The organism is Streptomyces sp. MGP-BFMKR1, assembly GCF_057766585.1.
This window is the reverse complement of the sequence record NZ_CM173408.1, coordinates 5,917,923-5,973,579: the sequence shown is the minus strand read 5'-3', so window position 1 is coordinate 5,973,579 and position 55,657 is coordinate 5,917,923. Positions and strand designations below refer to the sequence as shown.

Annotated in this window: 52 protein-coding genes (2 of these 52 only partly in view); 19 read left to right on the top strand and 33 right to left on the bottom strand. The window is 73.5% G+C overall.

Annotated elements, in window-relative coordinates; translation table 11 throughout:
* The 3 genes from narH to narI form a co-directional block, all read left to right on the top strand.
* A protein-coding gene (narH, locus tag AC3CHW_RS23720) for a nitrate reductase subunit beta (protein WP_488467794.1) crosses the window boundary here: on the top strand, positions 1-1,184 show its 3' portion. It extends 436 nt beyond the left edge of the window; only the last 1,184 of its 1,620 coding nucleotides appear in the window; the start codon falls outside the window, past its left edge; the stop codon is at positions 1,182-1,184.
* A gap of 124 nt (positions 1,185-1,308) precedes the next feature.
* The gene (narJ, locus tag AC3CHW_RS23715; protein ID WP_488467793.1) at positions 1,309-1,908 is read left to right on the top strand and encodes a nitrate reductase molybdenum cofactor assembly chaperone; all 600 of its coding nucleotides are present in this window, start codon (positions 1,309-1,311) and stop codon (positions 1,906-1,908) included.
* Positions 1,909-2,034: 126 nt separating this feature from the next.
* On the top strand, positions 2,035-2,838 hold the full coding sequence (narI, locus tag AC3CHW_RS23710) for a respiratory nitrate reductase subunit gamma (RefSeq protein WP_488467792.1): 804 nt from the start codon (positions 2,035-2,037) through the stop codon (positions 2,836-2,838).
* Positions 2,839-3,011: 173 nt separating this feature from the next.
* Here narI and AC3CHW_RS23705 read toward each other — a convergent pair whose 3' ends face one another.
* Positions 3,012-3,608 carry a TetR/AcrR family transcriptional regulator gene (locus AC3CHW_RS23705; RefSeq protein WP_488467791.1) on the bottom strand — a complete coding sequence of 199 codons (597 nt, stop codon included), beginning with the start codon at positions 3,606-3,608 and terminating at the stop codon, positions 3,012-3,014.
* A gap of 140 nt (positions 3,609-3,748) precedes the next feature.
* Between AC3CHW_RS23705 and AC3CHW_RS23700 the strand changes: the two genes are divergently transcribed.
* The 3 genes from AC3CHW_RS23700 to AC3CHW_RS23690 all read left to right on the top strand — a co-directional run bounded on the left by AC3CHW_RS23700 (position 3,749) and on the right by AC3CHW_RS23690 (position 5,682).
* Positions 3,749-4,177 carry a RidA family protein gene (locus AC3CHW_RS23700; protein ID WP_488467790.1) on the top strand — a complete coding sequence of 143 codons (429 nt, stop codon included), beginning with the start codon at positions 3,749-3,751 and terminating at the stop codon, positions 4,175-4,177.
* Between the two features lie 38 nt (positions 4,178-4,215).
* Entirely contained in the window at positions 4,216-5,334 is a 1,119-nt protein-coding gene (locus tag AC3CHW_RS23695; protein ID WP_488467789.1) for an alkene reductase, read from the top strand.
* Positions 5,335-5,487: 153 nt separating this feature from the next.
* Positions 5,488-5,682, top strand: a complete 195-nt coding sequence (locus tag AC3CHW_RS23690) for a DUF7848 domain-containing protein (RefSeq protein ID WP_176161713.1) — start codon at positions 5,488-5,490, stop codon at positions 5,680-5,682.
* A 13-nt stretch (positions 5,683-5,695) separates the two neighbouring features.
* On the opposite strand, the gene AC3CHW_RS23685 is transcribed toward AC3CHW_RS23690, so the two are convergent.
* From AC3CHW_RS23685 to AC3CHW_RS23655, 7 genes are all read right to left on the bottom strand, one after another.
* On the bottom strand, positions 5,696-6,619 hold the full coding sequence (locus tag AC3CHW_RS23685; RefSeq protein ID WP_488467788.1) for an MOSC domain-containing protein: 924 nt from the start codon (positions 6,617-6,619) through the stop codon (positions 5,696-5,698).
* Positions 6,620-6,727: 108 nt separating this feature from the next.
* Positions 6,728-7,087, bottom strand: coding sequence for an ArsR/SmtB family transcription factor (locus AC3CHW_RS23680; protein ID WP_488467787.1), 360 nt, complete (start codon positions 7,085-7,087; stop codon positions 6,728-6,730).
* A 106-nt stretch (positions 7,088-7,193) separates the two neighbouring features.
* The gene (locus AC3CHW_RS23675; protein WP_488467786.1) at positions 7,194-8,021 is read right to left on the bottom strand and encodes a thioesterase II family protein; all 828 of its coding nucleotides are present in this window, start codon (positions 8,019-8,021) and stop codon (positions 7,194-7,196) included.
* Positions 8,018-9,526, bottom strand: a complete 1,509-nt coding sequence (locus AC3CHW_RS23670) for a beta-ketoacyl synthase N-terminal-like domain-containing protein (RefSeq protein WP_488467785.1) — start codon at positions 9,524-9,526, stop codon at positions 8,018-8,020. Before AC3CHW_RS23670 ends, AC3CHW_RS23675 begins: the two co-directional genes overlap by 4 nt.
* Before the next feature lie 132 nt (positions 9,527-9,658).
* Positions 9,659-10,864, bottom strand: a complete 1,206-nt coding sequence (locus AC3CHW_RS23665; protein ID WP_488467784.1) for a beta-ketoacyl-[acyl-carrier-protein] synthase family protein — start codon at positions 10,862-10,864, stop codon at positions 9,659-9,661.
* A 40-nt stretch (positions 10,865-10,904) separates the two neighbouring features.
* Positions 10,905-11,147 carry an acyl carrier protein gene (locus AC3CHW_RS23660; protein ID WP_176161719.1) on the bottom strand — a complete coding sequence of 81 codons (243 nt, stop codon included), beginning with the start codon at positions 11,145-11,147 and terminating at the stop codon, positions 10,905-10,907.
* On the bottom strand, positions 11,134-12,183 hold the full coding sequence (locus AC3CHW_RS23655) for a UbiA family prenyltransferase (RefSeq protein ID WP_488467783.1): 1,050 nt from the start codon (positions 12,181-12,183) through the stop codon (positions 11,134-11,136). The genes AC3CHW_RS23660 and AC3CHW_RS23655 overlap by 14 nt, the downstream gene beginning before the upstream one ends.
* Positions 12,184-13,217: 1,034 nt before the next feature.
* Here AC3CHW_RS23655 and AC3CHW_RS23650 point away from each other — a divergent pair.
* Both AC3CHW_RS23650 and AC3CHW_RS23645 read left to right on the top strand, forming a co-directional pair.
* On the top strand, positions 13,218-14,600 hold the full coding sequence (locus AC3CHW_RS23650) for a cytochrome P450 (RefSeq protein ID WP_488467782.1): 1,383 nt from the start codon (positions 13,218-13,220) through the stop codon (positions 14,598-14,600).
* A 149-nt stretch (positions 14,601-14,749) separates the two neighbouring features.
* Complete coding sequence (locus AC3CHW_RS23645; protein ID WP_488467781.1) at positions 14,750-15,727, top strand: hypothetical protein; 978 nt, start codon at positions 14,750-14,752, stop codon at positions 15,725-15,727.
* Between the two features lie 74 nt (positions 15,728-15,801).
* On the opposite strand, the gene AC3CHW_RS23640 is transcribed toward AC3CHW_RS23645, so the two are convergent.
* The 6 genes from AC3CHW_RS23640 to AC3CHW_RS23615 form a co-directional block, all read right to left on the bottom strand.
* A complete protein-coding gene (locus AC3CHW_RS23640) occupies positions 15,802-16,182 on the bottom strand; it encodes a hypothetical protein (RefSeq protein WP_176161723.1) in 381 nt (126 codons plus the stop codon).
* Between the two features lie 27 nt (positions 16,183-16,209).
* Positions 16,210-17,832: an FAD-dependent oxidoreductase gene (locus AC3CHW_RS23635; RefSeq protein WP_488467780.1), complete on the bottom strand. Its 1,623-nt coding sequence runs from the start codon at positions 17,830-17,832 to the stop codon at positions 16,210-16,212.
* 390 nt (positions 17,833-18,222) lie between these two features.
* On the bottom strand, positions 18,223-20,028 hold the full coding sequence (locus AC3CHW_RS23630) for a S8 family serine peptidase (protein WP_488467779.1): 1,806 nt from the start codon (positions 20,026-20,028) through the stop codon (positions 18,223-18,225).
* Between the two features lie 397 nt (positions 20,029-20,425).
* Entirely contained in the window at positions 20,426-22,198 is a 1,773-nt protein-coding gene (locus AC3CHW_RS23625) for a S8 family serine peptidase (RefSeq protein WP_488467778.1), read from the bottom strand.
* A gap of 368 nt (positions 22,199-22,566) precedes the next feature.
* Positions 22,567-25,632, bottom strand: coding sequence for a helix-turn-helix transcriptional regulator (locus AC3CHW_RS23620; protein ID WP_488467777.1), 3,066 nt, complete (start codon positions 25,630-25,632; stop codon positions 22,567-22,569).
* A gap of 340 nt (positions 25,633-25,972) precedes the next feature.
* Complete coding sequence (locus AC3CHW_RS23615; protein WP_488467776.1) at positions 25,973-26,410, bottom strand: hypothetical protein; 438 nt, start codon at positions 26,408-26,410, stop codon at positions 25,973-25,975.
* A gap of 396 nt (positions 26,411-26,806) precedes the next feature.
* On the opposite strand from AC3CHW_RS23615, the gene AC3CHW_RS23610 reads away from it, so the two are divergent.
* Positions 26,807-28,228, top strand: a complete 1,422-nt coding sequence (locus AC3CHW_RS23610) for a PKD domain-containing protein (RefSeq protein WP_488467775.1) — start codon at positions 26,807-26,809, stop codon at positions 28,226-28,228.
* A gap of 126 nt (positions 28,229-28,354) precedes the next feature.
* Here AC3CHW_RS23610 and AC3CHW_RS23605 read toward each other — a convergent pair whose 3' ends face one another.
* A complete protein-coding gene (locus AC3CHW_RS23605; protein ID WP_488467774.1) occupies positions 28,355-28,963 on the bottom strand; it encodes a flavin reductase family protein in 609 nt (202 codons plus the stop codon).
* 418 nt (positions 28,964-29,381) lie between these two features.
* On the opposite strand from AC3CHW_RS23605, the gene AC3CHW_RS23600 reads away from it, so the two are divergent.
* Positions 29,382-29,810 carry a GNAT family N-acetyltransferase gene (locus AC3CHW_RS23600; RefSeq protein ID WP_488467773.1) on the top strand — a complete coding sequence of 143 codons (429 nt, stop codon included), beginning with the start codon at positions 29,382-29,384 and terminating at the stop codon, positions 29,808-29,810.
* 111 nt (positions 29,811-29,921) lie between these two features.
* Here the strand turns inward: AC3CHW_RS23600 and AC3CHW_RS23595 are convergent, their stop codons facing one another.
* On the bottom strand, positions 29,922-30,854 hold the full coding sequence (locus AC3CHW_RS23595; RefSeq protein ID WP_187063650.1) for a LysR family transcriptional regulator: 933 nt from the start codon (positions 30,852-30,854) through the stop codon (positions 29,922-29,924).
* A gap of 84 nt (positions 30,855-30,938) precedes the next feature.
* Here AC3CHW_RS23595 and AC3CHW_RS23590 point away from each other — a divergent pair, with 84 nt between their 5' ends.
* The 3 genes from AC3CHW_RS23590 to AC3CHW_RS23580 are packed head-to-tail and all read left to right on the top strand — an operon-like array spanning position 30,939 to position 34,452.
* Positions 30,939-31,643 (top strand): succinate dehydrogenase cytochrome b subunit, encoded by a 705-nt coding sequence (locus AC3CHW_RS23590; RefSeq protein WP_187063649.1) that lies wholly within the window; start codon positions 30,939-30,941, stop codon positions 31,641-31,643.
* Between the two features lie 2 nt (positions 31,644-31,645).
* Positions 31,646-33,697 carry a fumarate reductase/succinate dehydrogenase flavoprotein subunit gene (locus tag AC3CHW_RS23585; protein WP_488467772.1) on the top strand — a complete coding sequence of 684 codons (2,052 nt, stop codon included), beginning with the start codon at positions 31,646-31,648 and terminating at the stop codon, positions 33,695-33,697.
* Positions 33,694-34,452 carry a succinate dehydrogenase/fumarate reductase iron-sulfur subunit gene (locus AC3CHW_RS23580; RefSeq protein WP_398607376.1) on the top strand — a complete coding sequence of 253 codons (759 nt, stop codon included), beginning with the start codon at positions 33,694-33,696 and terminating at the stop codon, positions 34,450-34,452. Before AC3CHW_RS23585 ends, AC3CHW_RS23580 begins: the two co-directional genes overlap by 4 nt.
* A 182-nt stretch (positions 34,453-34,634) precedes the next feature.
* Here AC3CHW_RS23580 and AC3CHW_RS23575 read toward each other — a convergent pair whose 3' ends face one another.
* The gene (locus AC3CHW_RS23575) at positions 34,635-35,843 is read right to left on the bottom strand and encodes a hypothetical protein (protein ID WP_488467771.1); all 1,209 of its coding nucleotides are present in this window, start codon (positions 35,841-35,843) and stop codon (positions 34,635-34,637) included.
* Between the two features lie 74 nt (positions 35,844-35,917).
* On the opposite strand from AC3CHW_RS23575, the gene AC3CHW_RS23570 reads away from it, so the two are divergent.
* Together AC3CHW_RS23570 and AC3CHW_RS23565 are read left to right on the top strand one after the other, a co-directional pair.
* Positions 35,918-36,070, top strand: a complete 153-nt coding sequence (locus tag AC3CHW_RS23570; protein ID WP_488467770.1) for a hypothetical protein — start codon at positions 35,918-35,920, stop codon at positions 36,068-36,070.
* Complete coding sequence (locus AC3CHW_RS23565) at positions 36,067-36,573, top strand: GNAT family N-acetyltransferase (RefSeq protein ID WP_488467769.1); 507 nt, start codon at positions 36,067-36,069, stop codon at positions 36,571-36,573. The genes AC3CHW_RS23570 and AC3CHW_RS23565 overlap by 4 nt, the downstream gene beginning before the upstream one ends.
* Before the next feature lie 58 nt (positions 36,574-36,631).
* Here AC3CHW_RS23565 and AC3CHW_RS23560 read toward each other — a convergent pair whose 3' ends face one another.
* The 7 genes from AC3CHW_RS23560 to AC3CHW_RS23530 form a co-directional block, all read right to left on the bottom strand.
* Entirely contained in the window at positions 36,632-38,854 is a 2,223-nt protein-coding gene (locus tag AC3CHW_RS23560; protein WP_488467768.1) for an FUSC family protein, read from the bottom strand.
* Positions 38,855-40,106: 1,252 nt separating this feature from the next.
* Entirely contained in the window at positions 40,107-40,631 is a 525-nt protein-coding gene (locus AC3CHW_RS23555; protein WP_398607380.1) for a hypothetical protein, read from the bottom strand.
* 213 nt (positions 40,632-40,844) lie between these two features.
* Positions 40,845-41,258: a cupredoxin domain-containing protein gene (locus tag AC3CHW_RS23550; RefSeq protein ID WP_398607381.1), complete on the bottom strand. Its 414-nt coding sequence runs from the start codon at positions 41,256-41,258 to the stop codon at positions 40,845-40,847.
* A 371-nt stretch (positions 41,259-41,629) separates the two neighbouring features.
* Positions 41,630-42,094, bottom strand: a complete 465-nt coding sequence (locus tag AC3CHW_RS23545; RefSeq protein WP_488467767.1) for an NUDIX hydrolase — start codon at positions 42,092-42,094, stop codon at positions 41,630-41,632.
* Positions 42,091-42,474 carry a hypothetical protein gene (locus tag AC3CHW_RS23540; RefSeq protein ID WP_488467766.1) on the bottom strand — a complete coding sequence of 128 codons (384 nt, stop codon included), beginning with the start codon at positions 42,472-42,474 and terminating at the stop codon, positions 42,091-42,093. Before AC3CHW_RS23540 ends, AC3CHW_RS23545 begins: the two co-directional genes overlap by 4 nt.
* Positions 42,467-42,655 carry a hypothetical protein gene (locus tag AC3CHW_RS23535; protein ID WP_488467765.1) on the bottom strand — a complete coding sequence of 63 codons (189 nt, stop codon included), beginning with the start codon at positions 42,653-42,655 and terminating at the stop codon, positions 42,467-42,469. The genes AC3CHW_RS23540 and AC3CHW_RS23535 overlap by 8 nt, the downstream gene beginning before the upstream one ends.
* Before the next feature lie 114 nt (positions 42,656-42,769).
* Positions 42,770-43,954 (bottom strand): helix-turn-helix domain-containing protein, encoded by a 1,185-nt coding sequence (locus tag AC3CHW_RS23530; RefSeq protein WP_398607385.1) that lies wholly within the window; start codon positions 43,952-43,954, stop codon positions 42,770-42,772.
* 144 nt (positions 43,955-44,098) lie between these two features.
* Between AC3CHW_RS23530 and AC3CHW_RS23525 the strand changes: the two genes are divergently transcribed.
* A complete protein-coding gene (locus tag AC3CHW_RS23525; protein WP_398607386.1) occupies positions 44,099-44,317 on the top strand; it encodes a DUF397 domain-containing protein in 219 nt (72 codons plus the stop codon).
* 147 nt (positions 44,318-44,464) lie between these two features.
* On the top strand, positions 44,465-44,917 hold the full coding sequence (locus tag AC3CHW_RS23520; RefSeq protein ID WP_398607387.1) for a hypothetical protein: 453 nt from the start codon (positions 44,465-44,467) through the stop codon (positions 44,915-44,917).
* Positions 44,918-44,996: 79 nt separating this feature from the next.
* Here the strand turns inward: AC3CHW_RS23520 and AC3CHW_RS23515 are convergent, their stop codons facing one another.
* On the bottom strand, positions 44,997-46,166 hold the full coding sequence (locus tag AC3CHW_RS23515; RefSeq protein ID WP_488467764.1) for a methyltransferase domain-containing protein: 1,170 nt from the start codon (positions 46,164-46,166) through the stop codon (positions 44,997-44,999).
* Positions 46,167-46,521: 355 nt separating this feature from the next.
* Between AC3CHW_RS23515 and AC3CHW_RS23510 the strand changes: the two genes are divergently transcribed.
* Positions 46,522-46,863, top strand: a complete 342-nt coding sequence (locus tag AC3CHW_RS23510; RefSeq protein ID WP_488467763.1) for a hypothetical protein — start codon at positions 46,522-46,524, stop codon at positions 46,861-46,863.
* 227 nt (positions 46,864-47,090) lie between these two features.
* On the opposite strand, the gene AC3CHW_RS23505 is transcribed toward AC3CHW_RS23510, so the two are convergent.
* From AC3CHW_RS23505 to AC3CHW_RS23470, 8 genes are all read right to left on the bottom strand, one after another.
* On the bottom strand, positions 47,091-47,357 hold the full coding sequence (locus tag AC3CHW_RS23505) for a DUF4235 domain-containing protein (protein ID WP_398607394.1): 267 nt from the start codon (positions 47,355-47,357) through the stop codon (positions 47,091-47,093).
* Positions 47,354-47,905, bottom strand: coding sequence for a DUF3618 domain-containing protein (locus AC3CHW_RS23500; RefSeq protein WP_488467762.1), 552 nt, complete (start codon positions 47,903-47,905; stop codon positions 47,354-47,356). The genes AC3CHW_RS23505 and AC3CHW_RS23500 overlap by 4 nt, the downstream gene beginning before the upstream one ends.
* Complete coding sequence (locus AC3CHW_RS23495) at positions 47,902-48,321, bottom strand: phage holin family protein (RefSeq protein ID WP_488467761.1); 420 nt, start codon at positions 48,319-48,321, stop codon at positions 47,902-47,904. The genes AC3CHW_RS23500 and AC3CHW_RS23495 overlap by 4 nt, the downstream gene beginning before the upstream one ends.
* A gap of 271 nt (positions 48,322-48,592) precedes the next feature.
* The gene (locus AC3CHW_RS23490; RefSeq protein WP_488467760.1) at positions 48,593-50,737 is read right to left on the bottom strand and encodes a CocE/NonD family hydrolase; all 2,145 of its coding nucleotides are present in this window, start codon (positions 50,735-50,737) and stop codon (positions 48,593-48,595) included.
* A 63-nt stretch (positions 50,738-50,800) separates the two neighbouring features.
* Complete coding sequence (locus AC3CHW_RS23485; RefSeq protein ID WP_488467759.1) at positions 50,801-52,108, bottom strand: ATP-grasp domain-containing protein; 1,308 nt, start codon at positions 52,106-52,108, stop codon at positions 50,801-50,803.
* 280 nt (positions 52,109-52,388) lie between these two features.
* Complete coding sequence (locus AC3CHW_RS23480; RefSeq protein WP_277322124.1) at positions 52,389-52,517, bottom strand: LPFR motif small protein; 129 nt, start codon at positions 52,515-52,517, stop codon at positions 52,389-52,391.
* 293 nt (positions 52,518-52,810) lie between these two features.
* On the bottom strand, positions 52,811-53,299 hold the full coding sequence (locus AC3CHW_RS23475; RefSeq protein ID WP_488467758.1) for an ATP-binding protein: 489 nt from the start codon (positions 53,297-53,299) through the stop codon (positions 52,811-52,813).
* Between the two features lie 329 nt (positions 53,300-53,628).
* Positions 53,629-54,117 carry an iron chaperone gene (locus tag AC3CHW_RS23470; protein ID WP_488467757.1) on the bottom strand — a complete coding sequence of 163 codons (489 nt, stop codon included), beginning with the start codon at positions 54,115-54,117 and terminating at the stop codon, positions 53,629-53,631.
* Positions 54,118-54,569: 452 nt separating this feature from the next.
* Here AC3CHW_RS23470 and AC3CHW_RS23465 point away from each other — a divergent pair, with 452 nt between their 5' ends.
* Positions 54,570-55,657 carry the beginning of an FG-GAP-like repeat-containing protein gene (locus AC3CHW_RS23465; RefSeq protein WP_488471146.1) on the top strand. Its footprint extends 1,354 nt past the window's final position, so 1,088 of the gene's 2,442 nt are visible here — the first part of the coding sequence; it begins with the start codon at positions 54,570-54,572; its stop codon lies beyond the right edge, outside the window.

Genomic DNA, 55,657 nt, shown 5'->3' with positions numbered 1-55,657 from the left:
GCCCCAACTGGGACGACGACCTCGGCGGCGGCCCCGAGCACACCGCGAAGGACCCGCTCCTGGAGCGCATCAGCGAGACCGTGCGGCTTGAGTACCAGGACGCGTTCATGTTCTACCTGCCGCGCATCTGCGAACACTGCCTCAACCCCTCGTGCGTGGCCGTCTGCCCGTCCGGGGCGATGTACAAGCGCGTCGAGGACGGCATCGTGCTGGTCGACCAGGACCGCTGCCGTGGTTGGCGGATGTGCGTCAGCGGCTGCCCGTACAAGAAGGTCTACTTCAACCACTCCTCCGGCAAGGCCGAGAAGTGCACCTTCTGCTACCCGCGCATCGAGGCCGGCGAGCCCACCGTGTGCTCCGAGACCTGCGTGGGCCGGCTGCGCTACCTCGGCGTCATCCTCTACGACGCCGACCGGGTGGACCGGGCGGCGGCCGTCCCCGACGAGAAGGACCTCTACGAGGCCCAGTTGGAGTGCTTCCTCGACCCCGGCGACCCGGAGGTGATCCGCGCGGCCGAGGCGTCCGGCATCCCGCACGACTGGCTCACCGCCGCCCGCCGCTCCCCCGTACACGCCCTGATCAGCCAGTACCGGGTGGCCCTGCCGCTGCATCCGGAGTACCGCACGATGCCGATGGTCTGGTACGTCCCGCCGCTGTCGCCCATCGTGGACGCGCTGTCCCAGGGCGGCCACGACGGCGAGGACGCGGGCAACCTGTTCGGCGCCATCGACACGCTCCGCATCCCGCTCTCCTACCTGGCCGAACTCTTCACCGCCGGCGACGTGGAGCCGGTGGCCGCCGCGCTCCGCCGGCTCGGCGCCATGCGCGCCCACATGCGCCACCACAACCTCGGCGAGGAGCCCGACCCCGCCGTCGCGGCCAGCGTGGGCATGGACCCGACGGCGATCGAGGCCATGTACCGACTCCTGGCCCTGGCCAAGTACGACGAGCGGTACGTGATCCCCACCAGCTACGTCGCCGAGCCCGGCAGCCCGCTGGACACCGGGTGCAGCCTGGACGGCGACGGCGGGCCCGGCATGTACGAGGCCGACGCGTTCCACACCGCCCCCGGCACCGGCCCCGAACCCGAGCACGCCGGGCTCGCCCTGCGCGGCCGGGTCAACCTCCTCAACTGGGACGGCGCCGGCCGCCCGGACGGGCTGTTCCCGGAGGCCACCGCGTGAGCGCCCGGCAGGCGGAGGCAGACACCCGGAGCCCACGCATCGCGCACACCACGCAGGTCGCGCAGGTCACGCAGGTCACGCACACCACGCAGGTCACGCACGTCGCTCCAGCGGGACCGGCCGCATGAGCGCGCCCGCCGTCCACCAGGCGGCCTCGCTGCTGCTCTACTACCCCGACCAGGACTGGCCCGGCCGGCTCGACGCGGTCGCCGCGCAACTGCGCGCGACCCGCCACCCGGCCGCCGGGCCACTGCTGCGGTTCTGCTCGGAGGCCGCGCGGGTCCCGGTGCTCGAAGCCGCCGCGCACTACACCGACGTCTTCGACCGCACCCACCGGCGCACCCTGCACCTGACGTACTACACCGACGGCGACACCCGCCGCAGGGGTGGCGCGCTCGTCGCGCTGCGGGAGGTCTACCGCGCCGCCGGCTGGGAGCCCGACCCGGCCGAACTGCCCGACCACCTGCCGCTGATGCTGGAGTTCGCCGCCCGCTGCCCGCGCGCCGGCACCCGGCTGCTGCGCGGCCACCGCGCCGGCATCGAACTCCTCCGGCTGGCCCTCGAAGCCCACGGCACCCGCTACGCCCACGTACTGGACGCCGTCAGCGCCACCCTGCCGGGCCCGCGCCCCGCCGACCGCGCGGCGGCCCGGCGGCTGGCCCGCACCGGGCCGCCCACCGAACACGTCGGCCTCGAACCCTTCGCCGCCCGCCCCCCGTCCTGACCCGGGCCCACGGCGCCCGCCCCTCCCACGCACCGACTCCCCCACGCCCGCCGACTCCCCCGACCCGCCCGACCCGTCGTCTTCTCCCCTGCCCCGCGCAGGACGCCGCCGCGAAGGAGCCTGCTGGTGGACCACCTACACACCGCGCTGTGGGGCGTGCTGCCCTACCTGGTCCTGGCCTGTCTGGTCGCGGGCACCGCCTGGCGGTACCGCTACGACCGCTTCGGCTTCACCACCCGCTCCAGCCAGTTGCACGAGAACCGGCTGCTGCGCATCGGCTCGCCGCTCTTCCACTTCGGCCTGCTGCTGATCCTGCTGGGCCACATCGTGGGCCTGCTCGTCCCGGAGAGCTTCACCGAGTGGCTGCACGTCACCGAGGCCCAGTACAGCGCGGGCGCCCTGGTGGCCGGCGGCCTGGCCGGGCTGATGGCGACCGGCGGCCTGGCGATCCTGCTGTGGCGGCGCACCCGGGTACGGGCCGTACGCCGGGCCAGCTCGCGCAGCGACCGGGTGCTCTACCCGGTACTGGCCGCGACGCTGGTCGCCGGCCTGATGAACACCATGGTCACCCCCGCGACCAGCGACTACGACTACCGGCTCGGCGTCTCGGTCTGGGTCCGCAGCCTCTTCACCCTCGACCCCGACATCTCCCACATGGCGGACGCCCCCCTCCAGTTCCAGCTCCACGCCGTGCTGGCCATGGCCCTGTTCGCCCTGTGGCCGTTCAGCCGCCTGATCCACGCCTTCACCGCCCCCGTCGGCTACCTCTTCCGCCCCTACGTCGTCTACCGCGCCCGCGGCCACCGCCCGCACGGCCCCCACGGCCCACGCGACGGCTACCGCTCACGCGGAGCCCAGGGCCGGGGTGGCGAACGGCCTGTTCCCCTGGCGGGGACGGGGCCCGGTCCGGGGCGCGACGCGGGGCGTTGACGGGCTGGGTCGGCTCGCTGCGGCGGGGGCCGGCCCAGCACGCCACCCCGCCACACGCCACCCCGCCACACGCCGCCCCGCCACACGCCGGCGAGGCGGGACGACGGCGAGGCGGGACGACACGGCCGGGATCGACCAACAAGGTCCTCAACGGGCCGCCCTGAGCGGCCCGTTCACTCGGCCTCCGGCCGAGGCCGCAGGCCCAGCAGGACGTCCTGGACGAGTTCGGCGCTGCGCCTGACCGCGTCGTCGCCGAAGCCCAGGAAGTGCCGGTAGTGGATCGGCGCGTAGAAGAGGTCGATCATCACGTCGGTGGGCACGTCGGAACGGAGTTGCCCGGCGGCGACGGCGGATTCCAGGCGGGCCCGGCACTCCGCGATGCTGGGCTCGAGGATCGTCTCGCGGAACGCCTTCATCAGCTCCGGGTCGTTCTGCGCCTCGCCCATGACGCCTTTGTAGGCTTCGCTGATCCGGCCAGTGACCAGCCGCTGGCTCACCGCGGTGATCTGGGTCGTGAGGTCGGCGGCGATGTCGCCGGTGTCCGGGAAGCCGAAGTCGTCGCCCAACTCCTCGCGCATCGCCTCCAGCACCACCGCGCCCTTGGAGCGCCACCAGCGGTAGATCGTGGGCTTGCCCACACCCGCCTGGGCGGCGATGGCCTCGATGGTCAGCTTCGCGAAGCCCTTGCGGTTCACCAGGTCGAACGCCGCGTCGAGGATCGCCCGGCGGGCGCGCTCGCTGCGCCGTTCGCTGTTCGGGTCGGAGATCATGCGTCTCACCCTACCGCTCGCGTTACGTTACGTTTCGTTTTGACAAGGCCCCTGGGGTGATCTAGCGTCGCTGACGTTACGAAACGTTTCGTAACGCCAGTCCGCGAGGTCGCCGAGCCTCGCCAGCACAGGGGAGAGAGATGTCCAGCAACGAAGGCGCGCCCGCGACCGCAGGACGCATCGAGAAGATCGCGACCACCCCGGACTGGTACGCGCCGTACTTGATATCGCAGGCCGTCCGGGCCGGGGGCTTCGTGTACGTGTCCGGGCAGGCGGGCTTCACGGAGGACGGGACGACCGTCGCGGGCGGGTTCCTGGCGCAGGGGCGGCAGGCGTTCGGGAACGTCGGGCGGGTGCTGGAGGCGGCCGGCCTGACCTTCGCGGACGTCGTCAAGGTCGGCATCTACGTACGGGACATGGCGACGAACCTCCCGCACGTGATCACGCTGCGCGGCGAGTTCCTGGCCGAGCCCTACCCCGCCGACACCCTCGTCGAGGTCGTCTCGCTGGCCCAGCCCGACTGGCAGATCGAGGTCGAGGTCATCGCGCTGGACCGGAGCGCCGCGTGAGGGCCGGGGTCGAGACGGGACGGGCACAGGGCGCGGGTGTGACGGAAGAGGGTGGGGACGTGCGGGAGTTGCTGAGGCCGTACCGGGCGGGGCGACTGGAGCTGGCGAACCGGCTGGCGATGGCCCCGATGACGCGGGGCCGGGCCGATGACGTGACGGGAGTGCCGAGCCCGCACGCGGCGACGTACTACCGGCAGCGCGCCGGGGCGGGGCTGCTGATCACGGAGGGCGTGTACGTCAACGCGCTCGCCAAGGGCGGCCCCGGCATCCCGGGCCTGGCGACCGACGCGCAGGCACGGGGCTGGCGGGAGGTGACCGACGCGGTGCACGCCGAGGGCGGCACGATCTTCGCCCAGTTGTGGCACGTGGGCCGGATGACCCACCCGCTGACACTCCCGGACGGCGAACTGCCGGTGGCCCCGTCGGCCGTCGCCATCGAGGGGAGTCGGATCTTCACCCGGGACGGCCTGCTCGACCACGTCACCCCGCGCGCGCTGACGATCGGCGAGATCGGGCGAACGGTAGGGGACTTCGCGTCCGCGGCCCGACGTGCGATCGGGGCGGGCTTCGACGGCGTGGAGATCCACGGCGCGAACGGCTACCTGATCCAGCAGTTCATCGCCGACAACACCAACCTGCGCACGGACGCGTACGGCGGCTCGGTCACCGGCCGCCTGCGGTTCGCCATGGAGGTCGTCGAGGCGGTCGTGGCCGAGGTCGGCGCGGACCGTGTGGGGCTGCGTATCTCGCCGGACAACGCCGAGAACCAGCTCGCGGAGACCGACGCCGGCACCACGTACCGTGCGTTGGTCGACGCGCTGGACCCGCTGGGCCTGGCCTATCTGCACGTGTTGCGCAACGGTGCCTACGCAGCCATCGCGGACCTGCGGACGCGCTGGTCGGGAACGCTCGTCGCCAACACGAACGGCCCGGCGCCGAGCAGCCCCGACGCGGGGGCGCGGCTGGTGCGGGACGGGCACGCGGACGTGATCGCCCTCGGCCGCCTGTTCATGACCAATCCCGACCTGCCCGCCCGACTGGCCAACGGCACCCCGCTCGCCGGTCCACCGACGGAGAACGTGTACGGGGGCGGGGCGGAGGGTTACACCGACTACCCGGCCGCGACGGACGACCCCCGGGTTCCGGCGGTCGCCTAGCCACTCGGCGCGCGGCCCGGCCCCCACGCCACCCCCGCCGTACCACACACCCCTCCCCCACCCGCACAGATCGGGCGTATCCCACCACACCGTCGGGCCGTTCGGCCTACGCTGCCCGCAGCGTTCCGTTCGCCCCACTCCCCCGGAGGGCCCGTGTCTCGTGAAGCGTTCTGTGTGGCGGCCGACTGTCGGGCGACGTCCGGCGGGGTGGAGCGGCAGGAGGAGGTGGACGCCTGGTGTCTGGACCATGCCGAGCGACACCCGGGGCACGACCGGTTCCGCCGCGTCGTCACCGAGTACCGGCTGATCGGCGAGGCTCGGACGGATCGCGGGACGAGCGTCAACTGAGCCCTCTCGTCGACTAGTTGGGGTCGTCCTCGGTCGGCGCCGTCTCGCCCAGGCGTACCGGGTCGCCCTGACGTACGTGCCCTGGACGGACCACGCGCGCGTAGACGCCCGCGCACGGTTGGGGGCCCATGCCCGGGTGGGGTTCGACGCGGTTGTGGGTGGCGGGGACGCGCAGGGCGTGGGTGTCGCGGGGCAGGGTGCCGTGGGCCAGGGTGGGGATGGCGCAGCGCGGGGTGGTGGACAGGATGTGCAGCGTCAGTTCGTCGCCGATGTGCAGGTGACGGCCGACCCAGGCGTTCTCCGGGAAGGCGGGCGATGGGGTGGGGGCGCCCGGCGCCGGGGGTTCGGTGGGGACGGACACGATGATGTTGGGGCGGTAGCGCTCGACCTCCACCGTGCCGCGCGGGCTCAGCTCGGCGATGCGGGCCAGGGTGGCGGAGGTGATGAGGTGGAGCGGGGCGAAGTCGAAGAAGGTGCCGTCGGGCGCGCCCGCGCCGATCTCGGTCTCGTCGTGCCCCACCTCGGCGTCGATGCCGGCCGCCAACACCTCCTCCGGCTTCGAGCGCTCCAGGGTGGCGCCGGGCGGTGGGGTGTGGGCCACCCGGACCGGTGCGCCGAGCAGTTCGCTGAGGAGCGCGTCGGTCTTCTCGTCCGTGGCCAGCAGGGTGCGGCCGTCGGGGAGGGCGATGCGTACGGGCGGCTCACCGGCGCCGGTGGCGCCCGCCTCGCCCGCGTCCCCCACCGTGGCCGAGAGGGTGAGCAGGTCGCGCCAGAGCCGTGGGTTCTTGGCGCTGGCGATCTTGCCGGTCTCGCGGTGCACCAGGGCGATCCGCCGGTCGTGGCGCAGGCCGCGGTGCGTGACGTCGGCCGCGGCCAACTCCTCGCCGAGCATCGACTTGACGGGATAGCGCCGCAGCGTACGTACCGTGCCCAGCATCGCTTCCGCTCCTTTCGGCCACCCCGCGCTCCGGGGCGCGCCCCGTCGACCGTACCCAACGCCCGATCAGGGAAGTCCCAGGGTGGGTCGGCCGGTTGACCCGCCGCGCTACGCGTGCCAGGGGGCGCCGGTGACCTGGTGGTCCGCGTGTTGGAGTGCCTCGACCACCAGCCGGCGCAGGTGTCCGTCGCGCAGCGCGTACACCGCGTGCCGGCCCTCCTTGCGCGCCTGCACCAGGCCGGCCAGGCGCAGCTTGGCCAGGTGTTGGCTGACCGCCGTGCGGGTCGCGCCGCTGGCCGTGGTCAGGGTCGTGACGTCGGCCTCGCCCTGGGCGAGGAGCCACAGCAGGTGCAGCCGGGTCGGGTCGGCGAGCAGCGCGAACACCGTGGAGGCGACGCCCAGTTGCCGCTCACCCGGGGTGCGCTCGTGCGCGGGGTGTGCAACTGAGGGCTCTTCGCGGACCGGCATGCGCCCATCGTACGGCCGGCCGCGCGGGACGGCCCCGCGCGTGCGGGGCGGGCCCGGGGGTGGGCTGGTCCGTGGTCGGGTCCACCGCACGGGAGGGCGACGCGGGTCAGCCGGGGGCGGGGGTCGGTCCGACGCCGGCCGGGGCCGGCGTGCTCGCGGTGCCCGCCACCGCCGTGCCCGCCGCCGCCGTCGGCGGGGCGGCCGGGCGTGGGCGGGCCAGCGGGGCGCAGCCCGCGATCTTGCGGAGGGCCGCGTAGGTGGCCTCGGGCTGGTCCATCACGAACAGGTGGCCGCCCGGCACCCAGCGCGTCCCGCGCGCGGCCAACTGGTCGGCCAGCTCCGTCAGGACGGCCGGCGGGCTGGCCACGTCGTCGGTGCCGCCCAGCAGATGGACCGGGGGGCTCACCGGCTCCGGGGTCCAGCCGGTGCCGCCGAGCGCCGCCAGGTCGCGGCGGAGTCCGGGCAGCAGCAGTCGGATCACCAACTCGTCGGGCAGCTCCAGCTCCGGGACGATGCCCCGGGCGCGGGCCGCCGAGAGCAGCGAGTGGTCGTCGAGGCCGGCCAGCGCGTAGCCGGGTGGCCCGGGGCGGGGTGGGGCGGAGAGGACCAGCCGCAGGTCGGCGGGCCAGTTCGCCGCGTGCCGCTGGGCCATCCGATGCGCCACCGCGGCGCCCAGGCTGTGCCCGAGCACGATGCCGGGGCCGGCGAGGTCGGTGGCGAGCAGGTCGGCGTAGAAGTCGGCCAGTTCGTCCAGGTCGGGCGGTGTGCCGTGGGCGTGCGCGGCGGGTGGTTGGGCGGCGACGACCGTCCAGTCCTCGGTGACCTGGCGCACCAGCCGCGTGAACGACCTGGCCGAGCCGCCCGCGTACGGCAGGCACACCAGGCGGTACGGTCCGCCCTCGCGCAGCACCAGCCTGTCGGGTCCGGTCCTCATCGGGTGGCTCCCGTCGGCGTGGTGGTGGGGGTGGGCGTGGTGGTGGGGATGGGCGTGGGTCCGGAGAGGAGGAGGGCGGTGGCCGCGCCGTCCGGGTCGAGGCCGAGGCAGAGCGCGAGCGGGGCGGCGGAGCTGGGGTCGGCGTCGGGGTCGGTGCCGGAGTCCGGCGGGGCCGGGGGTGGGGGTGTGGTTCTCGTCAGCGCCTCGACCGCGATGGCGAAGGCCAGCGCGCCGTCGGCGCCGCCCGTGGTGCCGGTGGTGCCGGCGGCGGTCAGGTGGGGCAGGACGGGCCCGAACACGGCGGCGATGGCGGCGCGTTCGGCGGCGCCGGTCGGGGTGTGCGGGGCGGCGGTGGTCACCGCGACGGCGACCTCGTGCGCGGCGCGGCCCGCGTCCCGCAACGCCGCGCGCGCGGCCTCGGCGCCCGCTTCAGCCAGGTCCGGCGCGCCCGGCGCGGCCCTGGACCCGGCCCCGGCCCCGGTGTTCGCGGGCGCGGTGTCCGCCAGCCCGCCGCCCGGCTCGCCCGCCGCCCCGCCCCCGGCGGCGTACGCCCGGGCCGTGGCGCACACGTGGGCCAGGGCGGGGGCGTGCACGGGGCCGCCCGGGGCGGTCAGGACGACGACGGCCGCGCCCTCCCCGGCCGGTGCCACCGCGAGCCCGCTCGCCGCTGCCGCGTCCGCCGGTGCCGCGCCCTCCCCGGCCGGTGCCCCGGCGGGCTCGGCTGCCGCGTCCGTCGCCGGTGGCGGGCACGCGGCCGACAGCGAGTCCACGCCGCCCGCGATGACCGCGTCGCAGCGTCCCGTCCGCACGTACTGGACGCCCAGCGCGATGGCGTCGAGGCCGACGGCCGCGCCCGAGGTCAGGGTGAGGTTGGGGCCGCGCAGGCCGAGGTGGATGGAGAGGGCGGCGCCGGGGGCGTTGTAGCTGGACTGCGGGCCCCAGACGGGGTTGACCGGGCCCGCGTCGGCGCCGGCCCGGTTGTGGATGGCCACGTACTCGCTCCGCCCGGCGTGCAGCGTGCCGGCGAAGACGCCGATCCGGGCCGGGTCGGCGCCGCGCAGCGGGACCGGCGGCGCGGGCGGCGGCGACGAGGCCGGTACGGGCTCCGCCGCGTCGGCCCGCGACGACGTGGCCCGGGTGGCACGGTCCGGTTCGGCCGTCGCCGGGGTGGCCGGGGCGGTCGTCAGGGCCGCATGCGCGGCGCTGAGCAGCAGTCCCGTGTCGCGGCCGATGGTGCGCCTGGACCGGGCGTCGATGTGCGGCGGGAGGGTGAGCGGCGCGGTGACGTGCGCGGCCTCGACGGCGTGGGCGCTGTCCTGGTCGGGCCGCCAGTTCGGGCCGGCCGGGATGGCGCCGGCGACCAGCAGCACGTCCCGCACCGTGACCGGTCGGGCGCCGGCGAGCAGGTCCTCGTACAGCGCGGCGACCGAGGTTCCCGCCGCGCTCACCACCCCCACCCCGGTGACCGGCACCGGGCTCGTCCGGGTCGTGTCCTGCGTTGGCACGTCGTACTCCTTGGGGTCTTTCGGCGGTGCGCGGCCACGGGGTGGGGCGGTCGGCGTCAGTGGGCGGGGGCGGGTCGGGCCGGTTGGCGCGCGGGCCTGGGCCGGGAGGGTCGGGCCGGGCGGCGGGGTGGGTCAGTCCGTGGGGGCGCCGAACACCACCGTCGCCGTGTTGCCGCCGAAGCCGAACGCGTTGCTGAGCGCGACGCGCACCGGCAGGTCCCGGGCCGGGCCGCGGACCAGGTCCAGGTCGCGGCAGCGGTCGTCCACGGTGCGCAGCGTCGGGTTGCCCGGCACCCGGCCGCGCGCGATGGCCAGCACGCAGGCCACCGCCTCCAGGGCGCTGGCCGCGCCCTGCGCGTGGCCCAGCATGCCCTTGATGGACGAGGTGGCCGGGCGGGCTCCGGCGGCGCCGAAGTAGCCGGCGAGGCAGGCCGCTTCGGTGGCGTCGTTGACGGGCGTGCCGGTGCCGTGCGCGCTGACGTAGTCGACGTCGCCGGGGGTCAGCCCGGCCCGGCGCAGGCTCTCGTCCATGCAGCGCAGCAGGGCGTCGCCGGCCGGGTGCGGGGCCGTCATGTGGTGCGCGTCGGCGGCCATGGCGTGGCCGCGCAGTTCGGCGATGACGGTGGCGCCCCGGGCCCGCGCGTGGGCCAGCGACTCCAGGGTGAGGATGCCGGCGCCCTCGGACGGCATCGTGCCGCGCCGGTCGCGGTCGAAGGGTCGTACGACCTCCGGCTCCACGGCGCGCAGGGTGGTGAAGAGCTGGAAGACGGCCTCGGCCAACTCGTCCACGCCGCCCGCGAGGACGCAGTCCGCCTGCCCGCTGGCGATCAGGTCGGCCGCCAGGCCGATGGCGGTGTTGCCGCCGGCGCAGCCGGCCGCGAGGACGTGTCGCGGGCCGCGCAGCCCGAAGCGCTCGGCGGGCCAGGAGGCGAGCAGGGCGGGCGCGTCCCAGCGTCGGTCGGTCGCGGTGTCGGCGCCCCGGCGGCGCAGTTCCTCCAGGTGCGGGCGGGTGCCCATGACGGTGCCGATGACCAGGCCGACGCGGCGCGGGTCGGTGGCGGGCAGCACCTTCGAGGCGTCGAGGGCGTCGCGTACGGCGTGCTCGGCGTAGCGCAGGGAGCGCGGGGTGAGCGTGCCGTCGTCGGCGTACGGCGCGGTGAGGTGTGGCGCGGCGACCTCGGCGGCCAGGTGCGTGGGATAGGCGTCGGCGGCGAACCGGGTGATGGGCCCGGTCGCCACCGTCCCCGAGGTCACCGCGTGCCAGAACCGGTCCACGTCGCAGCCGAGCGGCGAGACGACGCCGAGGCCGGTCACGACCACCCGCTCCGACTCCGGCACGGCCGGCGCCACCGGCGTCGCCCGTCCCCTCGGTGTGGCGCTAGCCGACATGGCCGCCCACGTACCGCGCGAGGCTGTCGACGGAGTTGCCGAGGGCCGCCTCGTCGTCGGTGAGCCGACAGCCGAAGCGGGCCTCGACGTGCGCGATGACCTCCAGCTTGTTCAGCGAGTCGGCGCCGAGGTCGTCGTAGAGGTCGGCGTCGACCGGGACCTGCTCCGGCGAGGTGGCCAGGACCTGCGCGAAGACCTCGCGCACGCCGGTACGGATGTCAGACTCGTTCAACGGTGCCCCCGCGAGACGACGGAACAACGGTCTTGGCCCACCTGTGGAGCTGGGCCCGGGTGATGGCCGGCGCCCAGTGCAGGCGTCGGGACGCGAGGAGCCAGTGGCAGGCACCGAGCGCGGCGACGGCGGCCATGCCGGGCGAAGCCATCGCCGCGAGCAGGTACGCCGCCAGGAACAGGAAGGTGTACGAGTGCATCACCTCGCGCGCCACCGACCGCTCCTCGGTCGACTGGGCCGCGCTCGCGCCGCGCACCACGTACGCCGAGACCACGACGCACGGCGTCACGGCCAGGCTGGCGACCGGCAGCAGGTGCAGCACGACGAAGACGGCGTCCAGCGCGAAGGGTGCCACGACCAGGGCGTAGACGGCCACGCCACGGCCGAACCCGGCGACGGTCAGCCACAGGCTGGAGTAGCCGAGCAGCCGGTCGCCGGCCACGTCGGTGATGTCCTTGATACCGGCGAGTCCGAGGCTGAAGGTGGCGAGCACGGCGGCGGCCGGCAGCACCGGAGAGCCGAGCGCGTCGGCGTCCGGGGCGGTGGCCCAGCCGGTGACCATCGGCAGGATCAGCGGCAGGACCAGGACGAGCAGCGCGAGGACGCGATGCCGCTTGAAGGCCGGGCCGATCGAGTAGCCGATGGCGATGGCGATGTCCACGACGATCATCGCGGCGAAGGCCGGCTCGGGGTCCAGCGCGAACAGCGCGGCCCCGCTGGCCGCGAAGACCAGCCAGGCGCCGACGGCGATACGGGTGAGCCGGCGCCAGCCGATCGCCTCGCACAGGGCGGTGCGCTCGGGCCGGTTGATGACGTCGGCCTCGCGGTCGGCGATCCGGTTGACGGACTCGGTGCCGACGCAGAAGGCCAGCCACATCGGCACGGCCGCCAGCGCGCGGCCCACGGTGAGGTGGTCCACGGCGGCGAGGCCGGCGAGGAACCCCATCCAGTAGTAGGCGGCGAACCGGCAACTGCAACTGCGCAGGACCAGGAGCGGCAGGGGTGCCGGCGCGCCACGGGCGGTGCTCACGTCCATGGCGGCGGCCCTGCCGGCGACGGTATGCCTGGGGTCACTTCAGCGCTCCGTATTCGGGGTGGTGCGGTCGGGTGCGATCGGGTCCGCGGGTACGTGGTCGGGTAAGTCCGCTGCGCGGCGGGCGAGTTGGCGGGCCGAGGCGGCGGGCGCCAGGGGTGGGCCGAGCGGTGCCTGGTGATGGCACCGCGGCCGGCGCGCCCGCCGGGCGACGGCCCGCCGGTCCGTCGGGGGACGCCGCTACCGCTCGCGCGGGGCCGGGCCCACCGGCGCGGGCCGCCGGCCGCGCCGCACGGCGCTGCCGCTGCCGACGTCGTCGTCATGCGTGTTCGTGTCCCCCGTACGCGCCGCGGGCGCCCCGGTCACGGGGCGGCGCCGCGCGCGGCATCGCCGTACGACCGCGCGCACCGGCTGGTGAGCCCGCGCGCGGACAGATCCGCCCGGCTGGGCGTGGCGAGCAAACTACAAAGGATCGTCGCCCTCGTTCAATAGCGATCGGCCTCGCTGACAGGCCCCTGCCATGGCGCGCGGGCGCGCACCGGGGGCTCGCACCCGGCGCGAACCGCCGCCGCCCGAGCCCCGCGTCCTCGCTCGCCGGCCGCCCGCCGCTCCTCGGGCGCGGGCGTATCGGCCCTGGTCACGGCGGAGTTGGCGGCTTCGGTACGCGGGTTCGCGCGGGCGTCCGGTGGCGGGCGCGGGGCGCGCGGCGCCCGGCGGTCGACGGTCCGGCGCGCGCCGCCGGCGGCCGTCTCGCATGCCGGAACGGCTCCGTCCGTGGCGGTCGGCCGCGCGGTACGGCAGGAAGCTGGCACGGCCGCCACCGTGCCGCTGTGCGCCGATCGGGCGGACCCCGGCCGGCCAGCGTTTTCGTCCCCCCACGTCCGGGTACCCGACGCCGTCGGCGCACCACCCGACACACCAGTCACTCCAACAACCCCACTCACCAAAGCCAGCCGAACCACCTACCGCACCACACCGCGCCCCCGCACCACGCGCATACCGCGTCAGCACCACGCGCACCCCGTAAGGAGACCCGCATGTCCTCGTCCCCCACTCCGGCACGCCCCGAGCCCGCGCGCGCCCTGCCGAAGGCGAGCCCGGCGGACACGGCCCGGGTGGTCGGCGCGCTGCTGCTGCCCGCCGTGGTCGCGGGTGTCATCAGGCGCCGGCCTGGGGGCATGGCGTTCACCGAGCGCGTGCACTGGGACCAGCGGGGGCTACGGACCATGGCCGGGTTGCGCACCACGTACGGGGACGGGCCGCTGTTGCTGCGCGTCGCAGGGCGCACCGTCGCGCTGCCGCTGGTCCCCGAGGACGTGGGCGACATCCTCGACCGGACGCCGACCCCCTTCTCGCCCGCCACCTGGGAGAAGCGCGGCGCCCTCAGCCAGTTCCAGCCGCACGGATCCCTCATCAGCGAGGGGCCGGAGCGCGCGGAGCGGCGGCAGGTGAACGAGGCGGCCCTGGACACCTCGCAGCCGCTGCACCACCTCGCGCCGACGATCGTCGCCACCGTCCGCGACGAGGCCGCGGCCCTGCTCCGGCAGACCGACCGGACCGGGGAGCTGACCTGGGACGAGTTCGGGGCCGCGTGGTGGCGCTCGGTGCGCAGGCTGGTCCTCGGCGACGCCGCCCGCGACGACGAGACGCTCACCCACCTGCTGAACCGGCTGCGTTCGGCCGGCAACTGGTCGGTGCTGCTCCCCCGGCGGCGGCGGGTCAGGGGCGACTTCCTGCGCCGGCTGCGCCAGCACGCGGTCGCCGCCGGGCCCACGACGCTGGCCGGCGCGCTGACCGCGCGGCCCGCGAGCGAGCGCGCCGACGCGGTGGGCCAGATCCCGCACTGGCTGTTCGCCTACGACGCGGCGGCCATCACCACACTGCGCACCCTCGCGATGCTCACCCTGCACCCGGAACACGAGGCGCGGGCCCGCGCCGAGGTCGCCGCCGGAGGCCAGGGATCGGACCAGCCGCGCACGCTGCCGTTCCTGCGCGCGTGCGCCCAGGAGACGCTGCGGCTGTGGCCCACGACCCCGCTGCTGCTGCGCGAGAGCACCGAGCCGACGCGGTGGCGTGGCCAGTCGGTCCCGGCCCGCACCGCGTTCCTGATCCACACCCCGTACTTCCACCGCTCCCCGGACACCGCGGGCCCCGACGGCGACCGTTACGTGCCCGAGCGCTGGCTCGACGGGCGCGCCCAGAACCAGCCGGCCCTGGTGCCGTTCAGCGCCGGCCCCGCCGAGTGCCCCGGCCGCAACCTCGTGCTGCTCACGGTGAGCACCTGGCTGGCGGCGCTGCTGGAGGGGCACACCTTCCAGCCGCCGGCCCACGCCCCGCGCCCCCACCGGGACGGCACCCTGCCCGCGGAGTTCAGCCCCTTCGCCCTGCGCTTCACCGTCCGGGCCGACGCGGAGGCGTAGGCGCCCGTCCCGCCACCGTGAGGTGCCCGTGGTCCCACGGGCTGACGCTCACTCCTCCTGGGTGATGACACGAACGGGCCCGACGGTTGACGCCCGCGCGGGCAGTGCTGGAAGAGACTCGGACTCCAAGGTGTCGATCAGGAGTTCACATGGACCGATGGGACCGGGCCGGGCGGGTGGCGGCGTACGGGGCGGCGTTGGCGCTGACGCCGTACCTGCTGATCAAGGCGTCGTGGGTGGTCGGTTCGCTCGTCGGACTGCTGCCGGTCGGGGCCGGGTTCAGCATGACGGAATGGGTGGTGCTCAACAGCGCGACGATCGGGATGGCGGGGATCGGGATCGCGGTGGCGCTCGCCCTGGTGCGGCCGTGGGGGATGCGCATACCGGGGGCGCCGTTGGCCTTCTGCGCCTGGGTGGGGGCGGGGTTCCTCGTCCCGGTGTTGCCGTACGCGGTGCTCAGTTCGCTGCTGGGCTCGGCGGATGACGGTGCGAAGGGCGGGGACGACGCGGACCCGTCGATGCCGGTCTGGGAGGCCGTGCTGGTGCAGACCGGCTTTGTCGGGATGGGGCTCGGGCTCGCCATCGCACTGCCCACGTACGCGCGGCGGCGCTGGCCGGACGCGTTCGTGGGTCGGCTCGGGGACCACGGGGAGGGCGGGCCGAGGGCGCTGCCGTGGATGACCGTGGTGGGTGCCGCCGTCGGACTGGTCTGGCTGTACTGGGCCGTGGGCGGCACCGCGGGTGTCGCCCACCGCGACGAGCGCGGCACCGCCTGGTACGCGTTGTGCGCGACCTTCGGATTCTGGGCGCTCGCGGCGTCCCTCGCCACCTGGGCCGTCGTCCGGGGCCGGCCCGCGCGGCTCCCTCGCTGGGTCCCGATGGCACTCGGCTGGCTCGGCTCAGGCTCCCTGTTCGCCTGGAGCGGCTGGAAGCTGCCGCTCACCCTGTACCTGGCGATCGCGCGACCGGCCGACGCGTCCCTGCCGGAAGACCTCGCTCTCGCGGCGGTCCTGCACCTCGCGGCGGTGGTGGCGGGCGCCGCGATGCTGCGAGCGCTCATACGTACCCGGACGAAGTCGTCGGGCTCGTGGTCGCTCAGCTCTCTCGTCCGTCGTTCGGCGAGCTGAGCGCGTGCGCGGACGCGCCTCGCCCCGCCACGGACGGGTGGGCCGGGCGGGCGAGGTCGCGGACGTGGCAGGGGTCAGGCCGTCGGGTCGAGGCGCAGCCGGACCTCCATCTCCTGGTCGCCGGGTACGGCCTTCTCCTCGCTCACCGCGAAGTGGCGCTGGAGGACGTCGCGTACCTGGTGGATGGGCGGCTCGGTGCCGTACAGGTCCACGCTGACCGACTGGGACAGGCCGGAGCCGGAAGTGGAGCCGCCGGGCTCTCGGGTGTCCACGGTCATCGACCAGACCACGGGGCGCTCGGTCTCGGTCTCCACCGGCCGGCCCGCGTCGGGCCACTCGTCGGCGGCGGTCGCCGGGAACGCCGCGCGCAGCACGCGGAACACCGCGTCCGCGTCGTCCCAGTCGCAACCGCTGACGTGTACACCCACTCCGGCCGAACTCTGCTCAGTGCTCATGGCAGCCGGGTAGCCGCTGCGGCCGACTCAAAACCGACCACCCTCCTCGGGCACGTCGGCGCCGTCGGTCTCGGACGCGTCGGCGCCCGGGGTGCCCGGCACCTGGCGCGGCTCCAGCGGGCGCACCGCCGGGCCCTGGAGGACCGAGCCGTCCACGGCGAACCGGGAGCCGTGGCAGGGGCACTCCCAGGTGTGTTCCGCGTCGTTGAAGCGGACCAGGCAGCCCAGGTGGGTGCAGCGGGCCGAGACGGCGTGCACGGTGCCGTCCTGGGCGCGGTAGACCGCGCACCGGCCGGCCCCCACCCGGACCAGCGCGCCCGTGCCCGGCGCGACGGCGGCCACGTCGTCGGCGGACGCGAGGCGCAGCCGGTCGCCGACGAAGTGCCGGGCCACCGTCGCCTGCTGGGACAGCAGCGGACCCGCCTCGCGCAGCGGGTGCAGTCGGCGCGGGTCGTACAGGGCGGCGTGCTCGGGGCGCTCGCCGCAGATCAGGTCGGCGAGCAGCGTTCCGGCCAGCGCGCCGCTACTCATACCCCAGCCGCCGAAGCCGGTGGCCACGTAGACGTTCCGGGTCCCCGGGTGGAAGGGGCCGATGTAGGGCAGGCCGTCGGTGCTGGTGTTGTCCTGCGCCGCCCACCGGTGGGTGATCTCCGCGGCCGGGAAGTGCTGGCGCAGCCAGTCGGCGAGCCGGCGGAACCGCTCGGACGCGGCGTCGGGCGCGCCCTCGTTCCCGTCGCCGGTGCCCGGGGTGAACTTCTCGCCCGTCACGATGAGCACCCGCCGCCCGTCGGGCCAGGGCGCGGTGCGCACCGAGCGGGTGCCCTCGTCCGGCGTGATGTACGTGCCGCGCGGCGCCTGCTCGGCGGGGAGGGTGGCGGCCAGCACCAGTTCGCGGGTCGTTTCGAGGCGGGCGAACATCAGGGCCCGGTCGAAGACGGGGTAGTGGGTGGCCACGACCACGTGCCGGGCCCGTACGACGGCCCCGTCCTCGGTCGTCACCCGGCACGGCGAGCCGTCGTGCAGCCCGGTGACCCGGCTGCGCTCGTACACCCGGCCGCCGCGCGCGACGATGCCGTCGGCCAGCGCGAGCAGGAACCGGCGCGGGTGGAACTGCGCCTGGCCGCCGACCCGCACCGCGCCGGCGACCGGGAACGGCAGGTCCGTCTCGGTGACGAACGTGGCGTCGAGCCCGGCGTCGGCCGCGGCCGTGGCCTCCGCGCGCAGCGTGCCGACGCGGCCGGGGTCGGTGGCGTAGGTGTAGGCGTCGGTGCGCTCCCACTGGCAGTCGACACCCAGCTCCAGCGCCAGCCGCTCGATGCCGCGCACGGCCTCCTGCTGCGAGGTGGCGTACTGGGCGGCGGCGCGCCGGCCCTGGGTGTCGCGGAGCGAGGCGTAACGCAGCGTGTGCAGGGCGGAGACCTTGGCCGTGGTGTGGCCGGTCACGCCGGCGGCGACGCGCCCCGCCTCCAGGACGACCACCGACCGGCCGCGGCGCACCAGCTCCCACGCGGTGCACAGGCCCGCCATGCCGCCGCCGATCACGACGACGTCGGCGCTGGCCTCCTCGGGGGCGCCCGGGTAGTCGGTGTCGGGGGTGTTGGCCATCCAGTACGAGGCGTCGGTGCCGGGCAGCGGCGTCATGGCGGTCATGGGCGCTCCTTCGGGTCCGGTCCGTGCGCGGGCCGGACCCGCACGGCACCGCCGCCCGCGGCCCGGCCGGGCTCGCGCGGTGCCGCCCGAGTACCCGTGCCCCCGCGATCACAAACGCCGGGCCACCTGCGTACGGGCGGACACGCGAAGGTGCGGGACCCCTGGGGGAGGGTCCCGCACCGTGCGCGGGTGGCGTCGCGGCGGCGGGCGACGGAGCGCCGTCCACCGCCGGAAAGCGGCCGGCCACCCACGCGGTCACGCGTCCGACCACCGCGCCGGGCCGACCGGCCCGGTGGCCGGGGCGCGCCCCGCACGGGCTCGTGGACTCCGTGCGGGGCGCGCCGGTCTGCTGGTGGTGCTGGTGGTGCTGGTTGTGGTGCTGGTGGTGGCTCAGCCGTTGAAGCAGAAGGCCCGGCCGCCCATGTCCCAACACTGGATCTGCTGGGTCGCCGTACCCGCGTTGCCCGCCCGGTCGGTCACCGTCAACTCGGCCGTGTACGTCTTCTGACCAGCCGGGTAGGTGTGCTTGGCCGTCACCCCGGTACCCGTCTGCCCGTCACCGAACTTCCACGCGTACGAGGCGATGTCACCATCCTTGTCACTGGACTGCCCCGCGTTGAAGTCACACGCGTCGTACCAACACGAGACCGAGAACTGCGCCACCGGCGGCTCACCCACCGGAGCACCCACCGACACCTTCTTGCTCACCGTCCCGGTCTTCCCGCTGTCATCCGTGACCGTCAGCTTCACCTCGTACGAACCCGCCTTGGCATACGTGTGAGAAGGCTTCACACCCTCACCCGTCTTCCCATCCCCGAAGTCCCACGCGTACGAGGCGATCGACCCGTCCGCGTCCCGCGACGCCGACCCGTCGAACCCACACGACAGATCAGCCTCCGAACACGAGGCCACGAACTCCGCCGTCGGCTTACCGGGGTCGGCGGGGGCGCCGAGCTTGGTCACGTCGAGGAACTTGTTGGGCGAGCCGCTGCCCGGGTTGGTGACCACGCCGTCGCGCGCGGCGGCGATCACCGCGTCGGTGGCCTGGGTGGCGGACGCGCCCGGGTTGGCCTCCAGGTAGAGGGCGAGCGCGCCGGCGGCGTGCGGCGAGGCCATGGAGGTGCCGCTCATGTTGGCGTTGCCGGTGTCCGAGCTGTGGCTGGCCGAGGTGATGTTGCCGCCGGGTGCGAAGAGGTCCATGCAGCGGCCGTAGTTGGAGAAGCTGGACCGGCTGCCGTTGCTGTCGGTGGAGCCGGCTGACAGCGCCTCGGGCGTGTCGGCGGGCGAGGTGCCGCAGGCGTCGGTGCCGGCGTTGCCGGCCGCGACCGCCGCCGGGAACCCGGCCTGCACGGCCCGCTTGGTCGCGTCCCGCATGCCCTGCGGGTCGGCGTTCGCGCCGCCGGAGCCGAGGCTCATGTTGATGACGCCGGGCTTCTTGCCGTTCTTGATGACCCAGTCGATGCCCGCGATGGTGTCCGCGTCGGGCCCGTTGCCCGAGCAGTCGAGCACCCGCACGGCGACGACCTTCGCCTGCTTGGCGACGCCGTACTCCTTGCCGGCGACGGTGCCGGCCACGTGCGTGCCGTGACCACTGCAGTCGGCGGCGTCGGTGTCGTCGTCGATGAAGTCGTAGCCCGACGAGGCGCGGCCCTCGAAGGTCTTGTGCGAGAAACGGGCGCCGGTGTCGATGACGTACGCGGTCACGCCCGCGCCGGTGCCCGGGTAGGTGTACGTCTTGTCCTGCTTGCCGTCGATCGCGTCCAGGCCCCAGGACGGCGGGCTCGGCTGGCTGCCGCCCTCGGACGCGCGCACCATCAGGGACTGCTGGACATACTCCACCGCCGGGTCAGCCGCCAGGCGCTTGGCCTGGGTGGCGGTCAGTTCGGCGGAGAAGCCGCGCAGGGCGGCGCTGTAGATCCGCTCGGTGGTGCCGCCGTAGCGGTCGGTGAGCCGGTTCGCCTCGGACGTGACCTGGGCCTCGGCCGTGGCCGAGAGCGAGGTCGCGCCCTTGAGCGAGACGATGTACTTGCCGTCGATGGCGCCCGGCGCCCCGGCGTTGATGACGCGGCCCTCGGTGGCCGCGCCGCCGTCCGGGGTCGCCTGGGCGGGTGCGCCGGCCATGGCCAGCGCGGCGGTGGCGGCGAGCCCCGTGCAACACGCCGTCAACCAGCGGTAGGTCTTCCTCGCGGTTCGCATCCTGTGTGCCTCTGCCTCTCCAACTCGGTGGGTCGATCGCTCCGGTGAGCCGATCGCTCCGGTGGGGGTGGTGCTCCTCGGTGCCTACGTGACCCAGGCTGTGCCCCGGGCTGTGTGCTGGGGTGTGTCCCGGGCTGTGTGCTGGGGTGTGTTCCAGGCTGTGTCCCGGGTTGTGCGCTAGGGGGGTCCCAGGTTGTGTCGCGGGCTGTGCCCCGGGCCCGGGCGGCGCGTCGGGGTGGCGCGCTGCCCGGGCCCGGGCGTGGGGTGGGCCGCACGCGGCCGGCGGGGCGGGCGCAACCGGTGGGAGGTGGCGCGCCCGAGGTGCGGCGGACGCGCCCCGGGTGCGCCCGCCGCCGGTCGAAGGGTTGGACTCGGGCCGGCTGGGCCTGTCGCCGGCTCAGCCGTTGAAGCAGAAGGCCCGGCCGCCCATGTCCCAACACTGGATCTGCCGGGTCGCCGTACCCGCGTTGCCGGCCCGGTCGGTGACCGTCAACTCAGCCGTGTACGTCTTCTGACCAGCCGGGTAGGCGTGCTTGGCCGTCACCCCGGTACCCGTCTGCCCGTCACCGAACTTCCACGCGTACGAGGCGATGTCACCGTCCTTGTCACTGGACTGCCCCGCGTTGAAGTCACAGGCGTCGTACCAACACGAGACCGAGAACTGTGCCACCGGCGGCTCACCCACCGGAGCACCCACCGACACCTTCTTGCTCACCGTCCCGGTCTTCCCACTGTCATCCGTGACCGTCAGCCTGACCTCGTACGAACCCGCCTTGGCATACGTGTGCGCGGGCTTCACACCCTTGGCCGCCGTGCCGTCGCCGAAGTCCCAGACGTACGCCGCGATCGTTCCGTCCGCGTCCCGCGACGCCGACGCGTCGAACTCACACGACAACGCCGACTCCGAGCACGAGGCCACGAACTCCGCCGTGGGGGCGCCCGGTTCGGTCGGGGTGCCGAGCTTGGTGACGTTGAGCAGCTTGTTGGGCGAGCCGCTGCCCGGGTTGGTGACGACGCCGGAGTCGGCGTTGTTGACCAGGGCGTCGCGGACCTGCTGCGGGGTGGCGCTCCTGTTGCTGGAGAGGTAGAGCGCGGCGGCGCCCGCGGCGTGTGGCGTGGCCATCGAGGTGCCGCTCATGCCCGTCGATCCGCCACCGTTCCTGGTGGAGGTGATGTTGCCGCCGGGCGCGAACAGGTCCAGGCAGCGGCCGACGTTGGAGAAGCCGGAGCGGCTGCCGTTCTGGTCCGTGGAACCCAGCGTGATGGCGGCGGGCAGCCGGGCGGGGCTGGTACCGCAGGCGTCCTGGCCGTAGTCGTTGCCCGCGGCGACGGCGACCGGGACACCCGCGTCGATCGTGCCCTGCGTGGCGTCGTCCAGGGCCTGGTCGCTGGGGCCGCCCAGGCTCATGTTGGCGACGGCGGGCTTGGCCGCGTTCTTGGTCACCCACTCCAGGCCGCCGACGACCTGTTCGGTGGAGCCGTTGCCCGAGCAGTCCAGCACCCGGACCGCGACGAGCTTGGCCTGCTTGGCGACGCCGTAGTCCTTGCTGCCGATGGTCCCGGCGACGTGAGTGCCATGTCCCTGACAGTCACTGGCGTCCGCGTCGTTGTCGATGAAGTCGTAACCGCTGCTGGCCCGCCCCTCGAAGTTGCTGTGCCGCAGGTCGGTGCCGGTGTCCACGACGTACGCGGTGACGCCATCGCCCTGGTTCGGGTACGTGTACGTCTTGTCCTGCTTGCCGTCGACCGCGTCCAGGCCCCAGGACGGCGGGTTCGGCTGGGTGCCCACGGCCCGCACGATGTTGTTCGTCTGGACGTAGCGCACGTCGGGGCTGGCCGCCAGGCGCGCCGCCTGTGCCTCGGTGGCCTGGAGCGAGAAGCCACGGAAGGCCGCCGCGTACACCGTGCGGACGGTGCCGCCGTGCGCGTCGGTCAGCTCGTCGGCCCGCGCCGCGACGGCGGCGCGGGTCTCGGCGGCGACCGAGGGAGCGCCCCTGAGGGCGACGACGTACTGCCCCTTGATCGCGTCCGGCTGCCCCGCGCCGATGACCGTGCCCCGCGCGTCGCCGCCGCCGGCGGCGCCGGCCGGGCCCGTGCCGACCGTCGCGAAGAGCGTCGCGGTGGCCGCGCCGAGACACAGCGCGCTCCACCGTCTCTGCCGTGCTGACATCTCTGCTCCTTCTGAGGGGGAGACGGCGCCCGGCCCGATGTGCGGTCGGGCCGGGCGTCGGGGTCCGGCGCCGGCGTGGGGGGTTGATGGGAGAGAGCACGACGCCGTGTGACGGGCCCACCCTCGTGGCGCACGGGGCGGCAAACAATCCGTGGTGCGGTAGGTAGGGGGTACGTATCCTCGCTCGGCCGACCGACCGACCGGGCCCGCGTCCCTCGTTCCTCGCGCCCTCGCGCCCGCGCACACGCCGGACCGGGCGGCCCCGGGCCCGTGGCGGGCGCGGGCCGCCGTCCCGCCGACCGGCCGGGCCCAGGGTCCTGACCCGTGGCCCGGTCCCGCGCCCGGTCCCGCGCCCCGCCCCCGGGGGGTCAGCTCGCGCCGGGTACCTCGCCGCGCGAGGCGACGTTCAGTTTGCGGAGCACCTTCGCCACGTGCTGCTCGACCGTGCGCGGGGACAGGAACAACACGTCGGCGATCTCCCGGTTCGTGTGCCCGAGCGCGACGAGGCGGGCCACCTCCCGTTCGCGCGGGGAGAGTTGGTCGCCGTAGCCGCGTCGGCCGCGCCGGGACGGGGTGCTGACACCGTTGCCACGCAGCACCCGGCGGCAGCGGGCCGCGTCGCGGGTGGCCCCCAGGGTCGCGAACTGTTCGGCCAACGCGGCCAACTCCCCCGCCAGGCGCGCCCCGCCGGCGGCGCCCACCCCGCCCCCGTCGGCCGCGTCCCCCAGCCCGGCAGAATCCGCCCCGGCGGCGTCCGCCCCGGCAGAGCCCGCCCGGCCGGGGCCCGGCGCGCCGAGCCGGCAGCGGACGGCGGCCTCGGCCGCGCGCGCCGCCGAGTACGGCCTGGGCAGCGCGGCGTACCGCGCGCTCGCCGCCTCGAAGGCGGCGACGGCCTCCGCGCACCGGCCCCGCGCGTACGCCAGGGCGCCGTGGCACGCCGCCAGCGCGGCGGCGGCCAGCGGCGCGTCGCGGTCGGCGATGCCGGCGGCGTACTCGGCGACCGCCGCCTCGGCGTCGGCCACCCGGCCGCAGCGTACGAGCGCGGCCACCGCCATGGGCATGAGGTCGGCGCCCCACACCCAGATGTCCTTGCGCCGGACCCGGGCGATGGCCCGGTCCGCCTCCGCGCGGGCCGCCTCCAGTTCGCCACGGGCCACCCACACCCGGATCATCGCGCCGGAGGCGGCGGCCAGGATGGGGCTGGGGGCGTTGGCGGGGTCGCCGAGCGCGGCGGCGTCCAACTCCTCGGTGGCCTCCTCCCATTCGCCGCGCGCCACGGCGAGCAGCCCCAGCACCAGGTGCGCGTCGGCGGAGATGCCCGAGACGCCCTGCACCATGTCGATCAGCCGGCGCGCCCGCTCGGCCAGCCCCTGCCAGTCGCCGACGCTCCACGCGAGGCGCAGCGAGGTGCCGTCGATGATCCCCTGGAGCCACGGCGAGCCGCACTCGGCGGCCAGCCGCTGCCCCTGGTGCCGGAAGCGCTCCGCCGCCGCGTAGTGCCCGAGCCAGGTGGCGGCCTCGGCGAGGTTGCCGGACAGCCGGGCGACCTGGAGCCGCTCGGCGACGGTCCGCCCGGCGCCCACCAACTCCTCGGCCTCGGCCCAGGCCGCGGGGTAGCCCGCCATCATGCGCAGGGTCACGTGGTTGCCACGGACCGCGAGCCGCAGGGCCGGGTCCGACCGGTCGGTGAGCAGCCGCTCGGCCCGGACGATCCACCGCTGGTAGACGGCGTACGGGTGCTCGCCCCAACTCGCCAGCGCCAGCGCGGCCATGCCGCGGGCGGCGAGCGTCGGGTGCTCGCGCAACTCCTCGACCGCGATCTCGGTGTCGGCGCGCCCCTGCTCGTAGTTGCCCGCCTGGTTGTAGAGCAGCAGTCCGAGGTTGAGCCGGATCTCGCCGCGTACGGTGTCGGGCATCTCGCAGTGGAGCACGATGCGGCGCAGCAGGGCGACGGCCCTGCGGTAGGCGAGGCCGATCACCGCGGCGCGGCTGAGCTGGGTGGCGAGGCGGGCCCGGTCGCCGGCGCGCAGCTCCGGGTCGGACAGCAGACCCTCCAGGATCTCCACGGCGACGGCGGTGTCGCCCAGTTCCCTGGCGGCCTCGGCCGCCGCCGAGCCGTGCCGCAACCAGGCTTCGAGGTCGCCGGCCCGCCGCGCGTGGTAGGCGAGTTGGACCAGCGGCGGCGGCTCGGCGGCGGCCAGTCGGGCCATCGCGCGCCGGTGCAGCCGTCGCCGGTCCACGCCCGGCAGGGAGCCGTAGACCGCCTGTTGGGCGAGCGGGTGGCGAAAGCCGTAGCGGTCGTCGCCGACGTCGTAGAGCACGCCCGCGAGCACCGCCTCCCTGATCCCGCCGCCCGCGTCGGCCCCACCCGCGAAGGGCTCGCCGCCCGCGTCGGCGCCGCCCGCGTCCCGGGGCCCGGGCCCGGCCCCGTCGGCGGACGGCGTGTCACCCACGCCGCCGTCGAGGCCGGGCTCGCCCGCCGCGACGGCGGCGATCAGGTCCTCCGTGGCGGGGATGCGCAACACGGCCGCCGCGCGCACCACCGCCACCGCCGGCGGCGTCAGGGCCGCCATCCGGTCCGCCATCGCCTCGCGCAACAGCGTGGGGACCTCCATCGCGTCGAGCGTGTCCCGCCCGGCGTTCCAGCCGGCCGGGAAGCCGCTGGCGGCCAGGCCACGGACCACCTCCTCCAGCACGAACGGGATGCCAGCGGTGCGTTCGTGCAGTTCGGCGGCGAGTTGGGCGGGAACGGCCGTGCTGCCGGTGATGGCGGCGGTGAGGCTGCCCACGGCCGACACGTCCAGCGGCCGGAGCGGGATGAGGACGGAGGTGGTGCCGGGCGGGTGCCGGTAGGCGCGGCCCAGCGGGAGGCCGGCGCCCGACAGGTCCTCGCGGCGGTAGCTGAGCACGGTCGCCATCCCGGGCGGAGGTTCGTCGATGAGGAAGCGGACCAGGTCGCGGGTGCCGTCGTCGGCCCAGTGCAGGTCCTCCACGACCACGACCACCTGCCCGAGCGAGGCGAGCAGCGCGCGCACGGCGCGGAACAGCCGGTGCTGGCGGGCCCGGTGGTCCTGGAGGGGCTCCGGCGCGGGCGGCAGGGCGTCGGCCAGCTCGGGGAGGTAGGGCCGCAGCGCGCCGCACACCGCGCCGAGCCGGCCCGGCACCCGCCCTTCGAGCTGCCGCAACAGGTCGAAGAACGGCCCGTACGGAAACGGCTCGCGCAGCGGGTGGCAGGCGCCGAGCAGGACGTGCCGGCCCCGCATGGCCGGCGCCTCCAGCGTCTCGCGGATCAGCCGGGTCTTGCCGATCCCGGCCTCCCCCTCGACGAGGGCGACCGAGGGCGGGCGGGTCAGCGCGTCGAGCAGCGTACGGAACTCGTCGGTGCGCCCGACGAGGACCGGGGCGCCGAGGCGACGCAGGACGGAACTGGTCATGAGGGAACTCCGTGCCCGAGGGAAGGCCGAGGCCGTGGTGGCCGGCCGACCCGGGCGCGCCCTCGTCGCCCGGCCGAGCCCGACGGCCGGCCCGCTGCCGGCCTCCCGGGCTGCTCCGAGCCCGCCCCCTCTTCAGCCTGCCGTCACGCGTGGCGCGCACATCGCCATTCGGTCACCGCGGTGACCGTGAAGCTACGTTCCGCGGGCCGTCGCGGCAAGGGAACGCACACCACGACCGGCGACAACGGCGGGAACGGAGAACTCCGGTCCGGACCAACCCGGCCGCCGCGCGCGCCGCACGGGGCCCTCGACGGGCTCTCGACGGGCGGGCCGCGACCGGTCAGAACTCGTAAGCGGCGATCAACGCGTTGCCGGCCACGTCGTACACCGACACGAGGCCCTGCTCCGAGTCCTGCCACCTGTCGAACGCCTCGGCGAGGGCGGTGGCCGAGGCCATGCTGTCCTCCACCGGCGTCAGGCCCCCGTTGATGTCCGTGGAGACGTACGCGTTGCCGGTCTCCTCGTCCCACTCCCCGATGACGTTCAGCACGCGGGTTACGGCCTCGCGCTGGCGCGGCGTCCCGTTGTCGTCGACCCAGGCGCGGAAGTCCCTGGCGTTCTTCTTCGACCGCGCCTTGTCCGGGTTGGCGGGAAGAACCTCCTGGATGCGCGAGGAACTCTCGGGCGTGGTCTCGGTCCACTCGCAACCGGCGGTGAGGCCGACGGCGAGGAGCACTGCGAGGGCTGGAGCGGCGGAACGGGCTGAGCACGGGCGCATGTCGACGCACCTCCTTGTCGGACGAGCCACGCCCCGGCGCGGGGTCGGGCGGCCAGACGGGACAGTACGGAAGTCGCCCGGGCCCGTGCCGCACGGTGGCCGATTGCCGGGGGCCCGAAGACGCCGCAGCCCGAAGGCCGGATCGCGGCGGACGAGGAGGCGGTTCCCCGCTGAACTGTGGGATCGCCGGCACGAGACAAGTCCGGCGTCCCGTACCGACTTTGGCCAGAACCACGCGACGCCTACGGATCGAAACGCGGATTGTTCCCCTCCCCCCGCGCCCCTACGGTCGCCCCATCTCCCAACCTGTCATGCACTCGTCCATCACGGCGCGTGCCTGTCGTCCGGACGGGAGCCGCCCGCCCCACGGCGGGCTCCTACCTGGAAAGGGAAGGCATGAAAGGAACCAGCCGGCTGGCCACGGCGGCCAGTCTCGCGGCGGCGGCTCTCGCGTTCACGCCCCTGTTCGCCGGGGGCGCGCAGGCGGTGCCCACCACGGCCACCGAGCGCCCGCAGGCCGTCAACCCGACCGACACGGCGCCCGCGCCCAGCGGGCCGCACGCGAAAATCATCGGCGGCGAGCCCACCACCGTCGCCGCCTACCCCTACCTCATCGCCGCGCTCCGCGAGGGCGGCCCGCGGCCGATGGGGCAGACGTGTACCGGGTCGGTGATCGGCCCGAAGACGATCCTGATCGCCGCGCACTGCAAGGACAGCGACGGGGCCAAGTCCTTCTACTACGGCGCCGACGACCTCAACAAGCCCGAGGGCGGCGTGCGGATCGACGTCGAGTCGTACACCCAACACCCCAAGTACGAGCCGCCGAACGGCTGGCAGACCGGTTACGACGTGGCCGTCGTCCAGACCAAGCAGACGATCCCGGTCAAGGGCGGGCAGTACGCCAGGTTCGCGACCTCGGCGGACAGCGAGCTGTCGAAGCCGGGCAAGACCGGCACCGCGATCGGCTACGGCCGCACCCGCGACGGCGAGAACCAGTACGCGCAGCTCAAGAAGGCCAACCTGCCGGTCGTGGACGGGCGCAACACGTGCGGCTCGTTCGGCGGCTTCAACGACGCGTTCATGATCTGTGCCGGCTACGCGGACGGCCACGACGGCATCTGCCAGGGCGACAGCGGCGGCCCGCTGGTCGTGGACAACGTCGTGGTCGGCGTCGCCTCGTGGGTCAAGACCGGCTGCGGCAGCTACGGCGCCTGGGGCCGGCTCACCGGTGAGATGGGCGACTGGGTCAAGACCCAGCTCCCGAACGTCGAACCGGGCGCCCCGACGGCGGAGTTCGTGGCCTCGTGTTCGGAGGCTGATCTGTCGTGTGGGTTCGATGGGTCGGCGTCGCGGGACGCGGACGGGTCGATCGCCTCGTACGCGTGGGACTTCGGTGACGGGAAGACCGGTGAGGGTGTGAAGCCTTCTCACACGTATGCCAAGGCGGGTTCGTACGAGGTGAAGCTGACGGTCACGGACAACAGCGGGAAGACCGGGACGGTGAGCAAGAAGGTGTCGGTGGGTGCTCCGGTGGGTGAGCCGCCGGTGGCACAGTTCTCGGTCTCGTGTTGGTACGACGCCTGTGACTTCAACGCGGGGCAGTCCAGTGACAAGGACGGTGACATCGCCTCGTACGCCTGGAAGTTCGGCGACGGCCAGACCGGTACCGGGGTGACGGCCAAGCACACCTACCCGGCCGGGCAGAAGACCTACACCGCTGAGTTGACGGTCACCGACCGGGCCGGCAACGCGGGTACGGCCACCCGCAAGATCCAGTGTTGGGACATGGGCGGCCGGGCCTTCTGCTTCAACGGCTGAGCCACCACCAGCACCACCAGCACGGGCACGACGGCGCGCCGCGTGCGGGGCCTGACCGCAGGGTCCCGCGCGCGGCGCGCGGTCGTCTGCCCGAGGCGGCGCCGGCCCGGCCCCCGCCGTCGCGGCTCAGTCCTCCGTCGCCTCTGGCCAGGCCGTGAAGCGGCGGAAGCCGTAGAGGAGGGGCGAGGGTGGCGGGGCGGGGTGCGCCGCTGGCCGAGTCGCGGTGGCGTCGCCGGGGGACGCCTTGCTGGCGCCGGCTCCGGGGGCGGCGAACCGCACCTCGGTCACGGCGCCGAAGATCACCCGGTGATCGCCGGCCGGGACCGTGTGCGTCACCCGGCAGGCGGCGAAGGCCAGGGCGTCGTCCGTGAGCATCGGCAGCCCGTCGGCCCCGGCGGGCGCCCAGCGCACGCGCGCGAAGCGCTCGCGTTCCTCGGCCGCGAAGATACGGGCGGCGGGCCTGGCCCGGTGGTGCAGCAGGTTCACGGCGAACCGGCCACTGTCCGCGATGGGCCCGGCCGTACGCCCCCGGTCGCTGACGCAGACCAGCAGCATCGGCGGGTCGAGGGCCACGCTGCACAGCGAGGTGCAGGTGAAGCCGTACGGGATGCCGCCGCTCAGCGTGGTGACGACGGCGACGCCGGTCGGGAAGGCGCCCATCAGGCGCCGGTAGGCGTCCGGGCCGACCGTGGCCTGGTGCCGCTCCGTAGCTGCTTCCGTAGCTGCTTCGGTCATCTGTCGCGCTCCCCCTCGGACCCCGCCGATCGGGGACCGCCGGCGGCGCGTGCCCGACCCACTGTGCGCCCGAGCCGCCCCCGCGAGGCCGGGGCGGCGCCAACATGGCCCAAAGTGCCGCTTGCGGAGGGGGAGGCGGGCGTGGCAGTGCGCCGGCTGGCAGGAAGCGGACAGGCTCCTCGGGCGCGCGCGGGCGCGTGATCGTGCGGGCGCGTGGTCAGGCGGGCGCGTGCCTGTGCCCGTGCGGACAGGTGCCTGTGCGGTGGCGTGCCCGTGCGGTGGCGTGCCTGTGCGGTGGCGTGCCCGCGCGGTCGTGCGGCCGGTTCGCGCGCCGGCTACGCGCCCCGCCGCGTCCGCAGGGTTTCGAGGGGCGAAACACCGTGGCCGGACTCGGGCGCCGAATGCTTCGCTTGTGATCATGAGCGATCTGGAGATCCGTACCGCCGAGCCGTCCGACGCCGCCGCCGTGCTGGCCTTCTGGCGGACGGCGGCCGAGGGCACGAGCGTCAGCGATGACGAGGCGGGGGTGCGCGGGCTCGTGGCCCGTGACCCGGGGGCGCTGCTGCTGGCCGAGTCCGGGGGCCTGCTGGTGGGGACCGTCATCGCCGGCTTCGACGGGTGGCGGTGCAGCCTCTACCGGCTGGCCGTCCTCCCGACCCACCGGCGGCGCGGCATCGCGACCGCCCTGCTCGCGGCGGCCGAGCGACGGTTCGTGGAGCTGGGCGGCCGGCGCGCCGACGCCATGGTGCTGGAGGCGAACGAGCGGGCCCACCCCGCCTGGCGGGCCGCCGGCTACCACCGCGAGGACCACTGGCGACGCTGGGTGAAGCCACTGGCCCGCCCCTGACCCCGGCCACCCTGACCTCGCCCCCCACCGCGCGGTCAGAGCCCCACGGTCTGAGCCGCACAGCCGACGCCCCGTAGCCAACACCGCCCCCTCACCACCCCCGGCCGCCCCTCACCGCGCCCGGTCGCCCGCCAGCATGGCCGCGTCACCCAGGTCGGCCGTCCGCAGGTACTCCAGGAGCACCCGGCGCAGCTCGCGGGCCGCGCGGGGTGGGGCCACGTCCTTGCGGTGGGCGACCGCGACGGTGCGGGTCATGGTCGCGCCGGCGAAGGGCGTGACGCGCAGGCCGGAGCGGGCCGCCACCATGCCGGGCACGACGGCGATGCCCAGGCCCGCGCGGACGAAGCCGAGTACGGCGTCCATCTCGCCGCCCTCCACCGTCAGGGTGGGCTCGAAGCCGGCCGCGCGGCAGGCGGCCATCGTGAACTCGCGCAGGTCGTAGCCGCGCCGGAACATCGCGAGGGGCTTGCCGCGCAGGTCCGCGACCCGTATCCGGGGGCGGGCGCCGGCCGGCGGCAGCGAGCTGGGCGAGGAGACGACGACCAGTTCCTCGTGCAGCAGCTCGGTGGTGGCCAGGGCCGGGCCCTGGCTGGGTTGCGGGCTGATGATCAGTGCGAGGTCCAGTTCGCCGGCGCCGAGCGTGCGCACCAGGTCCTGCGAGCCGTCCTCGTCCACGAGCAGGTCCACGCCGGGGAACTCGTCGTGGAAGCGGCGCAGCACGTCGGGGACCAGGCTCGCGCACAGGCTGGGCGGTGCGCCGAGGCGGACCCGGCCACGGCGCAGTTGCGCCACCTCCTGCACCTCGCGGCGGGCGGTCTCGGCGTCGGCGAGGATCTGGCGGGCCAGCGGCAGCAGGGCGGCGCCGGCGTCGGTGAGGGTGATGTTGCCGCGGGCCCGGTAGAAGAGGTCGGCGCCCAGTTCCCGTTCCAGCGCCCGGATCTGTTGCGAGAGGGACGGCTGGGCCACGTGCAGCGCTTCGGCGGCCCGCGTGAAGTGCCGGAGATCGGCTACGGCCGCGAAATAGCGAAGCTGTTGTAGCTGCATGCTCGGATGATAGTCGGACGCTATGGAAACAAGCTCCTTCATGTCTTGGACTGATGGCACGGGGTGTCTCTAGCGTCGTGTGTCATGGCACTGGCGACCCGGACGCCCCGTCCCCCTTCCCTCATCGGCTCCGTATGGCGGTCGACCGTCGGCAAGAAGACGATCATGGCCGTCTCGGGCCTGATCATGCTCGGCTACCTCGTCTCGCACCTCATCGGCAACCTCAAGGTCTTCTTCGGTGCCGACGACTTCAACGGCTACGCGCACTGGCTGCGCACCATCGGCGAGCCGATCCTGCACCACGGCTGGTTCCTGTGGCTCGTACGGCCGGTGCTGCTGGCCGCCGTGATCCTGCACGGCATCACCGCGTACCAGCTCAGCCGCCGCGACCTGGCCGCGCGCCCGCAGAAGTACGCGCACCAGCGCAAGGAGCAGTCCTACGCGACCCGCACCATGCGGTGGGGCGGGATCATCCTCACCCTGTTCATCATCTGGCACATCCTCGACCTCACGACGCTGACCGTGAACGAGCGGGCCGAGGAGGGCCACCCGTACGAGAACCTCGTGGCCTCCTTCAGCACGTGGTACGGCAACACGATCTACATCACCGCGATGCTCGCCGTCGGGCTGCACGTCCGGCACGGGCTGTGGAGCGCCGCGCAGACCCTCGGCGTGGCCAGCGCCCGCCGCACCCGGGCCCTCAAGATCGCGTCGAACGGCCTGGCGCTGGTGCTGACCTGCGGCTTCATCTCCATCCCGGTGAGCGTGATGCTCGGATTGGTGGACTGATCATGACTGACACGACCGCTACGACGCGGCCCGAGACCGACCCCACCGCCGACTCCCCCGCCACCGACTCCACCGCCGACTCCGCCACCTCCGGCGAGCGGGCCCCCGGCGGCGACTACACCGCGTACGGCGTGGGCGTGCCGCTGGTGGACACCAAGGCGCCCAAGGGCCCGATCGAGGAGCGCTGGAAGAACCGTCGCTTCGAGGCCAAGCTGGTCAACCCGGCCAACCGGCGCAAGTACACCGTCATCGTGGTCGGCACCGGCCTCGCCGGCGGCGCGGCCGGCGCGACGCTGGCCGAACAGGGCTACAACGTCGTGCAGTTCTGCTACCAGGACTCGCCGCGCCGCGCCCACTCCATCGCCGCGCAGGGTGGCATCAACGCCGCCAAGAACTACCGCAACGACGGTGACTCGGTGCGCCGGCTCTTCTACGACACCGTCAAGGGCGGCGACTTCCGCGCCCGCGAGTCCAACGTGCACCGGCTCGCCGAGGTCTCGGTGGAGATCATCGACCAGTGCGTGGCGCAGGGCGTGCCGTTCGCCCGCGAGTACGGCGGGCTGCTCGACACCCGCTCGTTCGGCGGCGTGCAGGTCTCCCGTACGTTCTACGCCCGTGGCCAGACGGGACAGCAACTCCTCCTCGGCGCCTACCAGGCGCTGTCGAAGGAGATCGCCGCCGGTCACGTCGAGATGCACCCGCGCACCGAGATGCTCGACCTGATCGTCATCGACGGCCGGGCCCGTGGCATCGTGGCCCGCGACCTGATCACCGGCAAGGTCTCCACGTACCTGGCGGACGCGGTGGTGCTGGCCTCCGGCGGCTACGGCAACGTCTTCTACCTGTCGACCAACGCGAAGAACTCCAACGCCACCGCGATCTGGCGGGCCCACCGGCGGGGCGCGTACTTCGCCAACCCCTGCTTCACGCAGATCCACCCGACCTGCATCCCGCGCTCGGGCGACCACCAGTCGAAGCTGACGCTGATGAGCGAGTCGCTGCGCAACGACGGGCGGATCTGGGTGCCCAAGGCCAAGGGCGACACCCGTCCGCCGGCGCAGATCCCCGAGGACGAGCGGGACTACTACCTGGAGCGGATCTACCCGGCCTTCGGCAACCTGGTCCCCCGCGACATCGCCTCGCGCGCCGCGAAGAACGTCTGCGACGAGGGCCGTGGCGTCGGCCCCGGCGGGCAGGGCGTCTACCTCGACTTCGCCGACGCGATCGCCCGGATGGGCCGCAAGGCGGTGGAGGAGAAGTACGGCAACCTCTTCGAGATGTACGAGCGCATCACCGCGGAGAACCCGTACGAGGTGCCGATGCGCATCTACCCGGCCATCCACTACACGATGGGCGGCCTGTGGGTGGACTACGACCTACAGACCACCGTGCCGGGCCTGTTCGCGATCGGCGAGGCCAACTTCTCCGACCACGGCGCCAACCGGCTCGGCGCCTCCGCGCTCATGCAGGGCCTGGCCGACGGGTACTTCGTGCTGCCGGCCACCATCAACGACTACCTGGCCCGGCACCCGCACGACGAGGTCGACCACGACCACCCGGCCGTGCACGAGGCGGTCACCACCGTCACCGACCGGCTGTACGCGCTGCTGTCCAACAACGGCGACCGCACCCCCGACTCCTTCCACCGGGAACTGGGCGAACTGCTCTGGGACGAGTGCGGCATGGCCCGCACCGAGACCGGCCTGCGCAAGGCCCTTGAGCGCATCCCCTCGCTGCGCGAGGAGTTCTGGCGCCGGATCAAGGTGCCGGGCTCCGGCGAGGAGCTGAACCAGTCGCTGGAGAAGGCCAACCGCATCGCGGACTACCTGGAGCTGGCCGAGCTGATGTGCCTGGACGCCCTGCACCGCAAGGAGTCCTGCGGCGGCCACTTCCGCGAGGAGAGCCAGACCGAGGGCGGCGAGGCCAAGCGGCTCGACGAGTCGTACGCGTACGCCGCCGCCTGGGAGTTCACCGGCACGGGCAACGCCCCCGTGCTGCACCGCGAGGCCCTGGAATTCGAGTACGTCCACCCCACCCAGCGGAGTTACGCATGAGGCTCACCCTGCGCATCTGGCGCCAGACAGGCCCCGACGAGCCGGGAGCCATGACCACCTACGAGGTGGACGGCATCAGCGAGGACATGTCGTTCCTCGAGATGCTCGACCACCTCAACGAGGAGCTGATCCTCGGCGGTGACGAGCCGGTCGCCTTCGACCACGACTGCCGCGAGGGCATCTGCGGCGCGTGCGGCATGGTCATCAACGGCCAGGCGCACGGCCCGGAGCGCACCACCACCTGCCAGTTGCACATGCGGCACTTCGACGACGGCGACACCATCGACATCGAGCCCTGGCGGGCCTCGGCGTTCCCGGTCGTCAAGGACCTGGTGGTGGACCGCTCCGCGTTCGACCGGATCATCGGCTCCGGCGGCTTCATCTCGGCCCCCACCGGCAGCGCCCCCGACGCGCACGCCACGCCGGTCCCCAAGGCCGCCGCCGACCTCGCCTTCGAGAACGCCGAGTGCATCGGCTGCGGCGCGTGCGTGGCGGCCTGCCCGAACGGCTCGGCGATGCTGTTCACCTCGGCGAAGGTGGTCCACCTCAACGTCCTGCCGCAGGGCGCCCCGGAGCGCGAGAGCCGGGTGCTCGACATGGTCGGCACGATGGACGCGGAGGGCTTCGGCGGCTGCACCAACACCGGCGAGTGCGCCACGGCCTGCCCGAAGGGCATCCCGCTGCCGACGATCGCCGCGATGAACCGCGAGTACCTGCGCGCCACGGTCAAGGGCGGCAAACGCCGCACCGGCTGACGGGCCGAGCGGCCGGGCCGGCCCCCGGCCCCGTACGACCGAACCACCCCCGCCGCCACCGTCGCGGCAACCGGAGAACGTGGGCGGCCCCTGCGGGCGAGGCACGGGCCCCCACGCGGCCCGGGGTCATGGGTACTGACCCCGGGCTGTTTCCGTGTGCGGGTGGCGCCCGAAGGCGCCGCCTACTCGTGGTGGGCCCGCCGGTTGATCCACCAGGTGCCGCCGACGACGAGCAACGCGAACGCGGCCAGCACGGCCCCCTGCCCGCCCAACAGCCACAGCCGGTCCCCCAGCGACAGGCTGCCGGTGAGCGTCACCTGGAGCGACCCGACGGCGAAGGCGATGGCCGCGGTGAAGACGGCCAGCAACTCGATCGACCGGACCGAGGACGCCCGCACCGTGCGCGCCAACTCCGCGTTCGCCTCCTCCTGACGCTCCCAACGCCGCCGCTGCCGGTCGTCCTGGCGGGCCCGGAGCCACGCCTCCTGAATGGCGTCCCGCTTGGTCATGTACTGCTCCTGGAGCAGGTTGTGGCTCACTCGCACCCCCGTGGCGGGCAACAACCTCAGCGCCGTGTCCACGCTGGCGAGTGCAGCTTCGTGCGCGGCGCACATGTGCTGCCCCTGGGCGAGCCGGAAGTGGAACATGTGGTCGTCCGGGTACGCCCGCACGGCCGCCGCCGCACGGTCGCGCAGCAGTTCGCCCTGCCCGTCGAACGGCGGCGCCACCGCCAGGCCGTTCAGGCACACGTCGACGACCTGGCGAGACCGGTCCACGTGGCCCCACGCCTGCTCCAACAGGCCGACGGCGTGCTCGGCGGTGATGGCCCTGCTGCCGAGCGCCCCGAACGCGCGCAGCGCCACGTAGACCGGCTGCGCCCGGTGGGGCCCGACGGCCTGGGCCAGAGCGGAGGACTCCAGGAAGGTGAGCAGGGCGTCGTGCCAGAAGTTCGCGCGGAGCTTTCCCGCGTGGTAGAGGGCGACGAAGAACGCCGTGTCCGCCGCCCGGTCATCCGACCCGATGACATCGGCGAGGGCGGCGCCCGCCAGGTCGCTCACGTCCTCCACGTCGTCCCTGGTCACGAACGCGTTCCCGAGCGCCCAGCGCTGCCCGACCACCGCCTGGTGCTCCGGTGGTACGTGGGCGGCGAGCCAGCGGGCGCACGCGGCGGCCGTCCGGATCGACGGGCGCCGCAGGAAACGCTGCCACCAGTAGCGGTCCGCGCAGATGAGGAAGGGGTCCGCGGCGAAGTCCGCCGTCCCGACGTCGAAGGGCGGTTCCGTGTCGTCGGCGAGCAGGGCCGCCGCCACCTCCACACAGACCCGGTCCCGCTCGCGCGGGTCCGCCAGGACCACGCCGTCGAGCTGAGCGACTACGTACGCACCATCCATGACCAGGCCCCCCGCCACGCCGTTGTGAGCTACATGCCTACCACGCGGCCGGTGCGGGTTTGGAACCGATCTCAGTGCTCCGCGCACCGCCGCCGACCTGCCTCAAGGGCGAGGCGCTGAACCGCTTCGCCTCCGGCACCACGGAGCGGACGCCGCCCCGTAAAACCCGTAAAAACCGTAAAAAGAAGAAGCTCCCACCGCACTGGCCTGCCACGCTGCGCCCATGAACGCAGCGAACCGGAACGACGACAACCCGGGTGTCCGGCACCCCGACGGGCTCTGGGTGGGGCGGGCGGGTCCGTCCGACTGGGTCGCGTTGGCCGACATCGACTCCGTCGCGGTGGCGGGTGACGCCGCACGGCGGGACAGCGTCCGGCGCTGGTGTGCCGAGGAGACGGTGCTGGTGGCGCGGGACGCTTCCGGGCCGCTGGGTTACGCCGTGCTGGAGTACGGCTTCTTCGAGCAGGGCTTCGTCACGATGCTGATGGTCGCCCCCGGCGCCCGCCGACGCGGCGTGGGAGCGCGTCTCCTCGCGGCCGTCGAAGCCGCGTGCGCGACGGAGAAGCTGTTCACCTCGACCAACGCCTCCAACCACCCCATGCAACTCCTGCTGCGCGGCGCCGGCTGGCTGCCGGCCGGCCTGCTGTACGGCCTTGACGACGGAGACCCCGAACTCTTCTACCGCAGCACGCGGGTGGGACCGCGCGCCGGCACGGGGCCCGGCGCCTGACGGGGCCGCACCTCGAAGGGGCCGCACCTCGAAGGGGGCGGACCTGACGGGTCGGCGCTCACACCCGTCGCCGGGCCCGGTTCTTGCCGCCCGGGCCACGGGAGAGGGCGCCGGCGAGTTCGTCGAGGGCGTCCACCAGCAGTTCGGCACACCGCACCGGGAGCGCGTCGGTGCCCTCGCGGGTCCGCCAGGCGTCCAGCGCGGCGTGCACCGCCGTCCAGTCCAGCGGCTGCCGCGCGCGGACCGCGTCGGCGGCGTCCGGCAGCGCGACCCGGAGCGCCGCCGCGAACTCCTCGGCCGCGGGCGAGGCGGGCGCGCTCCGGTCGGGCGGGTGGGCCTCCAGGAGCATGGTGACCCGCCCCATCGTGGACAGCGCCGTCTGGGCGGCGCCCGCCGAGCGGCGCGAGATGCCTCGGTGGCGTACGGGCTCCGCCTGCGCGCGGGCCTCGCTCTGTTCCCAGGCCAGCCGGGCCGCGCGGGCGTCGAGGAGGGCGTCGCGTACGTGCCGGGGCCGGCGTTCCAGCGGGTGGGCGTGGCCGCCGAAGACGGCCACCGCGTACCGGCCGTTGGCCTGGAGCCAGTCCGCGAGCCGATCCCGTAGCTTCGGCGTCTCCCAGGCCGGGAACAGCGCGTACGCGGCCATCGCCAGCAACCCGCCGAGCAGCGTGAGCCCCACCCGGTCCTGCACCGTCTGGGACCAGCCCTCCCCCGCGATGCCCAGCAGGAAGACGACGTACGCGCTGATGCACGCCGAGGCGACGGTGAAGCCGGTGCGCATCAGCAGGTACATCAGCCCCACGCACACCACCGCGAGGCCCGCGCTCACCCACTCGTCGGGGCGGGCCAGCGCCATCACCGCGCCGCCGAGCGCCACCCCGACCAGCGTGCCGGTGAACCGGGCGACGCCGCGCGCGTACGTCTGCTCGAAGTCGGGCCGCATCACCATCACCGACGCCATGGGCGCCCAGTAGCCGTGGCCGAGCGGTAGCAGCGAGCCGAGCAGGTAGCCGGCGCAGGCGACGACCGCCAGCCGCATGGCGTGCCGCAGCACCGGCGATCCCCAGCGCAGTTCGCGGTGGAGCGCGCGCAGCGCGAGGGGCACCAGGCGCGGCACGGTGGGCCGCAGCAGCGTGTGTCGGGCGGGGGCGACCTGGGCGACCGGCTGGCCGCCGGTTGGCTCGCCGGGCCGGTCGGCCTCCTGGTCGGCCGGCCCGGCGGCGGTCGTACCCTCCGTCGGACTCTCTGCCGCGGACGCGGCGGGGGGTGGCGTGGGGTGGGCCGGCGCGACGGTCTCCAGCGGCTCGTCGGCCGACTCCACCACCTCCGCGAGGAGCGCCATCAGCCGCAGCGCGGAGCGGCGGGCCGCACCGTGCAGCATGGGCCCCGACGCCGGCACCTCAAGGACCGCCATCGCCTCGACGGGCAGCCGCACCGGTTTGCCCCAGCGGATCGCGTGCGCTACCGCGTCCAGCACCGTGCCCGCGGCCTGGAGCAGGTCGCGCACCCGCTCGCGTTCGGGCCCGGTGGCCGGGGCGCCCACCACCGGGTCGGCGAGCGAGGCGAGTACGGGGCGAATCCGCTCGGCCAGCGCCCGGTAGCCACGGAGCTGGCGCGGCCTGCGCCGGGCCTGGCGCGGCGTCATGGACGCGGCGTGCCGGGCGTCCATCAGGGGTTGCGGGTCGAACGGCGCCACCGGGTCCTCGCGCAGCCGGCGCGCGAAGTCGGCCTCGGCGGCGAACGCGTCGGCCAGCGCGTCGCGCTGCGCGCCCCACGGTCGGATCGGTACGAGCACGATGAGCGCGGCCTGGACGAGGCCGCCGAAGGCGATGAGCGCGGCGTGGTGCACCGCGCCGAGCACCGAGGTCGGCAGCGTGACCGTGACCAGCATGACGGCCACCATCTGGGTGGCCACCAGGCCCGAGACCGGCCCCACGGCCCAGGCCATGCCGGCCAGCAGCGACCACGCGCCGAGCAGGAGGACGAAGGCGAGCGGGTGCGCGGCGGCCACGTACCCGAGGAAGGTGCTGACCGCGAGGCCACCCGCCGCGGCGAGCGCGAGCACCGGGCGGGGCCGCCAACTGCGTTGGAAGGTGGCGATGCCGGAGGCGAACGCCCCGAACGCGGAGGCCACCGCCAACGGCGGCGACCCCAGCCACAGGATCAGCCCGATGACGATGGCGACCCCACACGCGCCTCGCAGCGCCACCAGCGGCTCAAGTCTGGTGCGTTCGATGGTCAGTCCGGTGCGGGCAGTCTCCTTGAGGGCGCGCAACCAGGTCATACGGCGAGAATACGGCGCTGATCACGGCAAACGTGTTGGGGCCCACGGGGCGCCTGGGCGGCGGGCCAGCCGGGATCACGGCCTGTGCGGGTCGGGTCGCCGGGCCAGGCCGGGCCGGGCCGGGCGAGGCCGAACGACGCCAGCCCTCGAGCGGCTCGTGCCGGGCGGGGGTGAGCGGGCGGAGGGTTACACGCGTCGCGCCCCCGTGCGTGGGGCCGCTGTCCGCGCGGTGACCGCGAGTCGCGGAGTACGCGGGTGGGACGGGCAACCGCGTGTGGTGCGGGGCGTGCGTGGTGGTCGCTACGGTGGGGGCTGGCCGCCGGGCGCCCGGCGACTTGGCGTGTTGAGGGGGAGGCGCGGGATGTGCGTTATGTCGCGATCACGAGAAGTTGCAGAAAAGCGGGTGTGCCCGCGCTAAACCCGCAGGTCAATCGCTCTGGTCCCCGCGCGCGCGGGGATGGTCCCAACACCGCGCGCGGCGACGCCGGTCAGATGTCCTGGTCCCCGCGCGCGCGGGGATGGTCCCGTGGCGGCGTGGCCCTCGCAGGTCTCGTTGTGCTGGTCCCCGCGCGCGCGGGGATGGTCCCACAACAGCCCCCTCTGTGATTGGCGGGGCTGCGCTGGTCCCCGCGCGCGGGGATGGTCCCGGCCACGGCGACATGAGGCGTGGGGCGGTGTCCTGGTCCCCGCGCGCGCGGGGATGGTCCCCGGCGCAGGTGACGGTGGTAGGCGGCGAGGGTCTGGTCCCCGCGCGCGCGGGGATGGTCCCGCGGCGTGCAGCAGTGTCACGATCTCCGGCTCCTGCGTCCCCGCGCGCGCGGGGGTGGTCCCCTGCACGAGGTCTGTCCCGGTCCGTACGAGGTCTGGTCCCCGCGCGCGCGGGGATGGTCCCCGGCTGCGCAGCCACCGCGCCCACGTCACCACCTGGTCCCCGCGCGCGGGGATGGGCCCGGCCTCGTGGTCGGGGATACCGACTGCGTGCCCCTGGTCCCCGCGCGCGCGGAGAATGGCCCCCGCGAGGCACACGCCGTCGCCACGATGGCCGACTGGTCCCCGCGCGCGAGGGTGGCCCCAACAAGACCACGCCGAGCTGGATGCGGATCTGCTGGTCCCCGCGCGCGCGGGGATGGTCCCTACGCGGTGTGCGCGCTCCTCGGCGACGAGGGCTGGTCCCCGCGCGCGGGGATGCCCCCCCCACGGGCAGGTGGCCCACCACAGAGCGAGCCACCCGCCCGAAGCGCGCCGCAGGCGATCACCCGTTGGGGGCCTCGCAACTGATGTCCATCAGTTTCATCGGCTTGCTGGCGTCGAGCCCGACGTACGCCGTGAAGACCTGGGCGTCCTGCCCCTTACCCCAGTGCGTCGTCACCGGCGCCCACCCCACGCCCGCCGACTGGGCGGTGGTGACGGGCCCGATGTCGATGGCCTTGGGGACGTTCTGGGCGCAGAGCAGCAGGTCGTAGTCCGGCGTCTGGGCGACCTTCTCCTTCAGCTCCTCGGTCACCAGGTGCTCCCGCTCCCAGGCGCTCGGGCCGTGGTTGCCGTAGAACCCCTTGAGGAAGTGGCGCACCTCCTTGGCGTCGTACTGGCGGCCGGTTGACCCAGACCCGGAGCCGGCGCCCGGCTGCCCGGCCGCCGCCACGGGCACTGCGGCGGCGAGGCCGAGCCCGAGCCCGACGGCGGTCACGCAGGTGGCGGCGAGCAGCGCGGGACGCTTGGTGCGGCGAGAGGTACGCGATGTACGCGGGCCGTGTGCGGTGTGCGAGGTGTGCGACATGTCGATCACTCCCGTGTCTGTTTTATGGCGATTAGCCGCCTATGTGGCGTTACTAGGAGAGACACGAAAGTCGCCGGAAAGGTTGCACGGTTCGCTGGGCGGTTTGTGAGCCGGACCACACCTCCACCCCCCACTCGGTGACGGCGCCCGATCACACCGCTGCCCGGCTCAGCGAGCGCCAGGCCGGGCCGGGCAGCGGTGTGCCAGTCGGGCCTACCGAACGACGACGACGCCGGTGATCGACGGGTTGAGGCGGTCGTGGTAGCGGAACATCCCGCGCGCCGGGAACACCCGCCGGAAGCTCTGGCCCGGGGTGAGGACCCCGCTGTCCCAGCCGGGGCCGTCGGAGGTGACGGTGTGGTCGAAGCGGTCGTTGTTGGTCCAGCGCACCGTGTCGCCGGGTCTGACGGTGACGGTCTGCGGCACGAACCGGTTGTCCTCGATGATCACGATCAACTCGGCGGCGGGACGCTCGGCCGCGCCGGGCACAGCGGTTGCGCCGGGCGCGGCGGGTACGCCGGCCACGGCCGTCGCCGGGCCCGGCAGGAGCACGCCGAGTGAGAGCGCCGCCACCAGGGCGGCGAAGAGACGGTAGAGGCTGAGGTGGGGAGCGGCGGGGCGATTCATGGGAGTGCCTTTCGTTCGGTCCACTGGGGCCGACCTCCGCGCCGGTACCGAACCCGCGCGGGCGTCGGTGGCACTCCCCTAACGCCACGCACGAGACCGCCAGCACGGGCCGTCACCCGGACGAGCCCCCCTGTCCCACACCGCCGCGCCCGGAGGTTCGCGCCAACGGGGTGCACGGGATCGCCGCACGGGCCACCCACTCCCTCTGCACGAGGCAGCCGGGTCCGCCACGTGGGCAGCACCGGACTGTCGTACGGGGCTGGTGCGCGCGGCGTACGGGGCGCATACGGGGTGGCGGCGCGGCGCTCTAAGTGCCCTGCCCGCCCGGGGCGCCCGGAACGCGTCACCGCCACACTCTCCCCACCCTCCGCCTAGCCCAAGACGAACGGCGGGAGCTTGGCCACGGCCGCGCCGAGGGCGACCACCAGTTCCCGGTCGTCGGCCAGCGCGTCGGCGGAGGCCCAGCGCCGCCGGTGTCGCCCGGCGTGTGCGCAGGAGTCGGCGCCGCCGCCGGTCACCTCCGCGTCCTCGCCCGCCACCCATCCCCCGTCCACGACCAGCACCACTTCACCGGGCCGCCCGCGCGCGACGGGCCGCTGGTCGACGGCGAGCACCCGGTGCACGTTCGGCAGCGTGAGGCCGAGGGCGTGCGCCACCCGCTCGGCCGCGCCCATCACCAACTCCCCGCCCCGCAGTACGACGCTCGGCGCCTGCCACGGGCCCGCCCCGTCCCGCACCTGGAGCACCTGCGGCCAGCCGGCCGCCACGTCGCCGGGCGCGTCGGCGTTGGCCGGCTTCCACACCAGCAGGGTGACGCGTACGTGGTGCGTGCTCACGAGGCACCTCCCGAGGCGTGCGCGGGCAGGGCGGCGGGCACGAGCCCGCACGCGTCGGGCGTCTTACCGTTGGTGGTCATCACACCGGCCTCGGCACCCCCGTCCGACCAGAAGAAACTGCCGGGCCCGGCGAGCGCGTCGAGCGCGAGTTGCACGCGCTGGGTGTTGGGACGGAGCGCGGCGGTGCCGTTCGGCTCCCTCGCGAACAGCGATGCCTCATACGCGAGTTGGAACTCGACGTCCGCGACAGGCTTCCACCGCGCCGCAGCGGGATCGAGCGGCAGCGCGTCGGCGAGGAAGAACCGCAGCACGGCACCGGAGACGGTCCGTACGGTGTGCTGCCCGGTCAGCACCCGGGCTCGCGGATCGACCTCACCCATCGGCCGCCACCTCACGATGACGCGGGCAACGGCAGGGCCCCCAGGCGGTGGAGCAGAACCGCGCCTCCCACTCGCCTTGCGTCATGGCCTCGGGGTCCACGCGGATGGTCGTCGGCGTGGCGAGCGGAACCGGCTCTTCGCCGGGGCGTTGGCGGTAGACCTTGATGGTCATGGTTGACATCTGCTCGTCCTTTTCGTGGCTCGCTTTCACCCTGCGGCTCAGCGTGCATACGAGCAGTAGCCGGAACTACCAGTGACTACGTGATAGTTCCGGCCCGAGCATCACGATTTGTGGCTACCAGCCCAGCCAAGTTCCGTAGTTGTGAAAGGAATTCGTCATACGCCGCTTGGACGACTCGATGCCGGCATACGTCTCGCGCACCGTCGGGTGGTAGCGAGTCTGCTGCGGAGCGAGTTTGCGCGCCTCGACCAGGCTCTTGAAGGCCGCGTCCAGGCGCCCGGTTCGCAGTTGAGCACGAGCCATGTCGGTGTGGTGGTGGGCCCGGCGAGAGGCAGCCCAGTCTTCGGGAAACACGACGGTCTGCCCGGCGCGTACCGCTTCGGGGTAGCGATCCAAGTCGGCTAGCACACTGACACGGTGGACGTGCACATTGGTCGGGCCGAAGGACAGCCAGTGCACGCGCTCTGCCGGACCGGTGCGCTTGGCGATGCGTTCCGCCTCGGCGAGATGATGCTCGGCCGCGTCGCCGTCACTGTCGCGACCTGCCAACACGGCCGCGCCCAGGTGGAGTTGCCCTGACAGCACATCACCCATCCGGCCATCCTCGGTTTGTTCAGCCATCTGGAAACCGAGCCCAATAATCCGCTTGCCGCGCGCGTAGTCGCTGGCACGCACGTACGCGAGAGCCCGCAGGTACTGGCGCACCCCGGCCAAGGAGGCATCCGACGCCCGTTGGGCCGCCCCGTCGAGTCGATCGAGGGCGACCGTCGCCAGATCGGTGAAACCGAGTTTGGAGGCCACGTCGTACGCAGTGCGATAGGTGGTGGCAAGCGTCCGCCAGGCAGCCTCACTCGGGGTCGCGTGCACTGTCGCCGTCATCTCAGCCAGCAGGCCCGGCAGATCAGCCGCCACCTGCTTCAGGTTGGCAGCACGCACGAGGGCGCACAGCCGCTCGCAATGGTCGTTCAACTCGGCCAGTGGACGGGGCGCGCCCTCCAGATCGGGGGCGATGTCGTAGCCGTCAAGAGCCTCACGGATCGGTTGGATCAGGGTATCGAGTTGGTCCGCGCGGAGTTCTTCCAGGTAGGGCTGGCCAGTAAGCGTCGTCACGGGGACCGACAGAGCCCGCGCCAAGGCGGCCAGCGTGGACGGGCTCGCGGGCAGGCGGTCTTGCTCAATCTTCGTCAGAGTCGAGTACGAGACCGTGGAAAGCTCGGCGAGGGCACGCTGCGTCAGGCCACGCGTCTTTCGCTCGTGGGCGACGCGGGCGCCGGTGCTTCTGAGAATCGGTCGGACCACGGGGCTCCTCCTTCGGGGGACACTCCGAAGGTACCTCGCGGTCCCGACGAACAGCCGTGCCACGGGTGGGCTAGCGGCCGACCCGCAGACCAAGCACCCTGGACCCAGCGTATGCGCACGCACCCACGTGAAGGAGTGCGAAGAATGATCTCCAGCTCATCCGGACTCACCGGTTGGACCAAGTCCACGTACAGCGGCGTCGAGGCGAACGCCTGTGTCGAATGGGCCCCCGCGCACGCGGCCACGACCGGGATCGTCCCCGTCCGCGACAGCAAGGACCCCCACGGCCCAACCCTCACCTTCGAACCAGCCGCCTGGAACGCGTTCATCACCGCCGTCAAGGCCGGCGTCTTCGCCGGCTAACCGGCCAGCCAGTACGCAAGGCGCCCCGAGTCATCCACAGCCTGGCTGACTGGGGGCGCCTCATGCGTGGGCTCACGCCTCACACCGGCGAGAAGTTCCCCGGCCCACCCAGCCACGCCCGCTGCCACCACGTACCGTCGGAGCGCTATGACCACCTGGACGGACCGCCGCACCACCTTCGCGTTCACCCCGCCGTCAGATGACGCCAGGGCTTGGGCTTTCGACCTGGATGCCCTGGCAGCTCACCTGAAGCGCGAGTTTCCCGGAGCCTGGACAAAGCCAGAGGAGCAGTTGGGTCCGGGGAGCGCGAACGGGCTTTCCTTCGAGATCCAACTGCCGGACGGCACCTGGCTGCGCGGTCTGGCTACCCAGGTGCGGGCCGACTCCGGCGCGGTGTCGGTCATGGACACTACCGCCCGCGAGGTGGCCGTACTCGCCGTCTCGCTGCGCGACAACTTCGTCCCAGCCTCCAACCTCATCGAGTTCTACAGCGACCTTGGCGTGGATGTCGGGCGCGGCCCTGACCCTCTGCCCGCGCAAGGCTCAGTGGAGGAGATCGCCGCCGTCCTCCAAGAGCACCTCAACACCGTGGACGTCTGACCACGGCGGCACTCCGGAGAGGGCGCCCCGACAGCCACAGCCTGGCTGACTCGGGGCGCCTCATGCGTGGGCTCACGCCTCACACCGGCCAGGAGTTGCCAGGGTCGTCCAGCCACGCCCGCTGCCCGTCCCGCGTGACCGTGAGGCCAAAACGTGTGAGGTCCGGGCTGCCGCAGGTCGTCCACCAGCGGTGCGCCGACTCCACCTCGTCCCACAGGCGGCGCGGGCCCGACTGGTAGACCGTGGCCTCCGGTTCACCACTGCGAAACACGACCGCGGCCCACGAGCGGCTCAGCAAGTCGAAGAACCACGCCTTCGCGGTCCCCGCGTCCGGTTGGTTGACCACGTGGGCGCAGTCGGGAACGCGCAGGCCCATGACGAACCGCACGGTGTCGTAGCGGTCTCCCAACTCCGCCAGCGTGAGCCGCGTACGTGACACGTCGGCGTCGCCCGGGAACTGCGGAACGTGGTCCCTGAACCGGTTCCAGTCCAGTCGCTGGCTGCGCAACTTCATGAACTCGACCATGCGCAGGAAAGGACCCGCCGCTCTGCCGTCCTCTCGTACGGTCAGCCGGAGCAGAGCGTCCTGGTCGCTGTAGTGGGTGCCCCAGGGGGTGAGGATGACCCCGCCCGGCCGCGCCTGTTCCAGCCAGCCCGGCGGGACCGTTCGTACGCCGGCGGTGACGATCACGCGGTCGTAGGGCGCCCCCTTCGGCCAACCCCGCGCGCCGTCCCCGTGAACAACCTCGGGGTCGAGCCCGGCACGCGCCAGTGCCTTGCGAGCCCGCTCGGTCACCGCCGCGTCGATCTCGACGCTGACCACCCGGCCGCCGCCCAAGCGGTGGGCGAGCAACCCCGCGTTCCACCCCGTTCCCGTGCCGACTTCGAGTACCCGCATGCCCTCGCGTACGTCCAGGTCACGCAGCATGCCGGCCACCACCGACGGCATGCTGGCGGAACTGGTCGGCACGGTCCCCGGGCTGGTCCCCGCGTGCTGGCCGTCGTCCCACTGGGTGACGATGGGAACATTCGCCTCCGCCGCCCGCTGCCATCCGACGGGGTCGACATCGCGGGAGACGGGGACGCTACGACCGGTCGGCATGTCGTGGGCCCAGATGAGGTCCGGAAGGAACAGCGCGCGCGGCACGGCCGCGAACGAGTCCACCCACTCGGGGTCGAGTTCCCCTACTGAGGCGAGGGGCCACGCCAACTCGTCGTTGACGCGACCCCCTTCGCGATCAGCCTTCACTTGCGGTGGGTCCCGTCACCGGGTGGCATCTCACCGTCTGGGGGCGGCGGCGCTGGCGGCGTCCAGGGCTGCCCGGGGTGGCCGTCGCCCTCTTCCTCGTTACCGCCGTGCTGGCCGCCGCCATCGACGGCCATACGGAACTGTGCTCGCATCAGGAAACCCTCAGCGTGTGGAGTGACGTGACGATGCCGAATGGCGCCCGTCTTCCGTGGGTGCTCTGGCAACAGGCGACTGTTCACTCGGTACCGTCGATAGACGAGAAACCCTGCTCGGTATGCAGCGAAGCCGCTAGCAGAGCGCCGACCTCGCCACCCGTATGGGTGACCCGCCGCGGCAGCGGGCCAGAAGTCGGGGCGTGCGGATGGCCCCGACCACACCCCGTACCGTGCCCGACGTGGCGGGCAAGCGGCGACCGTACTGGCGCACCGTCGGAACCCCGACGGCCCTCGTGCTCTACCGGACCCTCGACGGGTGGCGGTACGCGATCTACTTCGCCGAGCCGTCGGGCGTCGCCGACGGCGCTCTCCGCGAGCCCGTGGCCGCGCCCGCGTTCGAGCCCGGTAACGCGCAGGCTGCCTGCCACCGGAAGGCGGAAGAACTCACGCGCAGGCATCTGGAGGTCAGTTGGCGTGCCTCAGATCAACCGGACACGTGGACCGGCACCGTCACCAGCGCCGGCCCTCGTCCAGCCGTCTGACCGCGTCAGCGCGCCACGCGACCCGGCTCGCACGCGCAGCTCCTTCAGCACGGCCACAGGGGCGCCGCGCCCAGCGGCTGGCCGTCACCCGCCCCCGCGCCACCCGCGCCACCCGAGCCCCCGCACCACCCCGAACGCACGGCGGGCCCGCCCTCGATGAGGGCGGGCCCGGGTGCCGGCGGGTGGCCGGTCACGCCGGCCAGGTGTCCAGGGGACGAGGTGGGAGGTCAGTCGGGCCAGGTGCCGGTCAGGCGGCGGGTGGCGATGGCCCCGGCCCGGTCCACGGCGGTCTTGACGCCGGCGAAGATCGCGCCGCGCACGACGGCCGCCGCCAGCACCTCGCCCCAGGCGCGGTGCTCGTCGGTGGCGTCAGGCGCGTCGTCCTCGTGCCCGAGCCGCTTCCAGACCTGGTCGAACACCATGCCGGCGAGGACGCCGCTGGCAGCGCCCAGGGCGAAGCCCAGGGGCTTGTAGGCGAGTGCGACCGGCTTCATCGAGACCGCCGGATCCGGCGGGCGACGAGCAGCGTGACGACCAGCACGCCGGTCACCGCGAACAGCGGGGTGCGGTTGGCCCGGGCCAGGTTGACGCCCTGGGTGGCCTTCTCCAGCACCGGCTCGGGCGCCTTGTCCCGCGCGAGCTGGCCGACCTGGGTGGCCTTGTCGCGGATCTGCTCGGAGGCGGCGACCGCCTTGGCGCGTACGGGCTCCGGCGTCTTCTCCCGCACCAGGTGGGCGGCGTGCGTCGCCTTGTCCTGCAACTGGGTCCTGGCCTGCGCGGTCTTCTCGTCGAGCTGCTGCCTGGCGGCCATGGCCTTCTCCTGCGCGCGGGCCTTGACGTCGGCCTTCTCGGCGAGGGACTGGACCGTCTCGCCCAGTTCCTGGCGCGTCTCCTCGGCCTTGGCGCGCAACTCCTTGGTGGTGGGCTTGGCGTTGGACTCGGCGTTGGACTCGGCGTTGGACTCGCTGGTGGACTCGCCGGTGGTCTTCGTGGACTCGGTGGTGGAACTGGACTCGTTCGTCTGCGGCTTGCTCTTGGTCATCGGTGTGCCCTCTCCTTGATTTCGGCCACGTCGGCCTTGACGCTGTCCACCGTCTGTTCCGGCGCGGGCGGGGCCGCCTGGCTGATCTGCCGCTTGCCGAGGGCCGCGAGGAGCGCGGCCACACCGGCCAGCACGACAGTGACGATCAGCGCGGCGGCCCACACGTCGAGCACGAGGGCCAGGGCGGCGATCGCGGTGGCGGTCAGTGCCTGTAGGGCGAGGACGCCCACCAGGCCGGCGCCGCCGAACAGGCCGCCGCCCTTGCCGAAGTGCTTGCCCTTCTGGGCCATCTCCGCCTGTGCCAGGCGCATCTCGTCACGTACCAGTTGGGACAACTGCTGGGAGGCCCGCTGGACCAACTCGCCCACGGGTTCCGTGGTGCGGTCGTGCGGGCGCGGGGAGTCGGCTGTGGTCATCGGCGTACGCCCATCCTTCCTCGGCGTTCCGGGCGGCGGCTTGGGGGCGGTCGTCGTGCTCGACGGGTACCCCTTGGCGGCGGCCATGTGGCGTCTCTCCCTGGGTGTGCTGGGTGTGCGGCTGTCGGTAGGTGCTTCGGGTACCCACGTCGGGCCGTCTTACGACGCGCGGGTGACATGTGTCGCCGTACGGTTCGCACGGCGGCCCGCGTGGGGTGGGGCGGCGGGCGGTGCCGAGGCCGCGCGCGGTCGGGCAGCCGCCCCGGGTGGGTCACAGGCCGTCGCGGGGCACCGTCTCGTTCCAACTGCGGGAGAAGACCCGCCGGTCGCCCTCGTATCCGTCCAGCGTGGCGTCGACCTGGAACGCGTGCTCGTCGCAGCGCAACACGGTGCGGGTCTCCACGCGGACGTCCCAGTCGTCGCGTCGGAACCGCATGGTCCAGGCCGACTCGCCGCTGGGTGAGGTGAAGTCGTCGGCGACGGACGTGTAGCGCTCGTAGGCGCGGCTGCCCACGTCCAGGCCAATGTCGTCGAAGCGCACCAGGCCCCGGTCCTTCACGATCTCCAACTCGGCCTGGTAGTCGACCAGGTCACGCCTGACGTCCCAGCGCTCCTCGACCGGGCTGAGCCGGGTGGTGCGCAGCGGCGGCGCTCCCTCCGGCTCCCCGAACGGCCGCGCCGGCTCCTCGTCCCGGTCCGCCGGGCGCACCGGCAGCGTCAGGCTGCTCGTCCCCTCGTACACGCTCAGCAGCACGGGGCGCGGGGGCGGCCAGGCCAGCGGCCAGTACGAGGTGGACAGGGAGAGGCGGATGCGGTGGCCGGGCGGGAACGCCTGGGCGACGCCGTTGAGTTGGATGACCGCGCGGTAGCGGCGCCCGGGCTCCAACGGGGTCGGGTCCGCGGTGCCGTCGCCGCGGCCGATGTTGAGGATGCCGTACGTCACCCGCGTCGCGCTGCCGTCCGGCGCCACGTCGGAGATCCGGGCGGCGACCTGGGCGACCGGCTCCGAGACGGCGAGGTCGAGTTCCACGGTGGGCGAGCCGAGGATCTCCACGCGCTCGGTGAGCTGGTCGGTGTCGAAGACCAGCGAACCGCCGTCCTCCTCGCGCTGGTCGTACGGCAGGTCGGGGGGCGCGTTGTACGAGGCCCACTTTCCGGCGAACTGGCCCACGGACAACGGCGAGCGCACCGTCATCGCCTCGCCCGGCTCCCCGTGCCGGTCCGCGTCGTCCGCCGCCACCGGGGGGCTGGCCTCGGCGTCCGCGCTCACGCTGGCGTCGGCGGCGGGCCCCGGCGCCGAGCCGGCCGCGCCGGGCCGGCCGGTGCCGTCGGGGGCCTCCTCGGGGGAGCCGACGCGGTGCCGGGTGAGGGGGTGGGTGACCTGGCGGATGTGCGGCGAGGGCCAGCTCGGCTCGGCGACCCAGCGGCCGGGGCGCTCCGCGTACGAGGTGGAGGGGGGCACGGTGTCCTGCATCCAGGTGCGCAGCATGGGCCCGTCCATCACCCCGTTCTCGATGCCCTTGAGCCAGCGGTCCCACCAGCGCACGACCTCCTGGAGGTAGCCGATGGCCGGCCCCGGCTCGCCCAGGTGCGGGAACTTGTGCGACCAGGGCCCGATCAGGCCCTTGCGGGGCACGTCCAGGTTGGCGAGCAGCCGGGTGACGGCGTTGGAGTAGCCGTCGGCCCAGCCGCTGGAGGCGAGCACGGGGCAGCGCACGGCCTGGTAGTCCTCGCAGACCGACGCGCGCCGCCAGTAGGCGTCCCGGCGCTGGTGGCGCAGCCACTCCAGGACCCACGGTTCGGTGTTCTCCAGGCGCTCGTGCCACATCTCGCGCCAGCGCTCCCCGACGACGGCCGGGTCGGGCGGGCAGGTGGCGTAGGCGAACATGGTGCCCGCCTCGGCGAGGTTGTCGGAGAGCAGCGCGCCACCCATGTAGTGCATGTCGTCGGCGTACCGGTCGTCCGTGAAGGACGCGATGACGATGGCCCGCAGGCTCGGTGGTTGGCGGGCGGCGACCTGGAGCGCGGCGAAGGCGCCCCAGGACAGGCCCATCATCCCGGTCGTGCCGTCACACCAGGGTTGCTCGGCCAGCCAGGCCAGCACCTCCTCGGCGTCGGCCTGCTCCCGCTCCAGGTACTCGTCCCGCAGTACGCCCTCCGAGTCCCCGGTACCCCGCAGGTCGACGCGGACGCAGGCGTAGCCGTGACCGGCCAGGTAGGGGTGGTGGATGGAGTCGCGTACGGAGGTCAGGTCGCGCTTGCGGTACGGGATGTACTCCAGGATCGCCGGGACCGGCTCGTCCTCGGAGGAGACGGGTCGCCAGACATGTGCCGACAGGCGCACGCCGTCGGACATGCGGATAGTGAGGTGCTGCTCCTCCTTCGTCGCGTACGGCAGGTCGCTCACGTGTCGCATGGGTGGGGATCGCTCCTTCCTCGCGCCCGCGTCGCCTCGCGGGCGGTCCGGCTGGCGGGGCGCTCAGCGGCCCGGCTCGGCCGGGCCCTCGGGGGGTGTGACCTCGAACCGCTGGTTCAGGGCAGCGACGCAGCGGTCGTACTTCTGACGCAGCTCCTCCTCGCTGTCCCCGCCGGTGACGATGTGGGCCACCTCGTAGCTGTAGTTGTCCTGCTCGCGGGCGTCGGAGAGGTTCTCGCCCCGGGTGGGGACCAGGGAGATGCTCACGCCGGGCACCTCGCGTTCGATGTGCTCGATGTCGGCCTGGCTGGGCGCCGCGCGCACCTCGGCGTCGGCGAACCAGCGGTAGTACCACTTGGCCGCCATCCGGTACCGGCCCTCGCGGTACGGCAGGGCCGGGTCCTCGCCCAGCGCGAGGCGGACCATGCAGTGGTGGTTGGGCATGCCGTCCACGTACTGGAACAGCAACGCGTGCGACTGCGAGTGCCGGGGGTTGATCTCCAGCAGGTTGATCGCGTCGGCCTTCGGGTCGTAGAAGTACTCGATGCTGAACGTCGCGTTGTCGAAGCCGATCTGCCGCATCACGCGCGCGGACGCGTCCCGCAGTCGGACGAGCACCGGCTCGGGCAGCGTCGAGGGGTACTGGTGGCGCAGGAAGCTGGGGCTGTCCGGGTAGTCGATCGAGTCGAGTACGCCGTAGACGGTGACCAGGCCGTCGTGTACGTAACCCTCCACGGCGACCTGGATGCCGTTCAGCGACTCCTCGGCCAGGCACACCTGGCCGCCGGTGCCGATCATCTCGGGCGGCAGGTCGAGTCGGTCCAGGACGTAGTCGAAGGGGCGTCCGACGCGGCCTATGCCCTCGCGTACGCGCGCGACCGCGTCCTGGAACTCCCGCTCGTCGGCCACGCCGAACGCCAACTCGGACGAGTACGCCACCGCGGGCTTGACCCACATCGGGAAGCTCATGTCCGCCGGGGGCTGGGGGCGCTCCGCCGCCAGGTCGACCTGGCCGAAGCCCGGGTACTCGTCGATGGCCTTGCGCTGTTCCAGTCGGCTCCAGTACTTGTGCTCGCACTTGGCGATGGACTCCAGGCTGGTGCCACGGGTGCCGTAGTGCTCGTTCAGGAGGGGCACCAGCGCGCTGACGGGGAAGTCCCAGTAGCCGACGATCGCGTCCACGCCCCCGTCGATGGCGTCGATGGCGCCGATCGCCTTCTGCACCAGGCTGGCCATGTCCACCTCGCCGCCCTGGAGTTCATCCGGCTCGAACAGGCCGTGGAACGTGAGGTCGTCAGCGCCCGGCATGTTCCGTAGCACCCGCAGGTTGGCCTCGTCCGCCCCGATCACGACGATGTTCTTATCGCTCACCACTGCTCCCTGTCGTCGGCGTTGTCGGCGTACGCTCCCGCGCCCGCCTTCCTCGTTCTTCCGGTCTTCCGCATGCGTTCCGCCTCCTCGGCGTGTCCGTAAGGCCGGCGTCGGGACCGGGTACCCGGCCGGGCCCGCTCGATGTCCGATCGACGCTGGTGGTGGCGTGAGGGGCGTCATGGTTTGCGCGGGCCCCGAGGTGCGTGCGGGGTGGGGCGCTCGGCTGCGGGTGGCGGGCGGCGGGTGACGGGAGCGCGCCGGGTGCGGAGGGCGGGTGGCGTCAGTGACGCCCGTGCGCGCTGTCGGACGCGCCGCCGAAGAGGCGGGCGATGGCGCGGAAGGGCAGGGTGACGACGGTGGCGATGGCGCCGCCGATCGAGCGCAGTACGTCAGCGATGGCCTTGAGCATGATGGCTCCTCTCCCAGGACTCACAGGTCTCTGAGCTCGGCTTCTCCCGGCGAGGCCGCCCCCGGGTGGGGGCGGTACGTGGATGTATGCCGGAGTGAGAGTGAGGGTGTCCCGTAAGCGGCCACGCAAACGCGTCGTGACCTCATCGGCCCTGGGGAAGGCCAGCACGGCACGGGCCGGCGGGGCGGACGGCGTGCGCCGAAACGACCGCCCGCGACGGCGGCCGGGGCCGAGGGGGCGCCCGCCCGTGCGCGGTCACGCCGCCTCGAACCCCGCCCACGCCCGCGCGACGGCTAGGCGATCAGCTCACACCACACGACCTTGCCGCTTCCACGCGCCTGCCGACCGCGCCCCGCGAGCCGGTACGAACTCCAGTTGTCGGCGTACTCGCCGACCATGCGCAAGCCCCGGCCGCCCTCCTGGCCCAGGTCCCACGGGCCCGTTCTCGGCGGGGCGGGGAGTTCCGGGCTGGTATCGCGCACGCTGAGCCGCAGCACGCCGGCCCGCCAGGCCAGCCGGAGCGAGGCCGGGCCACGGGCGTACCGGAAGGCGTTGCTGACCAGCTCGGAAACCAGCAGCTCAGCGCGGTCGGTGAGGCTGATCGGGCCGTGGACGCGGAGCACGGTGCGGACCGTGGCGCGGGCCACGCTCGGGGCGAGCGGGCTGTGTGGCAGGTACAGGGTGTACCGCCAGGTGCCCAGCGGGTCGGCTATGGCCGGTGTCGTCGGAGCGGCGGTCGGGGTGCGGGAGACTGTGGGGGCGACTGGGGCATCGGCGGACATGAGCTTTCCCCTCCGTGGTGAGCTACCTGCCGCTACGCCGTGCGTTGCCCTCCGGCGTCCTCGTGCCCGGGCGGTGGTGCGCAGCGGTGCATGTCCGGACGCAGAACACCCGCATTCGGTTCATGGGCGACGGTTGGCGCATCATGCCCCAGAGGCGGGCGTTTCTCCCGCACTCCCCCCACGGGCGCCACGGGCGCGCCCACCGTCGCGCGCGCCCACCCCGTCTCACCCCGCCACGCCCCGCCCCACCCGGCCCGGGCCCACCACGGGACCGGCCCTCGCCCGCCAGGGCCGCCCGCCTCGCCTGCCTCGCCCCTCCGTGTCGCGGCTCAGCTCACCGCCCGCCGCACCAGCTCCGCGATCCGCGCCTCCACCTCGGCGTTCACCTCGGTCAGTGCGTAGGCGGCCGGCCACATCGCGCCCTCGTCCAGCGCGGCCACGTCGCTGAAGCCGAGGGTCGCGTACCGGGTCTTGAACTTGCTCGCGCTCTGGAAGAAGCAGACGACCTTGCCGTCGAGGGCGTACGCGGGCATCCCGTACCAGAGCTTGGGGGCCAGGGTGGGGGCGTTGGCCGTGACGATGGCGTGCACGCGCTCGGCCAGGACGCGGTCCGCGTCCGGCATCTCGGCGATCTTCGCGACCACGTCCGCCGCCGCCTCCGCCTCCTTCTCCGCCCGCGACCTGCGCCGCGACGCCTTCTTCAACTCCTGCGCGTGCTCCTTCATCGCGGCCCGCTCCTCGGGCGTGAAGCCCTCGTGCGCGGCGTCGTCGGCGGTGTTGTGGGAGGTGTTGTGGGAGGGGTTGTCGGCTTCGCTCATGGCGGGCTCCTTCGTGCGGGCCGTGCGGACGGCCGGGTCGTACGCGCTCTGAGACCGGACCCTAACCCGGCCCACTGACAACGGGCCGGCGCTGACCAGCGCGTACGACGCGCACACCCGCCAGGCAGCGGCGCGGCACCCCGCCGTTACCGACTTCAACCGCGAAAAGCCTGCAACTACCTGCCTTCCCAAAGCGGGAAAAGCCCTCTTTCCTCCTCGTAGGCTCCCCGCAGAGTCAGCCGGGACACACGGCCGACCCGCCCCTACGCGACCCGTCGGTCCCGCGCTGATACTCCCGGGCCCGGCGGGACGCGTGTCTGCCCACAGTTCCAGGAGGAACAGTGACAACGAGCCATTCGCGGATACCACCCGGCAGACAGAGACCCCTGGTCAGCGTGCGCCGGTTACGCCGCGCGTGGTCAGGGCTGATCGTGGTTCTGACCTCCATCCTGATGTCCGGGACCCTTTTGGTGGCCCCTGCGCCTCCGGCGAATGCCGTAGAGGACGGGTTCATCGCCCCTAAATCGCACGGAACCGACATGGTTCAGATATGGTATAAGGGCACGGATGGCGCTCCGGACAAATACGTCTGTGCGGGGGTCGCCACAGCTCCTCACCGGGTGTTGACCGCCAAACACTGCTTCAAATATGCATTACCCGATTCATTCTATGTGCGGGCGGGTTCCACGGTTGCGGGAGAAGGCTCCAAGTACCACATATCCTCAGCGGAGTATCTGCACGACCTGGCGGTACTGGGAACGTACGAATCTGACGGGCCGCTGAACACCAATGGTTATCCGTACGCCGAGTTGGGGCCGAATGAGAGGGTGCGCCTAAGGCAGCAGCTCGAGTCCTACGGCTGGGGGAGAACATGTAAAGGCTGTGAACCGTCACCCGACCTCAAGGGCGCGGCAACGAAGGTGAACGACAACGAGGACGGGCTGAAGGACAGCGCAAACGGTCCCGCGTACAAGGTTCGGGCGATCAAGGCACGGATACACGAAGGAGACTCCGGCGGGCCGTCCGGGACCTGGGCTCGCCGGGTCCGTGTCGTCACCGGCGTTGTATCGCAGAGCCAGATCGAGCCGGATCGCCCGGCGAACGCTTATATATCCCCGGTCTACGATTCGCCAGGTTGCACGCCGAAGGTCGACTGCGCGTATGAGTGGCTGCAAAGGACGGCTCAGATGAAGGTGTACAAATTTCACGACGAGCTCAGGCGGCGGTCAATCAATGTCATGGCGTTGGGGTCGTCCAGCTCCTATGGCGAGGGCAGCTCCGACGGGAACGGCTACCGGGACACCGTCGACGTGGGACTCCAGGCGATCGCCGAGCGCAACGCCCAGCAGGCCGGCAACGCCAGCGCACGTGCCGTCGCCGAGATGGGAACGCTGGGCAGCGACGACGCCACCCCCGACGTGGACTGGGTGGGATCAATCCGGGTGGGGACGATGTCGGACCGGGAGACCGAGGGCTGGCGCGGATATGCCATCAACGAGATCGCCGGCAAGGCCGACTGCTCCGTCAAGCGCTACCTTCC

What these genes read in the sequence shown, in the direction of transcription:
- AC3CHW_RS23540 (WP_488467766.1), bottom strand. Translation starts at nt 42,474, where the DNA reads ATGGGTGAGGTCGATCCGCGAGCCCGGGTGCTGACCGGGCAGCACACC.
- AC3CHW_RS23675 (WP_488467786.1), bottom strand. Translation starts at nt 8,021, where the DNA reads ATGAGGACCGGACCCGACAGGCTGGTGCTGCGCGAGGGCGGACCGTAC.
- AC3CHW_RS23685 (WP_488467788.1), bottom strand. Translation starts at nt 6,619, where the DNA reads ATGCTGGGCACGGTACGTACGCTGCGGCGCTATCCCGTCAAGTCGATG.
- AC3CHW_RS23595 (WP_187063650.1), bottom strand. Translation starts at nt 30,854, where the DNA reads ATGCAGCTACAACAGCTTCGCTATTTCGCGGCCGTAGCCGATCTCCGG.
- AC3CHW_RS23555 (WP_398607380.1), bottom strand. Translation starts at nt 40,631, where the DNA reads ATGTCGCACACCTCGCACACCGCACACGGCCCGCGTACATCGCGTACC.
- AC3CHW_RS23650 (WP_488467782.1), top strand. Translation starts at nt 13,218, where the DNA reads ATGTCCTCGTCCCCCACTCCGGCACGCCCCGAGCCCGCGCGCGCCCTG.
- AC3CHW_RS23655 (WP_488467783.1), bottom strand. Translation starts at nt 12,183, where the DNA reads ATGGACGTGAGCACCGCCCGTGGCGCGCCGGCACCCCTGCCGCTCCTG.
- AC3CHW_RS23550 (WP_398607381.1), bottom strand. Translation starts at nt 41,258, where the DNA reads ATGAATCGCCCCGCCGCTCCCCACCTCAGCCTCTACCGTCTCTTCGCC.
- AC3CHW_RS23640 (WP_176161723.1), bottom strand. Translation starts at nt 16,182, where the DNA reads ATGAGCACTGAGCAGAGTTCGGCCGGAGTGGGTGTACACGTCAGCGGT.
- AC3CHW_RS23560 (WP_488467768.1), bottom strand. Translation starts at nt 38,854, where the DNA reads ATGACCTGGTTGCGCGCCCTCAAGGAGACTGCCCGCACCGGACTGACC.
- AC3CHW_RS23475 (WP_488467758.1), bottom strand. Translation starts at nt 53,299, where the DNA reads ATGTCCGCCGATGCCCCAGTCGCCCCCACAGTCTCCCGCACCCCGACC.
- AC3CHW_RS23590 (WP_187063649.1), top strand. Translation starts at nt 30,939, where the DNA reads ATGGCACTGGCGACCCGGACGCCCCGTCCCCCTTCCCTCATCGGCTCC.
- AC3CHW_RS23525 (WP_398607386.1), top strand. Translation starts at nt 44,099, where the DNA reads ATGATCTCCAGCTCATCCGGACTCACCGGTTGGACCAAGTCCACGTAC.
- AC3CHW_RS23585 (WP_488467772.1), top strand. Translation starts at nt 31,646, where the DNA reads ATGACTGACACGACCGCTACGACGCGGCCCGAGACCGACCCCACCGCC.
- AC3CHW_RS23565 (WP_488467769.1), top strand. Translation starts at nt 36,067, where the DNA reads ATGAACGCAGCGAACCGGAACGACGACAACCCGGGTGTCCGGCACCCC.
- AC3CHW_RS23605 (WP_488467774.1), bottom strand. Translation starts at nt 28,963, where the DNA reads ATGACCGAAGCAGCTACGGAAGCAGCTACGGAGCGGCACCAGGCCACG.
- AC3CHW_RS23470 (WP_488467757.1), bottom strand. Translation starts at nt 54,117, where the DNA reads ATGAGCGAAGCCGACAACCCCTCCCACAACACCTCCCACAACACCGCC.
- AC3CHW_RS23625 (WP_488467778.1), bottom strand. Translation starts at nt 22,198, where the DNA reads ATGTCAGCACGGCAGAGACGGTGGAGCGCGCTGTGTCTCGGCGCGGCC.
- AC3CHW_RS23620 (WP_488467777.1), bottom strand. Translation starts at nt 25,632, where the DNA reads ATGACCAGTTCCGTCCTGCGTCGCCTCGGCGCCCCGGTCCTCGTCGGG.
- narJ (WP_488467793.1), top strand. Translation starts at nt 1,309, where the DNA reads ATGAGCGCGCCCGCCGTCCACCAGGCGGCCTCGCTGCTGCTCTACTAC.
- AC3CHW_RS23505 (WP_398607394.1), bottom strand. Translation starts at nt 47,357, where the DNA reads ATGAAGCCGGTCGCACTCGCCTACAAGCCCCTGGGCTTCGCCCTGGGC.
- AC3CHW_RS23500 (WP_488467762.1), bottom strand. Translation starts at nt 47,905, where the DNA reads ATGACCAAGAGCAAGCCGCAGACGAACGAGTCCAGTTCCACCACCGAG.
- AC3CHW_RS23635 (WP_488467780.1), bottom strand. Translation starts at nt 17,832, where the DNA reads ATGACCGCCATGACGCCGCTGCCCGGCACCGACGCCTCGTACTGGATG.
- AC3CHW_RS23480 (WP_277322124.1), bottom strand. Translation starts at nt 52,517, where the DNA reads ATGCTCAAGGCCATCGCTGACGTACTGCGCTCGATCGGCGGCGCCATC.
- AC3CHW_RS23615 (WP_488467776.1), bottom strand. Translation starts at nt 26,410, where the DNA reads ATGCGCCCGTGCTCAGCCCGTTCCGCCGCTCCAGCCCTCGCAGTGCTC.
- AC3CHW_RS23600 (WP_488467773.1), top strand. Translation starts at nt 29,382, where the DNA reads ATGAGCGATCTGGAGATCCGTACCGCCGAGCCGTCCGACGCCGCCGCC.
- AC3CHW_RS23520 (WP_398607387.1), top strand. Translation starts at nt 44,465, where the DNA reads ATGACCACCTGGACGGACCGCCGCACCACCTTCGCGTTCACCCCGCCG.
- AC3CHW_RS23700 (WP_488467790.1), top strand. Translation starts at nt 3,749, where the DNA reads ATGTCCAGCAACGAAGGCGCGCCCGCGACCGCAGGACGCATCGAGAAG.
- AC3CHW_RS23580 (WP_398607376.1), top strand. Translation starts at nt 33,694, where the DNA reads ATGAGGCTCACCCTGCGCATCTGGCGCCAGACAGGCCCCGACGAGCCG.
- AC3CHW_RS23680 (WP_488467787.1), bottom strand. Translation starts at nt 7,087, where the DNA reads ATGCCGGTCCGCGAAGAGCCCTCAGTTGCACACCCCGCGCACGAGCGC.
- AC3CHW_RS23630 (WP_488467779.1), bottom strand. Translation starts at nt 20,028, where the DNA reads ATGCGAACCGCGAGGAAGACCTACCGCTGGTTGACGGCGTGTTGCACG.
- AC3CHW_RS23490 (WP_488467760.1), bottom strand. Translation starts at nt 50,737, where the DNA reads ATGCGACACGTGAGCGACCTGCCGTACGCGACGAAGGAGGAGCAGCAC.
- AC3CHW_RS23705 (WP_488467791.1), bottom strand. Translation starts at nt 3,608, where the DNA reads ATGATCTCCGACCCGAACAGCGAACGGCGCAGCGAGCGCGCCCGCCGG.
- AC3CHW_RS23495 (WP_488467761.1), bottom strand. Translation starts at nt 48,321, where the DNA reads ATGACCACAGCCGACTCCCCGCGCCCGCACGACCGCACCACGGAACCC.
- AC3CHW_RS23610 (WP_488467775.1), top strand. Translation starts at nt 26,807, where the DNA reads ATGAAAGGAACCAGCCGGCTGGCCACGGCGGCCAGTCTCGCGGCGGCG.
- AC3CHW_RS23645 (WP_488467781.1), top strand. Translation starts at nt 14,750, where the DNA reads ATGGACCGATGGGACCGGGCCGGGCGGGTGGCGGCGTACGGGGCGGCG.
- AC3CHW_RS23575 (WP_488467771.1), bottom strand. Translation starts at nt 35,843, where the DNA reads ATGGATGGTGCGTACGTAGTCGCTCAGCTCGACGGCGTGGTCCTGGCG.
- AC3CHW_RS23535 (WP_488467765.1), bottom strand. Translation starts at nt 42,655, where the DNA reads ATGTCAACCATGACCATCAAGGTCTACCGCCAACGCCCCGGCGAAGAG.